We start from the raw sequence: 57671 nt of genomic DNA on the forward strand, positions 1-57671 counted from the left end.
TTGCGTGCAACGCAATGCTAGATTGCATTTTAGACTCATTCCACAAAGAAAACGCAACGTATAACCTGCAACCATTACCTAGTGAGGGGTGCAACATGCAAGCCATTCAGGTCGAGTTCAACTATGACTTCACTTGTCCGTCGCGTTCCGCAGGTCAAAGGAATGCAGCATGAGATCGCTTGAGAAACCCCGCGCGGTCGTGATCGGCGGTTCGCTCGGTGGGCTGCTCGCGGCCAACACCTTGCGGGCAGCCGACTGGCAGGTCGACGTGTTCGAAACATCGCCCAATGAACTGGAAAGCCGCGGCGGCGGCGTCGTGCTTCAGCCGGATGTGCTGGACGCGCTCCATTTTGCCCGCGTTCCGTTGCCGAACCCGCCTGGCGTGGCGTCGGGCGAGCGCATCTATCTGGACCGCGAAGACAGCATCGTCGAACGACTGTACATGCCGCAGATGCAGACGTCGTGGAGCCTGCTGTACCGCGCCATGAAAAATGCGCTGCCGGCGGGGGCCGTGCACGCAGGCGAGACCTTTCTTAATTTCCACATGGAAAGCGAGCAGATCGTCGCACAGTTCGAAAGCGGCCGCATCGAGCAGGCGGATTTACTGATCGGCGCCGACGGCATACGTTCCACCCTCAGGCGCCGCCTGCTGCCCGAGATCCTGCCGGTCTACGCGGGCTACGTGGCGTGGCGCGGGCTCGTCGAGGAACCCGATCTGCCGCGGCACGCCGCGGACATGCTGCGTGACCGGTTCACGTTTCAGGACGGCAATGGGCACTCCGCTCTCGCCTATCTGATTCCGGGTGAGGGCGATTCGACTGCGGTCGGCGCGCGCCGCTGGAACTGGGTGTGGTACCGCAAATACAGCCGTGAAAAACTCGACGAGCTGCTGGTCGATCGCAACGGCGTTGCGCGCGCGTTTTCCTTGCCGCCGGGCACGACCAAAAGCGCGGACATCGCACAACTGAGGGACGACGCACGTGAGCTGCTCGCTCCGACCTTTAGCGCCCTCGCCAACGCCACCGATGATCCGTTCATGCAGCCGATCGTCGACCTGAACTCGCCGAGGATGGTGTTCGGCCGGGCGATCCTGCTCGGCGACGCCGCATCCGTTCCGCGTCCACACACGGCGGGCAGCACCGCGAAGGCCGCGGCCAATGCCCATTCTTTGGCGCTTGCGTTGTCATCGACATGGCAAAGCGGCGCAACGATCGACACCGCCCTCAAGCGTTGGGAGAACCAACAGTTGCAACGCGGCAGGCTGATGACCGATCTGGGCATTTCGCTGGGCAACCGGCTAATGAACATCGCCCGCTGATATCCGAAGTTTCCAGTTCTTTTACTTCAAGGAGTTGTCATGTCAACCCAGACATCCACCACGGCGGGCGGCTCAGGCCACGTCAAGATGACGCGCAGTCTGATCGCGTTGTTCGCGTTCTGTTGCGGCGCTATCGTCGCGAACCTGTACTACGCGCAACCGATCACCGAACTGATCGCACCGGACATTCACATGTCCGGCAACACAGCCAGCATGATCGTTTCACTCACGCAGATCGGCTACGCATTCGGCCTGTTCTTTCTGGTGCCGCTCGGCGACCTGCTGGAGAACCGCAAGCTGATGATCACCACCGCGCTGGTGTCGATCGTGACTCTTGGCGCCGCAGCTTTCGCTCATCAACCCGGCTGGTTCCTCGCGATCTCGCTGCTGGTGGGATTCAGCTCCGTAGCCGTGCAGATTCTGATCCCGCTCGCCGCGCATCTTGCGCCAGACGAGTCGCGCGGCAAGGTGGTCGGCACCATCATGAGCGGCCTTTTGCTCGGCATTCTGCTGTCGCGTCCGATCTCCAGTCTCGTAGCCGGCCACTTCGGCTGGCGCGCGGTGTTCGGTTCCGCAGCGGTGCTGATGGCGATCGTCACCACTGTGCTGGCGCTGACGATTCCGCCGCGCCAACCGGACCACAAGGCCACCTACTTCGAACTGATCGGCTCGCTCGGCCATCTGGTCCGCACCATGCCGGTTCTGCGTCACCGCTCCTTCTATCAGGGGCTGATGTTCGCTTCGTTCAGTCTCTTCTGGACCGCGATCCCGGTGGAATTGACTCGGCATTACGGACTCTCGCAAACCGCGATCGCCGTCTTCGCGCTGGTCGGTGCGATCGGAGCAACCTCAGCGCCGGTGGCCGGACATCTGGCCGATGCGGGTCACACCGTGCGCGCAACGCTGATTGCGCTCGTGGTGGGCGCCCTCGCTTACATGCCGGCGCTGATCCATCCGGCGTGGGGCGTGTTCGGACTCGTCGCGACCGGCATCATCCTCGATTTCGCCGTGCAGATGAACATGGTGCTCGGCCAACGCGAAATCTATGCGTTGCATGCGGCGAGCAGAAACCGCCTGAACGCGCTGTATATGACCAGCATCTTCGTCGGCGGCGCTTTCGGTTCGGCACTCGCCAGCCCGCTCTATGAACACGGCGGCTGGCCGCTGGTCGCCGGCGCCGCCACGGCCTTCCCGCTCATTGCACTGGCGCACTACCTTGCGATCGGCCGTCCGCACGCCGCCCGCATCGCCTGACTGGTTCGCTAGCTGCATCGTCGCTCAGACGCCCGGACGGCGCGCCGTCCGCGCGTTGTCCGGGCACTGTGCGGTTAACAAGAATTCAGCATAGCTTCAGGAAATTCCATGGCATCGGCGATACGCTAGTCAACATAGTCCTCTATGTGAGCGACGTTCAATCGTTTGCAAAGGAATCACCCTGTCCTCCCTTTCAACAGGTGCATGAATGACTCGCAAGTCAAAATTGCTGACGTTCGGCGGCGTGGTCATCGTGGCCGCGCTGATCGTCGTCGCTTTGCTGGTGTGGAAACCCGCCATCGCACCGATCAGTCCGCCGGCGGCGTCGTCGTTCGACGCGCAAACCAGGCTTGCCGGCGCACGCGTCGTGGCGCTCGGCGACTGTATCGTGTGCCACACCGCGAAGGGCGGCAAACCGTTCGCAGGGGGCTTGCCGCTCGCCACCCCGTTCGGCACCATCTACGCGACCAACCTCACGCCCGATGTCGAAACCGGCATCGGCAGCTGGTCGCTCGAAGCATTCACACGAGCGGTGCGCCACGGCGTCTCGCGCGACGGTCACCTGCTCTACCCCGCGTTTCCCTATATTCACTTCACGCGCATGTCCGATGGCGACATTTCGGCTGCCTACGCATATCTGATGACGCGCGAGCCGGTCAATGCGACGGCGCCTGCCAACGACCTGATCTTTCCGTTGAACTTCCGGCCGTTGCTGGCCTTCTGGAACATCCTGTTCCTGCACCCCGGCGAGCGGGCCGCCGATGCCTCAAAAGATGCCGAGTGGAATCGCGGAAAGCTGCTGGTGGATGGCCTCGGTCACTGCGCCTCATGTCATTCGCCGCTCAATGCGATAGGTGGTGAAAAGCTGGGGCATGCATTCGACGGCGGCGTCGTCGACGGCTGGGAAGCTCCCCCGCTGAATGCACTCAGCGCGGCGCCGAAGCCTTGGACCGAGGAACAGCTCGTCACGTATCTACGCAGCGGCCGCGCCAGCGAGCATGGCGCCGCGGCCGGCCCGATGCTACCCGTCACGCGTGACCTCGCTACCGTGCCTGAAGAGGACGTGCGCGCAATCGCCACCTACATCCTGTCGATTCAGAAAGCGCGACCAGCCATCATGAACGCCGCTGCCGAGGGCACGGCTCATGCGGATCAGGCCGATGCGTCGCCTGCGGCGCAACGCGGCGCGATCCTGTTCGGCGCATCGTGCGCGCAGTGCCACGGCCCCGCCGCGCCGATGCAATCGATCGGCGAGCGCCCCACGCTGGCGTTCAGCACCGCCGTCAACGCAACGACGCCCCGCAACGCCGCCCAGATGATTCTCAGCGGCAATGGCTGGCACGGTGAGGACCGCTTGAACTACATGCCGTCCTTCAGTGAAATTTATAGTGACCAGCAGATCGCCGATCTGGTGTCCTATATCCGCGCGACCTATTCGCAGCGCGGCGAGTGGAAGAACGTCGAGGACATGGTCGTCAAGGTCAGAAAGGAGAACAACGCGCGATGATCAACCTTACCGTCAATGGCGTGCAGCACGCGCTGGATATCGATCCGTCGACACCACTGCTTTACGCACTGCGCAACGACCTGCACCTGCACGGCGCCAAGTTTGGCTGCGGGCTTGGACAATGCGGCGCGTGCACGGTGATCGTGGGCGACCGGGCTGCCTTCTCCTGCCTGATGGCCGTGTCGTCGATCGGCAGCCGCCCGGTGCGCACGATCGAGAGTCTTGGCACCGCCGAGCATCCCGGGCCGCTGCAGAAGTCGTTCATCGAACATCAGGCCGCGCAGTGCGGCTATTGCATCGCCGGCATGATCATGCGCGCCCAAGCCCTGCTCGAGCGCAACCCGCGGCCGACCGAGAATGAACTGCGCGAACACATGGAGCCGAATCTTTGCCGTTGCGGCACCCACATGCGCATCCTCGCCGCGATCCGCGAAGTCGCGCACCTGCCCGCGCCAGAGGCTACACCTACCCCGCCGCAAGGCGCGGCGACCCACGGAGGCACGCAATGAGCGTCAAAGAAGACGATATTAACGAAGGACGCCGCCGCTTCATGCTATCCGGCACGCTCGTGGTTAGCTTCAGCCTGTTGCCTGGGGTCAAGGCGATGGCCCAGGAAGTGATCGCGGACGAAGGCGCTGCCGTGCACGTCGCCAAAGCGACCGAGACGCTCGCGGGCAGCCTGAAGACCAATCCGTTTCTCGATGCATGGATCAAGATCGATCCTGCCGGCAAGGTAACCGTCTACACCGGCAAGGTGGAATTGGGCACGGGCGTACGCACCGCCTTGCTGCAGATCGCAGCCGAAGAGCTGAACATGGCGCCCTCACTGATCACGTTCTTGACCGCCGATACGGGCGCCTCGCCGGACGAGGGACTCACGGCGGGCAGCCACACCATCGTCGACAGCGGCAGTGCCTTGTTGAACGCATCCGCCCAGGTGCGCGGCCTGCTCGTCGATGCGGCGGCCAAACACTTCGGCGTCGAGAGCAACGTGCTGCAAGTTCAGGATGCGGTCATCAAGGCGCCCGACGGCCGCACGATGACGTACGGTCAGGCGGTCGGCGCAGTCGATCTGCATCGCATGGCCACGCCGGCGTCGCCGTTGAAAGACCCAACCACCTTCGTGACGATCGGCACGTCGTTGCCGCGCCTGGACATTCCGGGCAAAGTGACGGGCGGTGCGAGCTACGTGCAGGACATGTCGATGCCGGGCATGCTGCATGCCCGGGTGGTGCTGCCGCCGGTCTATGCGGCGAAGCTGCTGCAGACCAATACGCCCGACATTCTGAAGATGCCGGGCGTCGTCAAGGTGATCAGGGACGGCAGCATGCTGGCGGTGGTCGCCACGGGCGAATGGCAGGCGGTGCAGGCGCAACGCGCGCTGGCCGCGGGAAGTCAGTGGAGCGCCGGACGCACGTTGCCCGACCCGGCTACCGTACACCGCGATCTGAAGACGATTTCCACGCAACACATCGAGATTGCGAACACGCATAATGCGGCCGGCGCGCCCGTCAAAACACTGAGCGCGAAGTACACCAAGCACTACATGCTGCACGGTTCGATCGGCCCGTCCTGCTCGGTCGCGCAGTTCAAGGACGGCACCATGACGGTCTGGACGCACTCGCAAGGCGTCTATCCGCTGCGCGATGGGCTCGCGGAAATGCTGTCGCTGCCGAAAGAGAATGTGCGCTGCATTCACGTTGAAGGATCGGGCTGCTATGGGCACAACGGCGCGGACGACGTAGCAACGCACGCCGCCTTGATCGCCCGCGAGGTGGCAGGCCAGCCGGTTCGCGTGCAATGGATGCGCGAACAGGAGCATACCTGGGATCACTTCACACCCGCGATGATCACCGAAGTGAGCGCATCGCTCGACGCGAGCGGCACCATCGTCAGCTGGGATTACGCGTTGTGGAGCAGTTCGCACAACGAGCGGATCGTCAACGCGGGCCGGCTCCTTCCCGCGCAAATGCTGGAGAATCCGTTCGTGCCGGCACCGTCGACGCCGATGCTGCAGCCCGAAGGCGGCGGCGACCGCAACGCGATTCCTCTGTACGCGTTCCCCAACGTGCACGTGATGAACAACTTTTCGCCGACCATGCCGTTGCAAACGTCTGCGATGCGCTCGCTCGGTGCGCACATGAACGTCTTCACGATCGAGACGTTCATGGACGAGTTGGCCGCCGCGGCCGGCGCCGACCCCGTCGCGTTCCGGCTCAAGCATATGCAGGATCCGCGCGCGCGTGACGCGATCCGGCTCGCCGCCGAGAAATTCGGCTGGCCGCGGCCGCCGCGCAAGGCCAATCACGGCGTCGGCTTTGCGTTCGGCAAGTACAAAAACCTGATGTCGTATGTGGCGATGGCCGTGGAGATATCCGTGGTGCCAGAAACCGGCCAGGTGATTCTCGAACACGCCGAAGTGGCGGTGGACGCGGGGCAGATCGTCAGCCCCGACGGCATCCGCAACCAGATCGAGGGAGGCCTGATTCAATCCACCAGTTGGACGCTCTATGAACAATTGCAGTTCGACACAGCGAGAATCCGCAGCTTCGACTGGAGCAGCTACCCGATCCTGCGATATTCCGCCGTGCCGCGCAGTTTGAACGTCCATCTGATCAACCGACCAGGCTTGCCGTTTCTCGGGGCTGCAGAAGCGTCGATGGGTCCGACCGCCGGCGCGCTCGGCAACGCATTGTTCGATGCGACCGGAAAGCGCTTGCGCGACATGCCCTTGGGTGGCGATAACCTGCGCCGTCTGATCGACGTATAAAGAATCCGCACGGTGCCGCTTGCACAAGGTGGAGTTGCGTCGCGGATATTAGTAACGTTTCTACAAGGACCACGCCAGTGATCATCGATCTATCGGGAAAAACCGCGATTGTCAGCGCATCCACGGCGGGCATCGGCCTCGCCATCGCCACAGGGATCGCGGCGGCAGGCGCGAACACCATTGTCAATGGCCGCAAACAGGAAGCGGTGGACCGCGCCATCGACACCATTCTTAAGACTGTACCCACGCCTAAGCTACGCGGTTTCGCCGGCGACCTCAGCACGCCCGAGGGCTGCGACGCGTTGTCGAAAGCCGTACCGCAAGCGGACATCCTCGTGAACAACCTGGGCGTGTACGGCCCCGGCGACATTTTCACCACCACCGACGACGACTGGGCGCGCTATTTCCAGGTCAACGTCATGTCCGGCGTAAGGCTGACGCGCGGCTACCTCAAGGGGATGATGGAACGCAAATGGGGGCGCGTGGTGTTCATCTCGTCGGAGTCTGCACTGAACATTCCCGCGGATATGCTCGCGTATGGCTTTTCGAAGACCGCACAACTTAGCATCGCGCGCGGCATCGCCAAGCAGGCCGCCGGCACGGGCGTGACGGTGAACGCCGTGCTGCCGGGCCCCACTTTGTCGGACGGCTTTCGGGCGATGGTGGAAGAGACGGCGAAGGCGCAGGGCAAAACGGTCGAACAGGTCGGCATCGAGTTCGTACGCGCGCATCGCCGCAGTTCGATCATCCAGCGGCCGGCAAGCACGGAGGAAATCGCGAACATGGTCGTGTACGTGTGCTCGCAGCAGGCTTCGGCGACCACAGGCGCGGCCTTGCGGGTGGACGGCGGCCTGGTGGATACGATTGCGTGAACGGTCGGCGGGTATGCATCACAGAAGTGGTTCAACGAAAACACTATGACTATGAATAGCAAAAAGAATATTGCCACTGTGCTCTTAGCAGCCTTCTTCACCGGTCAAGGCTTTGCGCAGGGACTCGCTGACAACACCGCACAGAATGGCTCCGATGCGGGTAACCGTCCACCAGTCGCTCACCAGAGTACCGGTCCTTCTGCGTCTGGCACCAGCAGGCCTCACACGTTGCATGTCAATGCAAAGAAAAGCAGCAATCCCAGCGCCAAGCCCAAGCCAAAAATTAAGCCAGATTATCCTTGTCAAAATCTGCACGTTAAGCCGATGAATTGCCCAACCAGATAGCAAGGCACGCCAGCTTCCGCTTCGAACGGCCAGGCTCGCCGTTAGCCGAGTCGGCAGAAGTCGTTAGTAGAAGCCCTTCTCCCCTTCGGGTCGGGTCTTAAAGCGCTTATGCACCCAGTAGTACTGCTCCGGAATATGCGGAATTTCTGCCTCGAGCCACTCGTTCATACGGCGCGCGTCCGCATAATCGTCGCCGCTCGGATAGTTGTCCCACGGCTTGAACACCCTGACGCGATACCCTCTGTAGCCCGGCAGCACTTCGCCGATAAACGGCACCACGCGCGCATTACCGGTTCGGGCAAGACGGCCGGTCGCCGTTAGGGTGCAGGCCGGCACGCCAAAGAACGATACGAACGTGGAGTTACGCTTTCCGTAGTCCATGTCGGCGCCGAGCATCACGGGCTTGCGATCGCGCAGCCAGCGCAACACAATCCGCGCACTGTCGGCACGACTTGCCATATGCGAGCCGAAGCGTCCGCGCGCCTCAATGGCCACCTTATCCAGCAGCGGATTCGAGATCGGCTGATACAGCGCGCCACATTGCCGCTGCAACGCGTAGTTGATAAAAATCGAGCCCGCCTCGATACCGACAAAATGCGCGCCCAACAATAGCGTCGGCGGCATATCGGGATCGAGTAGATCGATCTCGCTGTCGATCCGCACGAGTTTTTCGAGCTTTTCTGCCGACCCGAACCATTGAACGCTTCGTTCGACGTAGCTGCGAATAACATGGCGGAAATGCAGTCCCGCAACTCCATTGCGGCGCGCGGCGTCCCATTGCGGAAAGCACAGGCGCAAATTGGTGTGGACCACCCGCTTGCGCCTGCTCGGAATCTGGTACAGGAGCCAACCGAGGCCGTCGCCGAAGCGGGCAACAAGGCCGTATGGGAGGATTGCCAGGAATTTCAGGAACCCTATAGCAAGTTGGGTACTCAGGCGCGTAAGCATGAAATCGATTCTCTGCCCAAAAAAGTACAACGTCCTGGACGTGTTAGACGAGATGGAGCGCTCGCACCCTATGGACTCCGACAGGAAATCACCCTTTCGTCACACCGCCGCCTTCCGTTGCAGCAAATGCACAAACCGAGGAGCGTAGGCCGACGCTTCTTTAAAGTCCTTTTTCGGGACTAAAACTTTCTTAAGACGGCAGCGTGCGGGAAAGCCGGAACGTCAGGCTTTGCCAGCCGCCGGGCCGAAATGAGTGCGATCTTAGAAACGGGTACGAATGCCCGCGGTCACCGCAACTTGCGTATTCGTCGCCGACTGCGTACCGATGCCGTTGATCAACGCCCCGTTCAACACCGTACCGCTGGCGCCGTTGACATGCTGATACACGCATTCAAGATAGAGATCCGTCCGCTTGGGTCTGACGCTCATTGCCGCGTTGCTCAGGTGACCATCGGTAAAGGTATAGGCGCTCGAGATACGCCACGCATGCGTCACGTCGTAGCGTGCATTGATTTCATAGTTGTTGAAGCGGAGAGCGCTTGCGCTACCGAATTTCGTTGAGCTCGATGGTGAGCCGGTGCTGATGGTGGTCGCGTTGTCGAGCTTCGTCTGGGTCCATACCAGGCCAACTGTTGCGGGGCCAATCGAGTAGTTCGCACCCGCACCCCACACCCGCTGCCGTTGCGCGGTGAACGGCGCGTCGGCGGAAGTGCTGGTGCCATCCACGGCGCCAGTGCTATTCATGCCGGGCTGATTGATCTCCATGTAGGCGGCCGCGACGTTCAGCGGACCGGCGGTATATGACCCGCCCAAGCTATATAGGCGGTTGTTCGCAAAGGCGTCTGCCCGGTTTGAAAAACCATAGACGCCGCCGAATTTCAGACCACGATAGTTCGCACTCGCATACTTGGTCGCATTGTCGACACGAAACGAGTTATCGAGATTATCGTTGTCGAATGGCTGAGCGAACTGGGTGCCACCATACAACGTGCCCATCAGGCTCATTGGCGCAATGATAGTCGACCACCGAGTCGTATTGTCGACCTAGCGTCACCGCGCCATACTGGTCGTTCGCGAGACCCACCCAGGCCTGGCGGCCGAACATGCGGCCGCCCTGGCCCAATTTCCCGTTTGTGATACTGAAGCCGCTCTCCAACGTGAAAATAGCGCGCATGCCAGCGCCGAGGTCCTCGCTGCCGCGCAGACCCCAGCGGTCGGAATTGAGATTGCCACCGGTTGCCTGCACGTTGCTGTGACCGGTCGAACCACTGACATGTTGATTTTTCGTATACGTCACACCTGCATCGAGAAGACCATATAGCGTCACGCTGCTCTGTGCATGGGCCACCGTGGCCCACATGGCTGCAGACGCTAGAAAAAGAGGTTTGACTTTCATGGATCATCCGTCGGAATATCGAAATTGCGGCGTAGATTCATGTTAAACAATCCTTGGCTGTCGCTTGTTGCACACAACGAGCGCAATCGTGTCGCCGTTCGGCGTGAACCGGGGAGCGATGCTTTGCGCGCGGCCAAAGAATAGCTGCACCGCACTTTTGTCCATCGCATCGATATCGCCCTGCTCTTGCCGCGGCACTTCCAGCGAGCGCACCCTGTATACACATTCACCAGTGATTCTCAACGGCTCACGACTTGTCACGATCACCTTGCAGGTGGGAAGCGCACCCAGGATCGCTGCAACGACATCCGCTACGGCCTGAACCACTTGCTCGCAATTGCCCAGCACGATCAGCTTGTGCTTGCCACGCAGAGAAGCCACGATACGTTCATGGGATGGGTAATCGCCAGCGCCTTCGGAATCCAGCACGTCGAGTACCGCACGCGCTACGAACTGAGACTCGTACACCTGCGCAAGCTCGACAAACCGGACGCCGTCCGCAAAGCAGTCCGCGAGCCGTCGAGTGGCTTCGATTACGAGGCGCGTCTTGCCGATGCCACCCGGTCCGACGAGGCTGACCAGTGCAGCGCCATCGCTCGCCTCAAGGACTTCTTCGATCGCTTCGTCGCACCCATATAGTGTCGAACGGGTAAGCGGCAGATTGCTTCGCACTACAGGATGATTCACATCGATTATGGCCTTGGTGGACGAAGCCCGCAGAGGTTCCTGCTCAAGACGATAACCTCGCCCGGAAAGGGTGATCAGCAACGAAGACGACGCGTCCAGCATCTTCCGAATGGCTGAAATCTGAACATACATGTTATTTTCTTCAACCACCGTGCCGGGCCAGACACGACGCATGATTTCTTCCTTCGACACCAGCTGTCCGCGTTCGCTCGCCAGCAACTCGAGTAAGTCAAAAGCCCTTGAACCCAGCTTGATCGGCTTCTTCGCAACGAGAACCCGACGCTGATCAGGCAGTATCTCTACTTCACCAATGGTCATCATGATGGTTTTTCCTCGCTGCGATACCCGCTTCCGTTGAGCTATGTATTTGACATACGCACCAGTTGTGACGATTTTCTTCAGTGCTGTTGGTCGGTCGACTGCGGTATCGGAATTGCAGCGCAACTGATGACGGACCGTCAGCGCCGCGTCTACGAGTGATTTTTCCGCTTCGCCGTAGTCTGTTTGAAACGGTGCCTGGGCACGGAATTGCATGCGCCTCACGCAATGAGGAGGCTGGAACAAGTATCAGTCGTCACGCACCGCCCGGAAGGCAGCGGATTCAGGCGTCGCGCCCGAAGACACATCCGCGTCGAAGCATCATGCTTTCGCGAGGTAGGCGAGCCCCGCCACCAGCGTGTCAACCATGGCGCTCAGCCGTCCCCGGTACGGCTGAGCGGCAGCGTCACCCGTCTGCAACGTTCCGAGTCCGGCCGCAATGAACATCGCAACCGCCTCGTCCCGATCGATATCAGCCTCGCTGAGAACAGCGCTCTGCAACGCGCGTATTTGCCCGTCCAGAGTCTGGAACGGTTGCGTCGCCAATGCTTCGCGCGACGTGGTCAGTTCGGCAATATGCGGAGACTCGGCGACGAGCCGATGCATTCGACCGATATAGCAGTCGAGCACCTCGACGATCCGCTCGGTCGGCGGCGTGGTGTCGCTCTAAATTCGTTCGGCATCCGAAGGTATTCTCGCACAAAGCCGATCGGCGATTGCAGCGAAAAGCGCAGCCTTTGAATCGAAAGAGAGATAAATCGTGCCTTTGGCGATACCGACTTCGCGGGCGATGGCGTCAATCGAGGTTCGCTTGACGCCATAGCACAGGAACAGCATCAACGCCGCATCGAGAATCCGGTCACGCTTGTCACCGCCGGTTGGGGTCGCGTCAGGCTGCATTTGGGAAGAACTTGCGAGACCCAATGAGTATTTCGGAGACGCTGAGGTCATGAGGCTGGGTGACGGCGTGCAGGACAGCGCGCGCGATGTCATCGGGCGAGGCAAAACGGCCGAGGCGCGGGCTTGAAGACGCTCAAGCTTATCATCCGACAGCACTTCGCCTTCCTCGTATTCGACTGGAATGCCGAGCGATTTGAAGATGCCATTGACGAATTCAGGCGGAAAGTGCCGCCCGAAGTTGGTCGCCACTGCGCCGGGCATGATGGTTATCGCGCGGATCGGTTCGTCCGCGAGTTCGTGGCGTAGCGCGCGGCAGACAGAATTGGCCGCCGCCTTCGTCGCTCCATAGACGTGATAGGCGTTACCGTCACCTGCGTATGAAGAAATGGTCACGATATACCCCTTGCTCGTGGTCTCACGCATCGCGCAGATCGCGGCCTGGCTGCAGGCAAACACGGCGATCACGTTCGTCTCGAACATCGCCCGCCAGTCCGACGTTCTGCCCTGCGCAATGGTGCCGGGACGATGAACGTCAGTTGCATTGACCATGATGTCGAGGCGCCCGGTCCGGCTGGCCGCCTCAGCGAAGAAAACGTGCAGCGCGTCGTAATCGTGCAGATCGAAAGCACCAATAGTTGCTTGCCGCCAGCGCCTTCGATCGTCCGTGCGACCTCCTGTAACCGCTCAGCGCTACGCCCGGCGATGAAAGACGTGACTGCCCTCGCTCGCGAGGCGAAGCGCAACCGCTTTACCGATTCCGGACGACGCGCTGGTAATCACCGTGGTTTTTCCAAAAAGGGTGTTCATCGGCTGCTCCAGGTCATCCCTAGAATGAACATTATTCCAATCTGGTCATTTGGTTAAACTGATTTGCAATACCCATGTCGCATGGTGGTCGGATCGGACCATTGGCCAATCCGCTCACGTGTGAAGTCCCCGCCGACATCGATGACATGGTCAACTTGTTGTCCATAAAACGAATGATTCAAATGCGATCATCTGGATTTGGCCACTTTCGGGTTTCCGCTGGTCCTCCCGATGGATAGAATAGATAAGGCGTTAAACCGACGCTCTGCAGCTCAAGCGGAGAGGATCATCATGAAAGTAACTGCACTTTTCATCATCGTGGTTTTAAGCACTGCTCTTGTTGCGCCGGCCTTTGCCAGTGAGCATATGCATGTGAATCACGACCACGAACACCCCCGCTATCAACCGCCGCACGCGGACCAAGGCGCTACTGATCAAGATACATCGGCTCAGGCGCCACAAAACAACAACTAGATCGTGTCGTGCAACAGGTAGGTTCGACGGCTTCGCACTAGCCTGTGCAGTGGTTTGTCCTAGCGAGCATAGCGAAGCAGGAAATCTCGTAACGGCGGATTCACAATATCCGCGTGAGTCAAATTCGGCGTATGTCCCGCCCGCTCGACCAGAATAAGATCTTTGCAGTTCGGCAACCGGGCGGCGAGCGCCTCCGCGCAGCCCGGGCTGATGGCGGCGTCGTCGCGTCCGTGAAATACGATCGATGTATGCGTAATCTCGGCGAGGCGTGGTGTGATGTCGTCCCTGGAGACAAGGGCATTGACCGGATGTTCGAAGTGATCTGCACCAGCGTTCATCCATTTCTGGATCCATGCCGATGCAGCGTACTCGGGACCGAACAGAAACGCCGACAGATTCTGTGCGACATTCTTCGCGCCATTGCGCGCCCATTCCGCTTTCAACGCTTCGAAGGACTGGCGGACCTCCTCGGAGTCGACATCACTTCTCGTCGATATCAGGGCGATCGCCCGAAAGCGATCCGGCTCCAGCAACGCCGCGCGCATTGACAGAAATCCCCCTTGGGACATGCCGACAAGCGATGCCGAAGCAACCTCCAGATGATCGAGCAAGGCGATGAGATCCTGTGCGGAGTCCCAGTAGCTGAATGCTCGCGTTGTGGCTCCGGTTGCGCCAAAACCGCGCTGATCCCATACGACGCAGCGGAACTCCTTCCGAAGTTCCTCAATGTTCGGCTGGAACATGTCGCCGTCCATCAGGAAACCATGACTGAAGACAACGACAGGTGCCCCGGAAGGACCGAACTCGTCGTATGCGAAGCGTATCCCTTCTCGTTCAAAAAACGGCATGCCTGTTCCTACTTTCGAATAACACGATGGATTCAATATAAGCTGACCTTCGTCGCAAGACCTGATCGAAAGCGCCGATCGCTTGTCAAATCGTCTCGATTTTGCACAATCTCAATACGCGCCACAACACGTTTCTACCGATTGACTGCAGTCCTTACTTTTGATTAAGTGTCGTCTATGCACGCTGTCGATAGACGGCCTTTCCGCAGTCCCGCGCAGCTTATCGAAGCGTCTTTTTTGTATCCATGGAACCCGGCAAAGCGCAATGCACCGCCTCGTTCAACGAGGAGAAATGTTTGGCATGACAACCGTACCAATTGATGGCGACAAGCCCGTCTGGATTCTGCAAGGAAGTTTTGGGCGAGCAACGGTGAACTTCATTAGCCGTGCGCTTGTCGCTCACGCCCATTCCCAATACCAGTTCCTTTTCAAGCTTGGTGGAAGCAATTGCAAATTCCACGTCGGCACAGACGATTGCGCGCTTACGGCCGAGCGGGCCATCTGCCTGAATCCATGGCTCGAACACTCGAAAAGCAGTAACGACGACGAGCCTTCCCTGATTCTTTCGCTCGTGATCGAAGCAGCCTGGCTGCGCCAGCAACTGAAACTCGCTGAAAACGGCACCGCGAGTATTTTCCCGAGAGCCGAGGTCGTCGTCACGCCGGACGTGCGACATCATGTGGATCGTATCGCTGCGGTCATCACAAACCACCTGGTCGCCCAGGACGACGATTGCATGCCTATTCTTGCGGATCTGGTGACCACGCTCGGTCGCGATTTTGCCGATCCTGCGTTGACGGCTGGACTTGTCCCATCAGGCAGACCGATCGATTTTCGCATCCGCAAAGCGGTCGATTTCATCAAGCAGGCGTCAGTCACGAATCCCACCGTCGCTCAGGTGGCGGCTCAAGTCGGCCTATCCAGGTCGAGATTTTTTCAGCAATTTCGACTATGCATGGGCATTTCACCGCAGCACTATATCGATTGGGTTCGCATGTCGCATGCGATCCATCTGCTTGGCGCCAGCGATAAACCGCTCTCCGAAGTTGCTGAAGAGTTGGGGTTCGAAGAACACAGCCATTTCACACGTTTCTTCGCGCAACACATGGGGGTGCCACCCAGTGAGTTTCGCAGGCATTCGGTGACGCTGGATAATCAGCGAGGCTAGGCGCCGGCGTGGAGTTCAGAATGAACTCTACGCCGCCTGAAAGCCGCAATACGCCATAAACGGAATCAGGCTGCGGACTTCTGCGTTGCGTAACCACGCTCATAGATGGAGGCATCGGCGACTACCGGATTACCGAGAACGCCCAGCCCGTCGATTTCGACCTCGACCCAGTCTCCCGGCCGCATATGCACCAGACCTGGTGTCGGAAACGGACCGTATTGACGCGAGAGATCCTGGCCCTCCACATCATCCGGCTGAGGCTTCAACGCGCCAGGCGTTCCCATCGCAATCAGGTCGCCAGGCCGCAAACGATAGCCCTGACTCAGATAGCTGATCACTTGCGCGACGCTCAACAGCATATCGTCGAGAGGTGCTCGCTGACGAACGACTCCGTTGATGCGTGTCATCACTGTGTGCTTTGCGGGATCGCCAAATTCGTCACGGGTCATCAACCACGGTCCATAGGACCCGGATGCCTCAAAATTCTTGCCAAGGCCGAATTGGCGATTGTGCATCTGGAACTCGCGAACCGATCCCTCGTTGAGGCAGGTGTAACCCGCGACATGTTCCAGCGCTCGCTCCACCGGAATATAACGTCCAGGCGTGCCGATAACGACACCTAGTTCGCACTCGTAGTCGAACGCGCGCGCAACGGATTCTGGCGGCGCCAGAATCGGCTCGCCAGCGCCGACATACGACGCAGCGGTGCGCATGAAAAGGTGGGGATATTCCTTCGACGTCTGGAGTCCCGTCTCCGCAATGTGGCTCTTGAAGTTCAACGCCAAAGCCCATATCGCGTTCGGGCGGTCCAAGAAGGGCTTGAGCGTGACGTCAGCGAGAACCTGATCGCCTTGCCGCCCTTCTGCCGCTAACCGCAAGCGTGTAAGCCCGTCTTGCTGCTCCAGAATTGAAATGAGGCTGGACGGCAGGTCCGGAGCAATGTCGGAGACAGCAACGAAATGCGTCGGGCTGGTGACGATTCCAAGTGCGATACGGCCACCATCGGAATAAGCAATAATCTTCATGATCGAGAATGCCTTTGCGTTGGATTAAACAGCTGGATTTGCAGTCCGAATGCGGGGGGGGCGCCGTGCCAGGTGCATCGCTAGCGGCAGCAAGGTACGGGCGCTTTCGGGATCCATTGACGACATGTCAGTAAGCGGAAGTCGCAAGTCTCAGTTCTCCACTGCGGCGCTATCGGGAAACTTTTGAACCGCTCTACGACCGATCAACGATAAGGCGGCGAGCGCAAGGATCGCAGCACCGGCGGGCACAATGGCGGTAAGAAAAATGTCGCGCACTGGCCAGCCGAGGGACAGTAAGCCCCCGCCAATCGCCGGTCCCACGAAGGAACCGACCCGCCCGATCGCATGTCCCCAGCCGACCCCGGTCGCGCGTATCTCCGGCGGATAGAAGGCGACTGCGAGCGCGGTCTGGCCCATGATGCCGTTCACCAGACCGGCACCGATCACACCGATGAGCAGCAGGACGATGCCGGGCGTCACCACCACCTGACTAAGGCCGGCAATGCTGAGCATCACGAGCAACAATCCCAGAACCAGAGCCGATTTCACCCTAAGCCTACCGGCAAGCGTCATCACCGCGACGGCACCGGTCATCACAATGTTCCCGCTCAGACCACCGATACTGAAAGCCGCCATGCCGACCGACGCGTGGTCCGTTGAGAAGCCAAAATCCACCAGCAGCGTCGGCACCCAGAACAGCAGTGCGTAGACATCCATGAAAATCAGGAATGAAAACAGCCACAACAGGCACGTGTAGGCACCCAGACCATTTTCGAACAACGCCTTGAGCGGGTTGGACGCACGCGCGGCGCCGGCATCGGTTATCACCGGGCTGCGCGCCGGGAGGATGCGGAAAAACGCGGGAACCAGCAGGAAAGGAAGCACACCGCCGGTCACAAAGATAGACTGCCAGCCAAAGTGACCCATCAACGCGCCACCCGCCACGCCACCCGTGACTGCGCCCACGGACATGCCGGTCGTAACGAGCAGGGACGCCGCCACCTTATGCTTCGCGCCGATGATGCCGGCCGCCGCCGTAATGGCGATCGGCAACGCCGCGCCCAGACCGATGGCCGCCGCGAGACGCATGACCGACAGACTGGCGATACTGTTTGCATACGCCGTCAGCAGCGTGCTCCCGGCAAATAGCACAACGCTGGCAACACCAATGGCACGGTGCCCGAAACGTTGAGCGAGCGGACCGGAAACCATGAAACCGATCGCCGCGCCAATGTTCGTCGCCACGAAAACGGTCGTGAAGAGCGCTGGCGCCAGGTGCCATTCATGAGCGAGTTTTGGCACAACAAAGGAGATCGACGTGGTATTGAATCCGTCCAGAACGATCACCAGGAAGCACACCAGCAGGGCCAGCACGGGCCCTGCACGGCGCGTCTTCGCGAGGGCGCTCTCGATAGACGGCTTCGGGTCTTTCGTATTCATCGGATCATCTCCATTGCAACTCGTACACGGGCACACCACCCGGCTGACATGCCGTAGCCACGCGCGAGCAAACATCGATTGAACTGACGCACCATCATGGCTTCAGGCCCTTGTGAACGCTGCGATGCGTCGCTGAAGCGCGGGGGTAAATATCCGCTTGGGAAGCATGCAATGAATACCCTTGGGCGGAATAGTCGCGTAGACCGTTCCGGTCTGATTGGCGTATTGCGTCACACGGAAACTGCCAGCCACGCTATAGATTCCGTAGCAATCTTCCGGTGCAATGCCGGTGGCCGCGGACAGCCAGCTGATCATCTGGCGCAGGCAGGCAACCAGCGAATTCTCGAGGGTGTCGGAAAACCCGAAACCGATCCAGTGGTCAGGTGTCTCCGCCATCGGCACATTCAGCGCAGCGCCCTTGTGCACTATGTACTGGATACGCATCTCTTCGAAGGCCGTCTCAATCGAAGTCTGATCGACGTTGCCCTCACCCGAGGCCCCCATGGAGCCGCCTGTCCACACCCGCGCGCCGCTCACCTGTACAGGCAGGAAGATCGACGTGTCCACGCCCAGCACGGCACAATCCAGATTGCCGCCGTAATTGCCGGCCAGATTCGCGCTGATGGGTTTCTCGCCGGTCGGCTGCGTGGCGATATACGCCTGGAATGGCTTCAGCGGAATGTTGACGCCGGGCACGTACGCGGCGGCGGTCCTGTCCTTGTCGAATTTCAGATAGCGCAGGTAAGGCTTGAAATCGTGCGGCAATGCGCCGACGCCGGGAGGCGCGGAATTCCAGCCCCAGTCGATCGGCCGCATCTTCAACATACGACATTCGACCAGATCGCCCGCTTCGGCACCAATGATCGAAACGGGTCCGATCAGCGAGAAGGCACCGTTGGGATACTTTTTTCGAATCGGCTCGCGCTCCTTGAAGCCCATCCCATACTTTGCCTCATTGCCCCAATTGGTCCACGTGCCGTCATACCAGACGGTATCGCCCGACTTGATCGTGACCGCCGTCGGTGCACTGGGCTCGATCTGTCCAACCCTGACCGTGTCCAGCGACGGCACCAGTTTGATAGTCTGACCTTCGCGCGAGGGTGCCGCAACAGGCGCCTCCTGAGACGTGCCACTTTGCGCGCGAGTGGCGCCGGACAATCCTAAAGCGCCCGCCGCAAACGCACCGAAACCAAGCTTCAGAATCGATCGGCGGCAAGCGTCGGTAGCATCACATGTCGATGCATGCCTGTCGTCCATGGCGCCTGTTACGCCCACTGCATCGCGTTGTTCTGTTTCACGTTTCATGAAAATCTTCCCAATATCGTTTCTATCGTTTCAATAGGACACGACGTGTCATCGCACAGTCGTTGCACCGATTGCTTCAATGGCACCCTTGACGACCTGATCATCGATCTCAGAGGGCGCACCACTCGCGCCGACAGCACCTAGCAGATGCCCGTCGACAAAGACAGGAAACACACCCCGTCCCGGCAGAAACGGAGCGAAATACCCCACACCGGAAACATTGCTGTACTCCGAAGGATCGTCCTTGAAACGCTGCTCCAGCGTCGCACCGGACTGACCGCCGAGCGCAACGGAGGCAAACGCTTTGCCGCGCGCGAAATCAACGCTGACAAAGGGCGCGCCGTCCATGCGCACGGCCATGATGAGGTGACCTCCCGGGTCGAGCACGGCGAAACTCATCGCGAGATGGCGGCTCTGCGCGGTTGCCGTTGCGATTTCAACAAGCTTCATTGCCTGCTTCAGGCTCAGCGAATAGCTTGCAAGCGGGGACGCTGCCTGCTGCGCTTCAGTCGTGTCGGCTGCGCTAACGTTGCTCAGGAAAGCGAGGCATGCAGAACCAAGTAATGCGGCCAATACGACCTTTTTTGACGGAAATGAACGACAGAATCTCAAACCAGTCTCCTCTTCATGACAACTCGAGCAGCGCTCGATAGATGAAGCTTATGCTGGAGGGCGCGCGTCGCTATAACCAGAAAGATTGCTCGCTTACCAACACGTCCGATCATCTTTTTGATCCGACTTATCGCTGAGGACGCAGCCCCCAGCGCCACCCTTAATGCTGAGCGTGTTATTGACCTGATGCGGACGCCGGCGTAGCGTGTTTTGATGCAGCAGCCTTTCGCTCCGCATCCATCAGATTCTGCGGATAGTTATCCTGATTGCCTGACTCCCGATAGCCGTTCTTTTCGAGTGCCTTCAACTCGGCGTTCTTCTTTTCCCGCCGGGCCTTGCGCGCAGCCTTACGCTGAGCTTTGGCGACCTGCTTTGGCGTTGATGCGCTCATGGATGCGGACGCTTGCTCCCCACTAGCCGGTTGTTGAGCCATCGCCACAGGCGCCTCGACAAGCATCAAGCCAAGCGATGCGACGAGTGCAGCTGAAACTGCACGAAACTGGACCATGATTGAGTCTCTTTGAAAGTTGAATGACTGAAGTTAGATGGGTCGCGACGCCGCAAACTTTGTCGTCCGGCGCACGCTCTCGCGCCGGACGACCGCCGGATCGCTTACTGGGTCGCGAATACCGCTACGCCGGCGCCCGCGAACTGCTCCGAGTGACCCGGGCTGTGCGGCACGAAGACACGATGAGACTCACCGTCCACCGCCACCGAGTGCGCGCCCGCCGTGGTCGGAACAATCGCGACGATGCTGCGCGTAGCGGCGTCGACAATGCCGAGCGCCGGGTCGAACTTCGCCGTCTTGCTGCCAACCTGCGAGACGTTGTCCGCCGAACGGTGACCGGCAGCCAGGAAATAGCGATTCGACACCGGGTCGTACACGGCTTCGTCGGTGCCGCCAAACGGCAACTCGGCGACCGTTTGGCCGTTCGTACGGTCGATGATCACCGTGGTCTGCTTGCCCCCCTCGTCCGGATCACATCCGATCAGTGCATCGTTGCCCGGGCCCATTGCGAGACCAGTCGGACCTTCACAGCCTTTCAGCGTGAATACGTTCGCAACGATGGGCTTGCCTTCGAGAACCGACGCGACCGGAATTACATCAATCTCTCCTTTCGGATTGGCTTTCGTACCATCGTTGTTCAATACGAAGTTCTTGCCCTTCGGGTCATACCCGCACGCTTCAAGACCGGTCGAGCCCTTCAGCGTGAGTTTCCCGATCACCGCCTGGGTCTCGGTATTGATAAAGGTGGCAAACGGTGGCTCCTCCGCGCCACTCGAGAACATCACGACATGATGCTCCGGGTCCAGACAGCTCTCGTCGGCGCGGATGCCGGACGTGCTGACGGTAATGGTCTTAACCAGCTTTTTGGCTGCGACGTCGATCACCTTGACCGTGTTGACGTCGCCCACGTACACCACTGACGTGCCCGGCACAGGGGTGACCCCCGACGGCCCCGATTTGTCATGGTTGGGTCCAATGCCAGCGAAGTCCGCCTTAATCTGGTCGAGCAGCGTAGCCGTTTTCGTGTCGAACACGTCCAGCGTCGCGTTCGCTCCGTCCGCAAGGTAGTACTTGCCGTCCGCCGATGCGCTGATATCGAAGCCGAACGGCTTGGCGCTCGCCACCGGAATATTCGCAAGCCATTTGGGTGCGGTCTCAGCCGCGTCGCTCGCCCACGTATATGCGCCGACCGCCAAAGTACCGGCTAAAGCCAGTCCAAGGTATGTACGTTTCATGTGTTGACTCCTCCAATCAGTCGTTAAAATTTCCAGTCGCAGCTGGGGCGGGGAATACTTCCCCAATTCGGTTATCGCAACGCAGACAAATCCGCGAAATAAGGGTGCTTAGAAAGCGTGATACATACCGATTCGCACGTCAGCCTGCTGACCTGCCAACGAGGGCGCGAAACTCCCGCCGATGACGGCATCCACACCGGATGACGCCTTCAGGTAATCCGAGGAGATATAAACCTGGGTGCGTTTCGACAGCGAATAAAGCGCCGCGGCAGTCACCTGATTCCACGTGTGGCCCTCGAAGCCGGTGTGCTGATAGCCCAAAACAAGCTGCGTGGCAGGCGTGACCTGGTAAGTCGCACCGGTTTCATAGACATGCATGACCGATGTCTGTGCCTGATACTTCAGGACGGTGTCGCTGAAGTCGCCATAGAGAGTAAAGTCTCCAATCGCGTACGATGCGCCGATCCCGAACGTTCCCAGAGAGCTGAGCTGGAACTCGGGCATCAAATCCGTCGCGGTATTGTTCGACACTGTGGCGACAGGCACATTGAAGAACGTGTGGACGCCAATTTGCGCGTAAGGGTCCAACGTGGGCTTGGCTTGATACGTGTACGCTGCCCCGAGAATCAGAGGTCCATTTGTGTACTGCAAACCGGCACTCCAACCGCTTCCATCATGAAAACTTCCCGCCGTATTGCTAAACCCGTACATCGCGCCAAACGTGAAACCTCCCCATACAGGACTCGTGTACTTTATGGAGTTCTTTATGCGGTCATTGTTGGTGTGGTCAAAGTCACCCTGGTGGATCGCGTAGCCGCTGCCGGAGGCGCCCACGTTGAACTGCCCAAAGAAATCCGCGCTGAAATCGAACTGATTGCCCATTGTCAGCGTGCCGTAGTCAGTCTGCAGACCCACCCAGGCTTGCTGGCCAAATAAGGTATTCGGCTGATTGAGTTGACCGTTGTTCAGGTTAAACAGCGTCGACAACTTGAACACGGTCTTGACACCACCGCCCATATCTTCGGTGCCCGTCAATATCCACAGATTCGGAAACAGCACACCACTATCGGCCCTGTAATTGTGGTGACCGCCATCGTTGTCGACGAACGTGATACCGTCATCCAGTTTGCCCGCCATCGTGATGCTACTCTGCGCAAAGCTCGCACAGCTCAAACCAGCGCTGCACAGCCCCGCACCAATGACTGCGGCAATCGTCCTTCGTTTCATGTCGTCCTCACTCGCTCTAAGTAATGGATTCACCGCCAGCCGCTTCCGACTTCACAGCTCGCATTTATATATTCGTTGTACGAATCGTCCAGGCAGGAAAGATGGGCTAGAAGAAACACACGACGCACCTGCAAGACAACCAGATTGCCTCGGTCGTCGCCTTAGCCGGCTTTCCGACCTGCCACCACGCCAAATCCTTCCTCAAGCCAAACTATGCAAAGTTCATGCAATCGATTGCATTTTATTACGCGAAATTTCCTGGCAAAAGAGTTTATTGATTCTCGTTTTCCCCTGGCATTTCGATTAATCAGACGAGATTTATTAAACAATCCATTGCTTAATAGTCCGTACTAGTATCAGTTATTTCGGGAGCACCGTGATCGTTGATCGTCCTATTCTCCCGGTGCGTTCTCGACCGCCCCGGCTATCAACTTTGTTTGTATCGGCCGAGTCGTTATCCAGATAATACGGAACATCGGGTTAAAGTCCTTGACCTCGCAGTCTCGCCGCTTATCAAAGCGTCCGTTTTCGTAACTAACGGTAATCGGACATAGCGACAACGGCGGCAAAGAGCAGGCCAAAGAGCAGGCAAGACGAACAACGCAACGAGCGACAAACAACCCTGAGGTCATTTATCGCCCGGCAGAGTCAGCCGATCCGCTCTTTTCTGCCCCGTCCGAGCACGTCCGCGAGCACGGCAATGAGCAAAACGACGCCAATAATCAACGGCTGCCAGTTTGCGTTGAGGTTCAGGAGGTTCATCCCGTCGATCACGAGCGCGAGAATGAGGCACCCGGACAACGTGCCCAGCAAGCTCCCTGCCCCACCGAACATGGACGTGCCACCGATCAATATGGCCGCAATAACGGGAAGCAGCAGCGGCTCGCCCATGGCCGAATCTGCTGCATTGACCCGCGCGAGATAGATGAGCGCGGCAATCCCGGACATCGAGCCACTTATCGTATAAACAGCAATTTTGCGCCGACGCACCGGTATGCCTGAGAGCCTCGCAACCTCGCTATTGGCGCCAATCGCATAGATTTCCCGGCCGAAATTGAGCCCTCCCGTGACGATCGTCGCACCAACCAGCACGAAAACCATCATGTAGACGGGCAACGGTATGCCGCCAAGGAATCCTGTGCCCAGTGTTCTGAACCCCGTCGGAAAGCCGTAGATTTCGTTACCGCCCATGTAATGGAACGCGAGCCCCTGAACGACCCAAAGCATCCCATAGGTGGCAAGAAACGGTGGAAGCCGCAGCAACGTCACGGCGAGACCATTGAGCAGGCCGATCAGCGTACTGCATGAAAGCGCGGTTGCGGCCGCCAGAATCGGCGAGCCGCCTGTCTTCATGACACCCGCCGCCAGACAGGCCGACAGCGTGAGATTGGCCGCGATCGAGAGATCAAAGCCACCTGACAGGATCACCAACGTGAGCCCGGAGGCGAGCAGGAACATCAAGCTGGCCTGGCGCAGAACGTTGAGCAGATTGGGGGTTGTGGAGAACGCAGAAGTCGCGAACGCCAATGCCATCGCAATCAGAACAATGAGTACTGCGCGATAAATCAGCGTGGCCGTTTCCTCGCGAACATGATGACGCACATCCAGTTGGCTGACGCGGGACCATACAAAGCGGGAGTTGTTCAGAATACTCATGCTTTCGCTCCATTGGCTCTGGACTTGCGCACACTATCGATAACAACGACGAGGAGCACCAGCATCCCGACTGAAACAACCTGAAGAGAAGACTCAATACCAAGGAGATTCAAGGCATTGCGCGAGACACCGATCGTCAAGACGCCCATGACGGTGCCGAACAGCCATCCCTCGCCACGCTCGAAAGACGTGCCACCCAGGACCACGGCCGCAATGGCGTCGAATTCCATGCCGATCGCCGAAGCAGGCTCTGCAGAATTCATTCGACCGACCAGCACCAGCGCCGCCAATCCGACCATCAAGCCACCGAAGACATAGATCGCAATGTGAAAGGCCTTGGCCTTGATACCGGCGAGAAGCAGCGCATCCCGATTACCGCCGATGGCGAACACGTAGGTACCAAACCGGGTGTGATACAACAGAAGATGGGTGAGTGCATACGCGAGGAGTGCAAAAATCACCGGAAATGGAATGCCGAAAAGGGTCCACGCGTAGAGCTGAGCTACGCTGGGGTTCCCGACGACAACCGCATTGCCGTCTGTCAGCACTAGCGCGATACCGTGGGCAATGCCGAGCGTACCGAGTGTGACAACAAAGGGAGGAAGCCCCAGCTTCGCAATGAGTGCGCCGTTGAAGAGGCCTGCCAGCATCCCCACTGCCACTGAAGCACATAACGCCAGCGCGATGCCCCACCCCAACCCCAGAGCCTGAGCGAAAATGACCGCACAGAGACTGAGGAGCGCACCGACAGAGAGGTCGAGCCCCTCGCTCAGGATGACAAGCGTCATCGGCATGGCAATCATGAGCAGGATCGAGACCTGCAATCCGATGTTCGTGAAGTTGCCACTCGATGCAAACCCGGGCACACCGAGCATCGCCGCCACCGCAAGTACACCGCTCGCTGCGACAATCGACGGTACGGGTCGTCGTTTCGGTATCACACTGACTCTTTCAATGCTTGCTTCCATGATTTAACTCCCGTGCATCGCCAGGCGAAGAATGTTCTGTTCGCTCAAGCTTTCTCTGGGCAATTCACCCGAGATCACGCCTTCGCGCATGACGTAGGCGCGATCGCAAACGTGAACAATCTCCGTCAATTCAGAACTGATGAGCAGAACGGCGGCACCGTCTTTGATTAGTTTCTCGATCAGATTGAAAATTTCCGTCTTTGCGCCGATGTCAATGCCGCGCGTCGGCTCATCGAATATGAAGAGCCGACAGCCGGCACTGAGCCATTTGCCAATCACGATCTTCTGCTGATTGCCACCGCTCAGAACGCGGGCGCTCTTACCGGGGTCACCGGGCGCGATTCGCAGTGAATCGATGAGCGCTTTAGTCGCATTCCTTGCCTTCTCCGCTTGATACCACCCTCTCGGAAAGAGTTTCCACAGGCTGGCAGTGAGCAGGTTATCGTGCACGGAGCGCTTCAGCGCAAGTCCCTCCTGCTTCCGGTTCTCAGGAATCAAACCCACGCCCATCGCCGCCACTTTGTGAGGACCGCCGGTCACAGCCTCCCCAAAGACGGTGACCTGGCCGGTTTGAATCGGGTCTGCGCCGAAGACAGCCCGCACGACCTCCGTGCGCCCTGCGCCGACAAGTCCCGAGAGTCCGACGATCTCGCCGCACCGGACCTGCAGATCGACACCTCGAACGCCTGTTGTGGTGGTCAGCTGGCGCACGTCGAGCGCGACCTTGCCTGGCTCGCCGAAATATTGGCGCTTGTACACCGTTCCGACTGACCGGCCAACCATCAACGCGATCAGTTCATCAGGTGTCGCGGCGGAAGCCAGCATCGACTGCACCAGACGGCCGTCGCGCAGTACCGTGACGCGATCGCCCAGGTCGAACACCTCCTTCATACGATGGGAGATATAGACAATCGCGACACGGGATGTGCGCAGTTTCCTGACGACACTGAACAGTGCCTCGGCCTCACGATCGGAAATCGCCGCCGTCGGCTCGTCCATGACCACCACGCGGGCATCGTGCGAGAGCGCCTTCGCGATCTCCACCATCTGTTGCTGTGCGACGCCGAGGTCGGCCGCGTACGCATGAGTATCGTAGGCAAGCCCAAGTTCTTCCAGCGCGGCGCTGGCGTCGAGATGCATCTTGCGATGATCGATCAGACCAAAGCGATTACGTGGTTCGCGCCCCAGGTAAATGTTCTGCGCGATGTTCAGATACGGTACGAGGGAGAACTCCTGGAAGATCACCGCAATGCCGAGTCGTTTGGCATCAGCAGGCGACTCGATTGTTATCGGTAGACCGTCGCTAAAGAATTCGCCCGAGTCGGCTCTGTACGCACCGAACAGTACCTTCATCAAGGACGACTTCCCTGCGCCGTTCTCGCCGAGAAGCATATGCACTTCACCGGCATACAGCTGAAGGTCGACGTCAGTCAGGGCTCGCACGCCGGGGAAGCTCTTGCAGATCTTGCGCAGCTCCAGGAGAGGCACGCCACCGGTCGGAATCGTTGTTTCCATGTTTGCCTTCACGTTGCGACTTGAGCAATCACTGACGATGCTGGCGTATCGTTCAGGCGATATCCGGCACCGCGACAGCGCGAACCCCTGCCTCGTTAGTTACTAACGATTTCGTCCCATTTCGGACACTGCCGTTTGTCGCCCGGCACTTCGAATGGCGCGTAATTCGTCTTGTCGATGACGATGCCCTTGATCAGAATGGTCTGCGGAACGGACTCCTTGCGCACCGTCCTCACGGCCGCCATCGTGGCAATGCAGCCCATCTTGTAGCCGTTGAATTCCGCGGTCGCCAACAGTCGACCATCCTTGATGGCTTTGACCGACTCCGGCACGCCTCCGATACCGACCACCTTGACCTGCTTCTGACCGGCCGCCTCCAATGCCTCAATGGCCCCCATCGCCATCACGTCCGCCGCCGCGAGAACACCGTCGATCTTTGGATTCGACTGAATCAGGTTCTCCATGACTTGAAGCGCCTGCAAACGCTGATAGTTCGCAGGCTGGGATGCGAGGAGCCTGACATTCGGAAACTCCTCCAGCGCCTTGTGAAAACCGCGTACCCGCTCGTCACTCGTGGTGGAACCCTTCACACCTTCAAGGATGACGACATTGCCTTTTCCGCCCATGCTCTTCAGCAGATAGCGGCCGACATCCAGCCCCAGATTGAAGTCATCGGCAACGACAACGGAGGCAAATTTTCCACCTGCGACCCGATCGTTGTAGTTGATGATCGGGATGCCAATCGCGTTGACCTTCTCGATCTCCGGAACGACGCCGTGCGGATTCACGCCCATGAACAGCACGACGCTGGGTTTCTTGACGCTGACGTCTTCGAGTTCGCTGAGCTGCTCGCCAAGATCATTAGGTCGCGTCGGCGCGTAATGGGTCACCGAAACGCCGAGTTCCTTTGCTGCCGCGTCGACGCCGGCGTGGACGAGTGCGAAATGGGGATCAACCTGATTCTTGTAAAAGGCCGCAACGCTCTCGCCTGTTGCAAATGCGTTTGGCCCTGTAGCAATACCCAGTGCGAACGCACAGGTGATGAGAATGCGTTTTTTCGCCAGTCGGCTCGTCAATTCTGTCGTCAGCTTCAAGGTCGTCTCCGTTTAACTGTTTTTTGGCGGGCCTCAAGCGAGTGCCCGAGTCCGATACGCCAGCCCGGTTGCAGGAATGCTTCCCGGGAAGCATCTCCAATTTTGCGCACAATCAATGCAATCGTTTGCTTAAAAATAAACCAACTATTAAGCTGTTGCTGCATCGCGCCTGCCATCTATGCCCTTCTTCATCTTGACAAATTTTATGCAAACGTATGCATATACTATCCCGACAGATGTCTTTGTCAATTCATTTATGACGCTCAACGCATAGGGTTTGTACCTGCAACATTGAGAGCAACCCTTTGCACCTATACAATGACTTCCATGGCCAAAACATCAGAATCCCGGGCAACGAGCCGCGTCACCATTCGCGAAGTCGCGCTGCATGCGTCTGTCAACGCGTCGACTGTCTCGCGCGCCCTCAATCCTGCAACCCGTCACCTGATTGGGGACGAAGTCGTCCGCAGAGTGTTAGCGTCCGCGAAATCGCTGGGTTACCGGCAGAACAAGCTCGCGTCCGCGCTTCGCGGCGGCCAGTCAAGGGTGGTCGGGGTGTGCCTGCCCGATATCGAGAACCCGGTATTTCCGCCGATTGTCTGTGGCATTGAAGAAGAACTCGCAGCCGAAGGCTATGGCGTCCTCATCGCCAACACCGTTGGCACGTTGAAAGACCAAGAACGCATGCTCGAGCAGATGCTTGAGCGCCAGGTCGACGGCCTGGTCCTCGCAACCGCGGCTCGTCACGACCCGCTAGTACGGCGTTGCATTCTCGATGGCATACCCCTCGTGCTGGTGAATCGAGCGGAGGAAGGCGGACAGGTGCCGGAAGTGATCAACGACGACTTCCTCTCCATGAAGCTTGCGGTCGATCACCTGGTGAAGCTGGGGCACAAGCGAATTGCACATCTCGCCGGCCCTGAGCGCCTCGCAACCGGGCTCTCCCGAATCCAGGGCTTCCAGATGGCGACACAGCAGCATCGCTTGACCGGGACCGTTATCCTCGAGGCCGCCGAGTTCACGCGTGAAGCGGGCCGTGTGGCCTGCGACCAACTGCTGAAAGAGCACAGAAGCGTGACTGCGATCATTGCCGCCAATGACCTGATCGCGCTGGGATGCTATGAAGTGTTTGCGGAACAACGTCTGGTGTGTCCGAAGGATATGTCGCTCATCGGTCACAACGACATGCCGCTTCTCGACATGCTCCATCCACCATTAACCACGCTGCGCATCCAACACCGCGAAATGGGCCGCCAGGCCGCAAGACTGCTGCTCGGGATGATCGCGACACCCGGCACGGCCCCACACCGCATTACACTCCCTCCCGAACTGATGGTTCGCGGTTCGACCGCCATGCCACGCAACGCGCCGCTACGAGCAAGAGCACCGAAAACCGCGCCCGCTTTTCCGGAGTGAGCACAGAAGCGCTGAGGTTCAACCTGAAGCGCTTCGCTCAGGCGGCCTGATGCGCTGAAGCGCGAGCCATTCGCGCGGCGCATTGCCGATCCGTGATTTGAAGAACGTCGAAAACGCGCTCGATGTAAATCCAAGAACACGGGCTGTCTCAGCCACGGAAATCCCGTGCACAAGTGCGCACATCGCCGCACCTACCTGCACCTCCCGGCGCCATCGGCCGACGCTGGCGCCCAGTTCCCTGGTAAAGATCCGGCTCAAGGTACGGCAGCTGACTCCGGCCCGGCTTGCCGCTTCCTCGAGCGCCATATCCCTGGTCGGATGCATGAGCAGCTCCTCGCATAGCGCCGCGACGCGGCTTCCCGATGACGGCATGTGGACAGCAAAATGCCCGGCAATTTCAGGCTCCGCACGCAACTCGTCGGCTAACAGGGCCACAACCGCGGCATATGAGCGCTCGATAATCGATCGTTGCGTCGCCGAGAAGATCGCGATCAATACGTCGGAGCAGTTTAGAACGCGCACCGCCGGTACGAAATCGGTGCTCAGGCCCGCATCGATTCGAAGCGCGCAAATATCAGCTTCGTACACCGCAGAGACGCTATGTGTGACGGACGGCGCAAGCCAGATGCCGTTGCCTTGTGTCACACAGTATGCGCGTCGCCCCGCCGTGATCCACACGCCGCCTTGCCGCACATAGAGAAAACACTCGGCAGCGGCTGTTTCGGCATGCCGCTGCTCACCGGCGCCAAGCCGTATATCCGTCGAAACACAGGTGGAGTGAATCACGGGCCACCTCTGCGGGTCGCCGTAGAAAGTACGCCAACGGTTACCACTGCCAGCCGGTTCATCAGTAGTGCTCAGGCCGCAGAAATGGCATCGCAAGCAGAATCTTCGCCGGGCTGCGGGAACGGTTGTGCAATGCCCGCCGTTCTCCCGGCGCAATGCGGCACGAATCAAATGCCGCGAGAACAACCTCGCCTTCATCGGTCACGACGGTGACTTCACCTTCCAGCACCACATAATGCTTTTCGACGGGCGACGCATCCGATGTGGTGTAGCCACTCGGCTCGATCGTCGAAACGCCTAGCCACATCGACTCTGCCGGTCCGGCTTCATGGCCTTGAAGCCGGACGCACCGCATCGAAAAGTGGTTGGGCGGAAAATATTCGGGCGCCTTGTCAAAGCGGGTTACGTTCATGGCTTAAGCAGAACCCGGTTAGCCGCGCCGCGGAAAACGGCTTGATACGCGAGCGCCGCGTCGGAGAGATCGAAGACAAAATTCTCGACGATGGGAAACGGCTTTAACGTGCCTCGTTCGAAAGCCGGTAGCAAGGCATCGAGAATGAGCGCACCTTCGGTGCTGTCGAGTGCGAGCGTGTCGATACCGACATAGGTGTGCTGCCCCCGATAGAACGTAAAGATATCAAATGGCACCGGACGTTCGATGGTAGAGATGAAAATCTGCGTCCCTCGTACCGCCATGGCCTTGTTGGCCGTTTCGAAGTATGGACTGCCAACCGTGTTGTACACGATGTCCGCGCCATGGCCGTCTGTCAATTGACGAACCACCTCGTCGAGGTTTTGCGACGAGGCGTCGATCATGGTGACGTCGGCATTCGCATGGCCGATGTACGGCGCATTCGTGCGTTCGACACCCAACACCTTCGCCCCAGCCTTGGTCGCAAGCTGTATCGCTGCCTGACCCACTTTCCCGTTCGCCCCCAGCACGAGAACGACGTCGCCTTGTTCCACCCCGCCCGCTCGTTGCAGTCCTTCGAAGGCGGTAACGAAGGGGACCCCGATCGCGCCCGCCTCCTCCATGGTCAGATTTTCCGGCTTGGCGCGCACACTGGCAGCGGGCACAGCGAGATAGCCTGCATGCGTGCCGTCGCGCCGTATACCCAGCTCGCCGCCGCTGCCCCACACTTCCTTGCCGAGCATTTCCTGCGGCCCTTCGACAACAATACCGGCGTAATCCCGGCCCGGAGTGCGCGGCCACACCGCATGCGGCATGAAGCCCAAGACAGCCTTCACGTCGCTCGGGTTCACCGCGGCGCTCACCACGCGTACAAGACACTCGGCAAAGTCGACGTCCGGCGCATCTTGCGCGCCAATGTGCAGATCGAGCGAGTCGATATCGGCGCTCTTTTCCAATACACGAACTGTTTTCATTTTTGTTTCCTAAAAGGTCAAGATGACAGGTCGAGCGGTTCTATAACGCTCGGCGAGTGCCACGTAGCGGACAGCTGACGCTGCCATTCCCTCGAATTCTTCGTCATTCAGCGTGCGCAACAGACGCGCCGGGTTTCCCGCCCACAACTCACCCGCACCCACTACCTTGCGAGGTGTGAGGACCGCCCCTGCGGCCAGCATGCCGCCTGACCTGACGACGGCCTCATCGAGTACGCGCGCACCGAACCCGACAAACCCCGTGTCTTCTATGGTGCAGGCGTGCAAAATCGCACCATGGCCAACGGTCACGTCGTCCCCGATGATGACGGGCAAACCGTTGGTCGTGCCGTGGATGACCGTGCCGTCCTGGATATTCGTGCGCATGCCGATCACAATTTTCTGGACGTCGCCGCGCAGCACGCAGTTGTACCAAATGGACGACTGACGGCCGATGGTCACGTCGCCGACAAGCGTCGTGCCATGGCCGATGTAGACGCTCGGATCCACCTCTGGCGCACCGAATACCGACGCATCGTGAAGCGCGTTCATCGTTTCAGCCCCAGAACCTCGCGCGCCTCCTGGCTGGTCGCCAGTTCGCCGCCCAGCGAATGCACGATGTCGCGCGCACGCGTGACCAGCGCCGCATTGCTTTCGGCGAGCACGCCTTTGGCGATGTAAATGTTGTCTTCAAGTCCGACCCGGACATGGCCGCCCGCCAACCATGACTGGGCAACGATCGGGAATTCGAAACGGCCGACACCGAAAGCCGACCAGACGGCGTGACGAGGTAGCAGGTTACGCGCGTAGAGAAGCGTTTCCGGACTAGCCGAGAAGCCGTATTTGACGCCCATCACCAGGGTCCAGAGCCCCGGTCCGTCAAGAACGCCTTCCTTGATCAGGTCCAACGCGAGGTGCAAGTCACCGGAGTCGAAAATCTCAAGCTCGGGCTTGACACCCGCCTCGCGGATGATGTTGGCCATGCGTGTGACATTCTTAGGTGTATTGATGACAACGTCGCCGCCGGAGTTCATCGTGTTCAGGTCGAGACTACAGATGTCCGGCCTGAGGTCGAGAATATGCTCGACGCGCCTTTCCGGCGGCAGCAACGTGGTGCCTGGCGCCGCGACTCTGGGGTCGTCGTCGCTCGGGATAAAACGGCCGCCCGGGCCTGTTGTGAGATTGATGATGAGGTCGACATTCACCGCGCGGATGCGCTCGATGACTTCCCGGTAAAGCGCCACATCCATCGAGGGTCGCCCGGTCTCGGGATCACGCACGTGAATGTGAACGGCGGCCGCGCCGGCGTATGCAGCCTCGAGCGAGGCGGTCGCGATCTGCTCGGGTGTGATCGGCAACCCCGGATGTTGCTCCAGTTTGGTGATATTGCCTGTGACAGCACAGGTGATGATGGTCTTGCGGGAATGCATATTGAGCCTCGCTGCAACTAGTTCAGGCGACGGCCACCGTCGACGACGATGGTCACCCCGGTGCTGAATGTCAGATGAGTGGCGCAGGCCTCGATGGCCGCCGCGATATCGTCCGGCGTTCCGATGCGGCCAAGCGGCGTGGTGGCAGCGACCTTGTCGTTGAAGTCATCGCCACGGCCGGGAACGAACGACGTGTCGACCACCCCCGGGGACACGTTCAGGACGCGAATGCGAGGTGCCAGTGCACGGCCAAGCGACGCCGCCATCACATCAAGCCCGGCTTTGGCCGCGCAGTAGGCAATGTTGCTGCCATTGCCCGTCGTGCCGGAAATCGAGGAAACGTTGACGACGAGACCGTCCCCCGACGCATCGAGCAATTCGCGGAACGCGCGGATGGCCGCGAATTGCCCGCGCCAGTTGACCTTCAGAATCTCATCGATCAATTCGTCGGTGAGCGCATTCAGGTCAGCATGCTTGACGGGCTGGGTGAAGCCCGCCGTGTTCACGAGAATATCCGCGCGGCCATACCGGTCGCGAACCTGCCCGGCCAGCGCGTTCAGACTCTCGCTCGCGGTAATGGATGCAAGCGCCGCACTGTGGCCCTCGCCTGGCAGATCGTCGGCCACACGCTGCGCTCGGGCGAGGTCATTCTGGCCGACCACTACGACGCGGGCGCCAGCTTGCCCAAGACGGCGGCCTGCAGCAGCGCCGATCCCTCCGGTTCCACCCAGGATGACCGCGACCTTCCCTGAAAGTGTGTTGGACACGTGAGACCTCTTCTTTACTTGATGGGGGGAGTGGGATAGGTCGGCGTTCCTTCGGCAAGAACGAAGTCGTAGTCGAGTGTGTAGTACAGCCGGTCTACATCTCGCTTCGGACCTGTGCCGGAATCGTGGCGCTCGAACGTGCCGACGAGACGGCGGTTGACACCGAACACGACATCGGAATTCAGGTGCTCCGAGTCATCGGCGAACACTTGCGAGACCAAGGTCGCGTAGCCTTCCGCGATGATGACGAAGTGCAGATGCGCTGGCCGGAACGGGTGGCGATTCTGCCTTTCAAGCAGCACGCCTACCGGTCCGTCAGTCGGCACAGGGTAGCCGGCGGGGCGCACGCTCTTGCAGGTAAACCGCCCCTCGCTGTCGGTGTAAAAGTGACCGCGCAGGTTCTTGTCGGGCTGGCTCGAGTCCTGGTTCTCGTACAAGCCGACTGGCGAGGCCTGCCAGACATCGACTTTGGCGTTGGCAACAGGCTCGCCTTTGGTGTTGAGCACGCGTCCGTTCACGGACAGCGGGGAGCCGGGTGAGTTCTCGCATGCGATGCTTTCGCCATTCGCGTACCGCGGCGAGTCACCCCGGTAGAACGGCCCCAACAAGGCGCCCGGCGTGCGACCGCTTGCGTCCGAGTTGTTCAGCAATGTAACCAGGGTCGATAGACCCAGCACGTCGGCGAGCAGAACGACCTCATTGTGCTTGTCGTTGCAAGCGAGGCCGACCGCCCTCACGAAATCAAGGCCCTTCTCGAATTCCTCGTCAGTCAGCTTCACCTGCTTAAGGAATGCGTGGCCATGCTCCACTAGCGCGTCGAGCAGCTCCTTGAGCCGAGGATTGTCGGTCTGGCTCATGGCCGCCTTGACAACCGCGGTTATCGAAGCGGCGTCGTCGACGATATTTTTTAGATGGTTCGAATTTTCCACAGGGCATCTCCATCGGTGCAATCGTTTGCATAATAAATTGCAAAAATGCCGATGTCAAAGCTTAAAGATGCCATAGTTAACCCTGGCTACGCGGGTAGACAGGGTGATGCAGGAATTTTCGAATTACGCAACCGATTGCGTTTGAATGGCTGCGCCGCAGCCAGTTAGCGTCCCGCCTTTAGCCGAACCCTCTCAGAAACTCGTGCGCAAACCAATGCGCGCAAGCGTCTGCGACCGGTTGCTCGCCGCGCCGTCCGGCTGCAACAAGCCGTTGATCCACGCTCGCGTCACTGCCGCATCGCCACTCGCGCGCTGATAGATCGCTTCGACGTAACCGGTGGTGCGCTTCGAAAAGTTGTATTGCAGCGCCGTGGTGATTTGCTGTGCCTTGTTGTCCAGCAACACGTCGTTGCCTTTCATGTACGCATAGTCGAGGCCGAGGGTCCAGGACCCGGAGATTGTCCACGCGGCCCCGCCCTTGTAGACATCGATCTTCGCGCCGCTCGCAGTATTTTTTGTGTTCGTGTACAGCAGCATCGCCAGCACGCTGCCTAAGTTATAGTGCGCGCCGACGCCGAAGTTGCGGATACCGTCGTGGCCGTTGCCCAGTTGCGGATACTTCACTTCCACATACGCCGCACCCACGCCCAATGGACCATTCGCATAGTTCGCGCCGAAGCTCATGGTCGAGTCTTCTGAAAACGAACCCGGCACACCACCAAAGCCGTAGAGAGCGCCGAGAGTGAAGCCAGAGATATCCGGGCTGCGATACTTGACCGAGTTTCCCACACGCGTTGCACCCGCCATGCGGTCAAAGTCGAACGAGCCGGTTGGATTGTTTGGCACGCCCAACGCAGTAAACGGCCCCTGACGAAAATCGTAGATACCGCCGAACAGGAACGCGCCGTCATACAGTCCGAGCGTCAGCGTCTCGAACATGAAGTCATACTGATTGCCGAAGGTCAACGAGCCGAAGCGGTCGTTGGTGAGTCCCACCAGGGCTGTGCGATTGAAAAGCTGTCCTGCGCCGGGAATCGTCGCGCCGCTGCCCAGATCGAACTGCGACGTGAGTTCGAAGATCGCCTTATTGCCACCCCCCAGGTCCTCGCTGCCTTTAAAGGTCAGCAAATTCGGCGACAGCACGCCGCTGTCGAACAGCGTTGCGGCGCCGCCATGCTGGTTGTTCACATCCGTGACACCCGCATCGATCACGCCTTGCAGTGTCACACTGCTTTGCGCGCCTGCGAAACCCGGCGCCATCAAAGCGACCGTGCAGCCTGCTATCGAAAAGCGCTTCGATTTCGTCTTCTTCATGCCTGTCCCCTTCAGTCGTTGTTGAATATGTTTCGCTGCTCAATACGAATCGCAATCCGCGTGAGCGCGGCACCCTGGCACGGGCCGTCGATGCACAAGCCATCTTCGAACCGGAACATCGCGCTGTGATGCGCGCACATCAGCAGTTCCGCGTCGTAGGCCCAGAACGTGTTCGGCTCGTAGTTCAGCGGAATCGAGAAGTGCGGGCAGACGTTGCGGTAAGCCCAGGCGTCGTCGCCTCGGCGCACCACGACGATGCCAGGTGCACCGGCTTGCTCAGCGGCAATTTCCAGCGCGCCGCCGTCCGGAATATCGTCGAGCGCGCACAGAAAGCCCGCATGGGGTTCAGGACTCGCCGCGTTCATGACGTGCCCTCCTCACGCGAGTCGTCGACTCATCACGAAGTCGCGCTGGACTTCGAAGAATGGGCTCGGCAAATCCCACTCCCTCGCGGCCGACGCGCTGTCGTTTGGCACGTAGTCGATTACGAGCGACGGCTTCGCGCCAAACACCGCGTCGGAGTCGACATACGGGTCACCGGCGGAATACAGCGCGGTGGTGAGCGTCTCGTAGCCGGGCGCCTCGATCAGGAAGTGGATATGCGCGGGCCGCATCGGATGACGTCCGGTCGCGAGCAGCATCTGGCCGACGGGACCATCGGTCGGAATCGGATAGCTGGTCGGTTTGATAGTTCTGAATGCGTATTCGCCGTTCGGTCCAGAACGGAATTTGCCGCGCAGATTGCTCTCCGGTTGATCGGGGTCCTGGCCTTCGTACATTCCGTTATTGGCCGTTTCCCATACCTCGATCAATGCGCCGGACACCGGTGCACCACGTTCGTCGACGAGACGGCCGTGGATGAGCGTCGGCTCGCCTTCGGTGCGCGCTATGTTGGCGCCGAAGGGCTCATCTCTCGCTCCCTCGCGGTAGAACGGGCCGAGGAGGCTGCTCTCGGTCGTGTCGCCGGCGCGTTCGTGATTGATCGCGTCGACCATGATCGACAGGCCGAGCGTGTCCGACAGCAGGATGAACTCCTGGCGAATGCCGCTGCACTTGTTGCCGGTCGCAGTCAGGAATTCAATGCCGCGACGCCACTCCTCGCCGGTCAGTTCAACCTCGCCGGCAAATGCATGCAGATGCTTGACCAGCGCGGTCATGATCTGCTTGAGGCGCGGATCGGTGCAATCGGCAAACGTCCTGAGCACGTTCTGCGTCAAGGGATGAATAGTTTCGTCGTTCATTGTCGACCTCATGCGCGATGGGGAGCCGACGGCGTTTCGACGGAATCGGTCGACGCATCGTGCGGCGAAGCTTGTTGTGAACCTTGCTGTGAAGCGCCGGCGTCGACGAATACAACGCGGCGTCCCACGGGGAACAATTGCAGTCCGTAGCGGCGCGATACGAAACCCCACAGCCCTTGCGGAAAGAACATCGTCACGACGATCGCCAGCGCGCCGAGCCCGATCAGATACCAGGTGCCGAAATCGGAGAGAAACTGGTTCAGCACGAAGAAAATCAGCGCGCCGACAATCGGGCCTTCGAGCGTGCCCAGGCCACCGATCATCACGATGAAAATGCCGAACGCCGTCCAGTTTACCGAGAACGCCGCATCCGGCGAGATACGCAGGTTGCCGACGAAATACAGGCCACCGGCCAACGCAGTACCGCACGCGGATACCAGATAGACGAGCAACCGTGCACGTTTCACGTCGACACCCTGACTGCTGGCCGCCACCGCGTTGTCGCGCATCGCGGTCAATGCGAGACCGGCTTTGGAACGCAGAAACAGATACAGCAGACCGATCGCCGCCGCGACAATGGCCAAAGCAAGCCATAACGTCAGCGATTCACGCAGCGCACGCGGCACGTCCTGCAGCGCGGTGAGACTGGTGCCCGAACCGCCGCCGAGCACCGACACGTTCGCCACCGTCAGCCGGAACACTTCGGCGATCACCCACGTGCCGATCGCGAAATAGCCGCCTTCCAGCCGGAACGCCACCATCGATACCGGAATCGCGATGACCGTTGCGATTGCCGCCGCGATCGGCACAGCGACGAACGGCGAGATCCCGCAGTAGTTGGCGAGAATCAGCATCCCATAGCCGCCGATGCCGAAGAACGCCTGCTGCCCGATCGACACCATCCCGCCATAGCCCGCCAGCAGATTCCACATCAACGCGAACACCAGATACGACGCGAGCTGCACGAAGTCGCGCATCGCATCGCGCCCGGCCCACCATGGCGCGCTCGCCACCGCCAGCGCGAGGATCAGCAGCACGATCACCGCCACGCGGCTCGCACGGGTCGCGCGCCGTACTTCGAAGCCCTCTGTGGGCCGGTTCATCTGCATCGTCATATCGAGCCTCTATGCGGTTTTGGGCAGCAAGCCCTGCGGCCGGGCCACCAGCACGCCAAGGAACACCACGTGGCCGAGCCAGATACCCCAGCCGGGATCGAGGTAAAAGCCCACCTGTTGCGCAATCCCGAGCGCCATGCCGCCGACGAAGGTCCCCCAGAACGAACCCATCCCGCCGATGATGACGGCTTCGAATGCGTACAGCAGCAATGCCGGGCCGTCGGTCGGCGAAACCGCGGTGCGCATCGAATACAGCGCGGCGGCGACCGCGATCAGCACGAACGCGATGCCCATCGCGAGCGCATAGGTACGCCGATAAGAGACGCCCATCAGTTGCACGATCTCGCGATCATCGGAGGTGGCGCGAAACGCGCGGCCAAGCGGTGTGCGGCCGAACAGCCACTGCATGGCGAAGGCGAGCGCAACCGTCGCCGCCAGGGTGACGAGCGGCAAATAGCCCAGCGTAACGCCACCCGCGAGCGTGAGGCTCTGCGACTCGAAGCTGCCCGTCGCAACCGAACGCGGATCGGCGGAGAACACCTGTTGCAGCACGTTCTGGATCACGATCGACAAGCCGAACGTGACGATCAGCGACGGCAAGGGATCGCGGCTGCTAACCCGGTTGAGGATCGCGTACTGCACCGCATAACCCGCGCCGAATGCGATCACGAGCAACAGCACCAGCGATACGGCGAGCGGCAGATGCGCGTAGTTCGTCAGGGCGAACAGCACGAACACCAGCAGCACGATGAAGTCGCCGTGCGCGGTGTTGGTGAGCCGCATCACGCCGAACACCAGCGACTGGCCCATCGCGAAGAGCCCATACAGCGCGCCGAGCAGCACGCCCTGCACAACGATATTGATGAACGTGTTCATGCGACTGCTCCAAAATACGCTTGCGTGATCGCTTCGTCCGACACGTCGGCCGAGACACCCGCCAGCGACACGCGCCCTTCCTGGAAGCAATAGAAACGCGACGACACGCGGCGCGCCAATTGCACGTCCTGCTCGACGACGATCGCGCTCATGCCGTCCGCAACAATCTCGGGCAATGCTGCATAGATTTCACGCACGATGACCGGCGCAAGACCGAGCGAAAGTTCGTCGCACATCAACAGATCGGGGTTGCTCATCAGCGCGCGGCCAATCGCCACCATCTGCTGCTGCCCACCGGACAACGCAGTCGCCGCGTGATGACGCCGCTCCTGCAACGCCGGAAACAGCGCATAGACGCTTTGCAGATTCCAGCGCCCCGGCCGTTTGCAGAATGCGCCGAGTAGCAGGTTTTCTTCGACGCTCAAGCTCGCGAACAGACGCCGCCCTTCCGGCACCAGCGCAATGCCCTTGCCGACGATGCTCGCCGCCGCTGCGCCGCCGATCGGCTCGCCGCGATACAGGATCTGCCCGGCGGCACGCGGGCGCAGCAGGCCCGCCACCGATTTCAGGAAGGTCGACTTACCCGCGCCGTTCGAGCCGATCAGCGCGATCACCTCGCCGGGCGCGACCGTCACGTCGATGCCGAACAGCGCCTGGAAGTCGCCGTAAAACGCGCTGAGCGCGCGTGTCTCCAGTAATGCCGACATGGTCATGCCTCCAGTCCGAGGTACACGCGCCGCACTTCCGGGTCGTCCATCACGGCGACAGGCAGGCCCTCGGCGAGCCGTTTGCCGAAGTTGATGACGAGCAGCCGGTCGGCCACCGCGAGCAGCGCATGCACGACGTGTTCGATCCACACGATCGTCACACCCGCCTCCTTGACGCGGCGAATCTCGTCGACGAGCTCGTGCGTTTCGGGTTCGGTCAGGCCGCCTGCTATCTCGTCCAGCAGCAACAACTGCGGTTGCGTGGCCAATGCGCGAGCCAGTTCGAGGCGCTTGCGGTCCAACAGGCCCAGCGTGCCGGCCAATTGGTTGGCGCGCGCTTTGAGGCCCGTGCGTTCAAGCACATCCATGCAGACGTCGTAGGCCGCGTGCTCGGCCAGTTCGCCGCCGAAGGTCGCGCCGACCAGCAGGTTTTCGAATACCGTCATGCCACCGAACGGTCGCGGCACCTGATACGAGCGGCCGATCCCCGCCGCGCATCGGCGATGCGGCGGCAAGTGGTTCACGTCCGCGCCGTCGAATTCGACGCTGCCCTGATCGGGCCGCACGTCGCCGCTGACGAGGTTGAACAGCGTGGTCTTGCCGGCGCCGTTCGGACCGAGAATGCCGTACGTCTCACCGCGCTCGACCGCGAAGCTGATGTCATCGGTCACCTGCAGCGCGCCATAACGCTTCGACACGCCAGTTAATCTGAGAACTGGGTTCATCACCGCTCTCCGCAATGCATTCACGCGATCAGCTTGAGCGGGCCGGATAACGGCACGTTCGGCGCGAGCTGGTTGTTGACGATCGCGAGATCGAAGCGATGCTTCTGCCCCGATCCTTGTGCACTGCGCCATTGCCCGCCGACCAACGGCGTCTTCGCGACATTCTTCACCGGCCCGCTGCCCCACGCGACATGACCGACCAGCGTATCGAGCTTCGTCGCCGCCACTGCGTCGCGGATCGCTTCATTCGAGTCGACATCTTTCGCGCGCTTTAACGAGTCAACGGCAATTTCGAACAGTGCATGCGCGAAGCCGATCGGCTGCGTCCATTGCTTCGACGTGATGCGCTCGTAGTCGTCCGCGACTTGCCGCGCGCTTTGTCCCGTCAACGACGACTTGAACGGATGCGAGGGCGACCACCACACCTCGGTGGAGAGTCCATCGCCGAGATCGCCGAGCGCTTCAATCGAAGTGGGAAACAGCAATGCCTTGCCGATCGAGATCACTTTGGGCTTCAGGCCTTGCTGACGTGCCTGAACGAGGAAGTTCTTCGCGTCGGGCGGAATCACGACACCGGTGACGATCTGTGCGTTCGCCTGCTTGAACGACGAAATCTGCGCGGAGAAGTCCTGCGTCATGCTCTGGAAACGCCCCGGGTCCTTCAGCGTGAAGCCCTTTTGCGCGAGCACGGGCGGAAAGCCGAGTTTTGCGTCACCCCAGGCGTTGCCGTCGCCATCGTTCGGGAACAGTCCGCCAACACTGTGATTGGTCTGCACCGATTGCCACATGCCGGTGTAGACGGCGATCACGTCCTCCAGTCCCCAGAAGAAGTGATAGGTGAAGCGGAAGCCTTTCTTCGGATCGCCCTTTCTGCCGAAGAACCACGGCTGCCATGGCACCACCGTCGAGACGCAAGGCATCTCGTTCAACTCGCACGCATCGCTGACCGGATTCGCCGTCTCGGGTGTGCCGGAAACGAGCATGATGTCGACCTTGTCCTTCAGGATCAGATCGTTGGCGACTTCGCCGGCGCGATTCGGGTTCGACTGGCTATCCTTGACGACAATCGACACCGGGTACGTTTTGCCGCCGATCACGATGCCGTTCTTTAGTGCCGTCTGCATCTGCTGGATCGTGAAGCGGTCGGCTTCGCCGAACGGCGCGAGCGGGCCGGTTTGCGGCGATACGTAGCCGATTTTCAGCGTGCGCGGGCCGGAGGCGAAGACTAAAAGCGAGAATGCCGAAGTTGATGCGGCGAGCGCGCCGCCTGCGGCGAGTGTGACGAAGCGGCGACGCTTCGCATCGAAGGAATGAGTGTCCATGCTTGTCTCCTGAATTTTCTTGTATGAGTGGGGGGCGTTCGTGCTAATCCGGCCGTCTGCCTTCAAAAGCAGCTTCCAGCAGCGCGCGTAGAGGCGTCCGTTCGACCGGCCGCGGATTCCAGTACGGGTTCTTCAACGCGAGATCGAGCGCGACGTCGAGATCGCCGGCAGTCACACCGATCTCTTTCAGCGCCGTGGGTGCGCCGTGATCGCGCGCCAGGTCGAAAACACCCTGTGCGGCATCGTCGGTGTGCAATGCGCGAGCGATGCGCTTCATCGCATCGGGCGCGGCTTCGCGGTTATAGGCGAGCACATGCGGCAGCACGATCGTGTGTGTCTCCGCGTGCGGCAGGTTGAACGTGCCGCCGAGCGTGTGACACAGCTTGTGATGCAACGACATGCCGACGCTGCCGAGTACCGCACCACAGAGCCAGGCGCCGTAGAGGCAGTCGCCACGAGCAGCGAGATCGCCGGGCTGTTTCATGACGCGAGGCAGACCCTGCCCGAGTGCGCGGATGCCCTCTTCCGCCATTAGCGCGATGATCGGATTCGTGTCTTGCGCATAGAGCCCTTCGGCCGCATGCGCGATCGCATTGATGCCGCTCGTGAGCGACAACGCGGATGGCAGCGACGTGGTCAACGAGGGGTCGTAAATCACCGTCTTCGGCAGCACGCGCAGATCGCGACCGGTCTTCTTCACGCCGCCCTCCGTGAGGCCGTAAATCGGCGTCATTTCGGAGCCCGCATAGGTGGTCGGAATCGCGATTATCGGCAGCGAGGTTTCGAGCGCGATCGCCTTACCGAGACCCGTCGTCGAACCGCCGCCTATCGCAATCGCGCAATCGGCGCCGACACTCGCAGCAAAGTCGCGGGCCGCGCGAGCGGTTTCGACCGGCACGTGCATCACCGCTTCGGCGTAGACGCCCGCCGCCCGCGCGCCGAGGCTTGCGGCCAACGCTTCGGCCTGCGCACGCTGTTGCGACGTGGACAGCACGATCGCCCGGGTGGCGCCGAGCAAACCGATCTCACGATCGAGCTGGTCGAGACTGCCCGCGCCGAAAATCACACGCGACGGCAGGCCGTTATAGATGAACGGTTCCATGGCAGTTCAGCGCAGGTAGTAAGGGGGAATCTGCGCATCCACGTTGACCCAGACCGACTTGGGCTGCGTGTATTCGCGCATCGCTTCGAAACCCATCTCGCGGCCATAGCCGCTCGCGCCGACACCGCCGAACGGTGACGCGGGACTCACCCGCTTGTAGCAGTTGATCCACACCATGCCGGCGCGAATCTCGCGCGCCACGAGATGCGCGCGCTGCAAGTCGCGTGTCCAGAGACCCGCGCCGAGGCCGTACTCGGTGCCGTTCGCAATCGCGAGCGCTTCTTCGTCGGTGCGGAAGGTCGTGACCGTCATGAACGGCCCGAACACCTCTTCCTGCGATACCCGATGCTCCGGCTTCGCTTCAACAATGGTCGGCTCGACGTAGCAGCCCTTCGCCAGCGCGGCATCGTCCGGCGCCTTGCCGCCTGCCAGCACACGCCCGCCCTGTTCACGCGCAACGTCGACAAACGAGAGCACGCGGTCGCGGTGCTGACGCGAGGTGAGCGGCCCCATTTCGGTCGACGGATCGAGCGGATCGCCGATCTTGATCGTGCGGCTGAGCGCGACGAACTTTTCGAGCACTTCATCGGCGATCGATTCATGCACGATCATCCGCGAGCCGGCGATGCACGCCTGCCCCTGGTTGTGGAAAATCGCGAACGCCGAGCCTTGCACAACCGCGTCGATATTCGCATCACCGAACACGATGTTCGCGCCCTTGCCGCCGAGTTCGAGCTGCACCTTCTTCAGATTGCCGCTCGATGCCTGCACGATCTTGCGGCCCACTGCCGTCGAACCCGTGAAGGCGACCTTGCTGATCTCCGGATGCTCGGCAATGTACTGACCCGCCACATGACCCAGGCCCGGCAGAATATTGACGACCCCGTCCGGGAAACCCACTTCGGCCATCAGTTCTGCAATGGCGAGACTCGACAGCGGCGTGAGTTCGGCGGGCTTCATGATCACGCAGTTGCCTGCGGCAAGTGCAGGCGCCATCTTCCAGCTCGTGAACATCAGCGGAAAATTCCACGGCACCACCTGCCCGACGATGCCGACCGGCTCACGTGTCATGTAGTTCAGAAACCCTTGCTCGACCGGAATCACCGAGCCTTCGAACTTGTCGGCCATGCCGCCGAAATAGCGAAACGTGGCCGCGGTACGCGGCACATCGAGATTGCGCGTGTCGCGAATCGGATGGCCGGTGTCGAGCGATTCGAGGCGAGCAAGCGCATCGGCGTTCGCTTCGATCGCATCGGCGAGTTTGAGCAGCAAGCGCCCCCGCTCCATCGCGGCGAGATTGCTCCATTTCGGAAACGCCGCTTTCGCCGCCGCCACGGCGCGGTCGACATCGGCGGGTCCGGCCATCGCCACCTCGGCAATCACCGAGTTGTCGTGCGGATTGAGGGAGGCGAGCGTTTCGCCGTTTGCAGCCGGCACGAAGCGGCCGCCGATGAAGAGTTGCGTTTGCATGACAGTCCTATGCAAGTAAAACTTTGGACGTGACATTCCCCGCAGCGCCAGCGGTCTGGCGCCGTTCGATCGACGATCGGAGGGAATGTCTGGGCGTTAGATCTGGATCGGATACGGCGGCAGTTCACCGCTTTCGTAGCGCTGCGGCAGATCGGGCGTTGCGTTCTCCCACACCAGCAGCATTGAACGTTTCTGCGAGTAGCCCTTGTGACGGATATCGGCCGGCATCGCGGCGATATCGCCCGCGTTCATCGTGATGCGTGCGCGCGGCTCGCCGCTGTCCTTGTCGCCGACATCCCAGATGATCTGGTCGGACAGTTGCAGGAACCACTCGACGCGGTCATTGCCATGGAACACCGGTAGCACGAACTCTTCGGTGGTCGGACAGAACAGACTTTGCTGGCACACGGAAGTGACCGACGGATTCCACGTCACGTCCGAGCGCGACAGGTACTTGAAGAGGCTGAACGCATGCAACGTGTTCTCGAAGCCCGGCTCTGCGTGAATCTCCGGTTCGTCCTGGTCGACGTCGGCGAACTGGCGGTTGACCGGCAGATCATCGCGCAACGGCGAATCGCCTTCGAGGCCCGGCATGCGTTTGGTGGCAATCCGCGTGCGCTCGATGGCCGCGATGTTGTCGCCGTGTTTCGTGCCGAACGCGGAGCCGGTTTCTTCGGGCGCGGCGAACGGATCGAAGCCTTCGTTGACCCAATCCCTCAGGATCGCCTTGAAGGTCGCCATGATCAGCGGCGTATCGAACTGCTGCATGTGATCGATGCCCGCTTCCTTGAAGCTCGCGTTGTACGCACCGGCGTACATGTCAACCTTGCCGTAGTGATTGCGCGTGCCGATCACTTCATCGAAATTGACCCAGCCGTAGAAGAAGCCCCACGCAACATCTCGCATCATGGCGCGCAGGAAGTCGTCGGCGTGCATCTGGTGTGAGCGGGTCTGGCCTTTGGCGGGCCATCTGACGGTGGCGAAATAGGCGTCGCGGCTGAATTCGAAATCGCCGAGGCGAAACACGCGATAGCCGGTGACCGTATCGGCCTCGCTCGCGGTAACGCTTTGCAGTGTGCTGGTTTTGTCCATGATGGGCTCCAGGAAAGGATCGATCGCGTAGAAGGAATCAGTGGATGCAGATGTCGGCCCACTTCTCGACCGAATAGCGTCCGAGGATCGTCTGCACGAGCACCACGCCCTTTGTCACCGCTTCGAAGCGGTAGGCGGCACCTGCAGGCAGCAACGCCTGATGGCCGCGGCGCAGCCGCACATAACCCATCGACCGGCCCGTCGGTTGGCTTTCGAGCCGCACGCTGCCTTCGGTCTGCGCGTCGACCAGTGGCCCGTCCGACGGTTTGATGAAATAGACGTCGATCTCGCCGTCGAGCACGACCGCGAATTCATCGTGCGACGCGGCAAACCACGGCGACGAACCTTCTGCGCGCAGTGTCTCGATCACGTACTTGAGATTCTTGCCGACGACGATTTTCTCGTAAGGCGCGGCGCGGCTCGCGACGTCGAACACGTTCGACATCGCGTAATGCTCCGGTTTGCCCTTGATGATTTCGATGGAGCCTTTCCGAAAGTTGTCCAGGCTGCCGAACCAGGTCTGTTGCATGTCTGCCTCCAGTTGATCTATGAATCCACGAATGCGTTGCATGGATCGAAGATTAAGTGGCGGCAGACGCAACAGCAATGCTCTGAGGGTCGGGAAACACGAACCATGGGTGCATCAAAATCCCGCCAGGGAAACTACCTGGTGGAGAACCCCGACGGGCGTGCGGCTGAACTCAGTCTTCGGCCAGTTCCTCGCCGACGCTTTTGGTCTCGTCGTCCGGCGGCGTAATGCCGAGCGCCCTGTCCCACTGCGGTTCGCGCAGATAGCGGGCGCGCAGAAAGTCGACGAAAGCCTTGACCTTGGTGGTCGAGCGGTGCGAAGCGGGATAGACCGCCGATAGCCACAGCGGCGGCGCCGCGTACTCCGGCAAGACCCGTTCGAGGCGATGCTCCAGCAGATCGGCGGCGGCGACCATGGTCGGCAGATAGACGACACCCGCACCCGCCCGCGCGAACTCGAGCAGCAGGTGCACGCTATTGGTTTTCAGCACCGGATTCAGGGCGATTTCGAAGCACTCGTTGCCGCGCATTAACGGCCACTTGTCACCCCATGGATAGTACGAATAGCGGGCGAAATCGTGCCGCAACAGGTCGAGCGGCGTGTCGATCAGCGGCTCTTCCTTCAGATAACCAGGCGCGGCGCACAAGACACCACGCACGGGAAACAGACGCCGCTCCACGAGCAGGTTCGACGCCGGCGGATAGATCTGCAACGCCAGATCGAAGCCTTCCTGGACCGGATCGATGACCCGGTCGTTGACGGTCACGACGAACTCGACGCGCGGGTAAGCGGCGCGGAATTCGATCAGCGTTTGCGAAAAATGGCCAAGCGCGAAGCCCGGCAGAACATGGATATTGAGCGTGCCGGCAAGCGCCTGTGGATCGCCGCGCGAGCGCCCGGACAGATCGTGGACCTTCTTGACTAGTTCAGCGCACTCGCGGTAATACGTCTCGCCGAGTTCGGACAGGCGCACCGCGCGCGTCGACCGATGAAACAGCGGCACGCCGAAATGGTCTTCGAGATGTTTGACGCGAGACGTCACCACCGATTTGGCAACGCCCAGCTGCCGCGCGGCGCCGGCAAAGCTCTGCGCTTCCGCAGCCCGCACGAACGCTTCCATCGACATGAACAAATCCATCCTGTCTCCTGTGGTCGCTTGATTCTCCGCCAGTCCTCCCGGATGAAAGTTTATTCCCTTTTGGGAACATTGCTGCTTGATGAGTTCGGGAAACTCTGGCGCGGGTAAATTCGCGCTATTTTTTGCTGAAGACTTCTGAACGGCGCATGTGAACCGCCACCGCCGTCCCACTCAGTGCGACAATCGGGCCTATCAGACCATGCGCGGTCCACGACAGGCGCAATCAGGCAACTACCCCAGGAATCTTCGATGAAGCTGTCATTTGAGGTGTTGGAAGTACTCGATGCAATCGATCGCACCGGCACGTTCGCGGAGGCGGCCGAACTTCTGCATCGTGTACCGTCGTCGCTAAGCTATCTGGTGCAGAAGCTCGAAAACGATCTCGAAGTCACCCTGTTCGACCGGAGCGGCCGGCGGGCGAAATTCACGCACGCCGGACGCGTAGTGGTCGAGGAAGGCCGGCGTCTGCTGCAAGGCGCTGAGGAACTCGAGCTCAAGGCAAAACGCGTGCAACACGGCTGGGAAGCAGATCTGCGCATCTGCATCGACGAGATCCTGCCTTTCGACGCAATCTGGCCGCACGTCCATGCGTTTTACGACATGAACATGGAGACTCGCCTGCGCCTGTCCCGGGAAGTGTTGGGCGGCACGTGGGATGCATTGATCACACGGCGTGCCGACCTCGTGGTCGGCGCCGCGGGCGATCCACCCAACCTGCCCAATCTCGTCACTCGCCCGATCGGTTCGATGCGCCATGTTTTCGTGGTAGCGCCCACGCATCCGCTCGCGGAGCTTCCCGAACCGCTGAGCATGGAAACAGTCGCACGCCATCGCGGCGCGGTCATCGGCGATACCTCGCGCGAATTGATGCCGCGCACCGTCGGCGCCGCCGCTACGCAGAACTGCCTGACGCTGCCCACGCTCGCCGGCAAACTCGCCGCGCAACTCGAAGGGCTCGCTGTCGGCACCATTCCCGAGTGCCTCGCGACAGCACCTATCGCCCGCGGCGATCTCGTCGCCAAACAGGTCTTCGGCATGCGGGAAGTGACCCACTTTTATATGGCTTGGCGCGAAGACGAAACCGGACAGGCGATGCGCTGGTGGATCGATCGTCTCGATGCACCCGATCTCGTGGAGCGATTCGTCAGCCATCAATACGCATGACGGCTGCCGGAATGGGTCAGGCGCCGATACAGAACGGCCGGCGGTCCTCGTCGTCCACTGCGGCGATCTTTGCCTCCAGCCCGGCCAGCAAGGCCCGCCCGTCGCGAACATCCGGATCGGCCGGGTACCTGCTCAAGCGAGCAAGTGCTCGCGACAGCAACCTGCTCGCCTCGCCCAGGCGGTCCCGCTCGATCCAGAGCCGCGCGAGACTACTCGCTGCACGCAACGCGAGAACCGCCGCGCCCTGCTGGCACGCCGACTCCAGCGCGGTCGTGAACCACGCTTCGGCATCCGCATCGCTCTGCAACATGCGCATCACGTCCCCCTTCGCACGGCACAGCTCGGCGTAGTACCATCGCTCCCCCGTCTCTTCGCAGTGCTGCAAGGCTTCGTCGATCGAGACCAGCGCTTCTGTGTACTGTTCCGCACGCATCAGCGCGCGTGCGAACTGGCATAGCAGCATCGTCAGCGGCCCCAGAAAGTCGATACCACGAAGTTCGTCCAGCGCGCTGCGAAATTGCGCCAGCCGGTGAGGGGGCTCGCCGGACAGCGACAGCAGATATTCGTCGTAGCAGGCACCGCAGATATGCCAGATCGACAGCGATACGCGCGACGAGATCCTTTTCAGTATCGCGAGCCCGCGTTCTGCTGCGGCGCGCTCGCCCGTGAGCAGCGCTAGTGGCACAAAAACGTCGCCGACCACGTAGCAGGTCACGAGTTCGAAGTCGTGCTGAAGGGCAGCCTCCAACGCCTCCCCTACAAGCCGCATCGCCCCTGCCGTGTCCCCCAGCGCCCACGTCACGCGCGCGAGCAGCGCCCGTGCGACGATGGCCTGGTCGAACCGGAAGCCGATCGTGTTCCACCGATGATCCGTGGATACCCAGGCGCTCAACATCTCTTCGATCTTCTGGCGAGCCATGCTCTGCTCACCGACGTAGTGCAGCGCGACGCCTTCCATGCGGCGGCCGATCAGCCTGTACGTTGCATCGGTGAACTGGCAGCCCAGCGCTTCGAAGCGCCGTGCCACGACCAGCGCCTGACGCGCTTCGCCGCCCGCCTGATACGAGTGCCGTAGTCCGCACAACGCACGCGATTCAAATCCGGCATGGCCCGCGGCAACAGCAAGCGTCAACACTTCGGACCAAGCTTCCAGCGTCTGCGTAGTCGGACCCTGCGTATAGACCAGCGCCGCTGCCCAACTCGTCGTCAGCCTCAAGCGCGCTTCGGCCGGAAAGTTTGAAGCGTCTGTGTCGCGCGCGGCATCGAGCGCGACGCGCGCGCGGCTACGGCATTCATCGACAAGTGAAAGATCGAACAGATACGGTACGACAATCGAGGCAAGCTCGACGCCGACCTCGGGATTGCCCGTGGCCGAAAAAGCCCAGTCGAGCGCGGCTCGCACATTGCCGATTTCACGCGTGAAGTCCGCCAGACCGTCTTGCAGCGACGTCACCGCCAGATCGTCGTGCGCGCGTTTGAAGCGTTCGCAGAACGACTTTGCATGGGCGAGCGCGGCGGCGCCACGCTCGCCGTTGTCGTCGAGTCGCTGCAGTGCATAGGCGCGGGTCGTTTCCAGCAGACGATACCTCGGCGAAGCGCTGCCGTCGGCGCGGATCACGAGCGACTTCGACACGAGGCCGCTCAGCGCATTCAGCACTTCCGTCTGTGTGAAGCCAAGTTGCGCGCCGACGTAGTTGGCCGAATCGAATGTGAACGCATCGACGAACATGCCGAGCCAGCGCAAGATGACACGTTCGGTGCTGTCGAGCAGACGGTAGCTCCAGTCGAGTGTCGCCTTCAACGTCTGATGCCGCGGTAACGCCGTCCTGTAACCTCCCGACAGTATCCGCAAGCGGTCGTCGAGCCGAGCCGCCAGCACTTCGATGCCGAGGACCGCGGCACGCGCCGCGGCCAGTTCGATGGCTAGCGGAATACCGTCCAGATGCCGGCAGACCTCGCCGATCAGAAAAATGCTGCGCTCGTCTGACGAAAATTGCGGATCGGCAGCGCGGGCGCGCGCGAGAAACAGTTGGACCGCACTCGTCTGCAACACGTAGTCGCTTGGGTTTTCAGGGCTGGGCACGTCGAGCGACAGAACCGGATAGACGACTTCGTCACGCGGGCGCAGCGCTTCGCGACTCGTCGCCAGCACCCGCATACCCTCGCCGGCTGCCGCCAGCGCCTCCGCCATCGTGGCAGCGGCTTCGATTACGTGCTCGCAATTGTCCAGCACGATCAACAGCCGCTTGCCTCTCATCTCATGCGCGATCTGCGCAAGCGAAAGGCCGGACGAAGAAATCTTCATGCCGAGCGCCATCGCAAGCGCGTCCAGCGCAAAGCGCGAGTCCGACACCGGTGCAAGCGACACGAACGCCACACCGTCGGGAAAGCGCGGCAGCATCTGTCTCGCCGCTTCGATAGCGAGGCGCGTCTTGCCGATGCCGCCCGAACCGACGAGCGTCACGATCTGCGCGGGTTCGATGGCGGCCAGCACCTCCGCGACGGCGCATTGCCGCCCCACCAGCGCCGACACATGGAGAGGAAGCGTGTGCGTGTTGAACCGGTGCGCATCTGGCCGGTGTATCGCGAGGGCGTCCGCGCTCACCTCCGCAATCTCAGCGCCCTCCGCCAGCTTCACGCCGGTCATACGGTAACCGCGGCCCGGCACCGTCACGATACGGTCGCGATCCGCGCCCAGCGCCTTGCGTATCGCCGCAATGTGCACCTGGAGGTTGTTTTCCTCTACGATCGTGTCGGGCCAGACGTGCCGCATGATCTCATCCTTGGAGACCAGCGCCCCTTTTGCGGCAATCAACAATTCAAGGACCTCGAAGGCGCGGCTGCCGAGACGCACTGATTCGCCATGCGAGCGTATTTCCCGATGCTCGAGCGAAATGTGAAGTTGTCCAATTTGAATCATCGCAAGCTCGCGAATCCAGAAGAGTGAATCGATTGAGCGACAGCTTTGCGTATGTCACGTTCGTCTGTTCCATGGGTTGTCAGGCCAGAACAGACGCGTGGGCAACCGGACCCTGAAAAGTTCCGCGAGGATGATCTTATCTGGATCGTCAGATTCGGGAAATACTACGGCAGTTCGAGCCCGCAAATAGCACAAATTTTTGATTGATCTGATCAATTTTTTTGAACCTTCGGTCATACAGGACGATGCACTGCGTGTTTCACCAACCGAACCCCGGCTTGCACGCTGGCGTGCGGTGGGGGTCCCAGCGGCCTAATGCGCCTTGTTCAATACCGCCCCCTGCTTGCTGCAAGCCGCGGATCGCCTGCTAGTCTTTCCATTGCGCGCCCAGAATCAGCCCGCAAAAATTCACACGGCAATATTCAGGATCGATCCGCTCGAGCACGTCAGCGCTTACTGTCCCGAACGTCGATACCGGCCGATGCACGACGCCGCGCCCGATTGCGTCGATGATCCGTTCCTTGAACCCGCTGCCCCGCGGATACGCGAGCAGTATTTCGTCACGCTGTGTTCGCGTGCAGGCATTCAGGTTCTCCGCGAGCAGGTCCGTACGCACCGCCTCGGAAAGCCCCCGTGCGAGCGGCGACATATGTGCCGGAATACCGGGCGTCATGTGCAGCGCGACCGCATGCCAGACATCGTTCATCTCAGCAGCCGAAGCGCCGTAACGCCGCAGAAACTCCCGCGCTGCATTGGCGCTATCCACTTCATAGCGCAGTTGCGAATGACCATATGCCGAACTCAGACCGACGCCGGCGAACATCGCGGCGACGTATAACGCATCCGGATCGCACACGAACCGCTCGCGTTCGAGCGTCAGCGACGCAAATACGAACACGCGCGCCGCATGCCCGACCAGCACGTCCGGCATGCACGTCTGCACAGCGTCCGCAGCCGCCAGGGCCATTGGACTTCGCGGGATCGGAACGCCGGCGACGACGTCAGGCGAGGTTGCACGACTAGGCTTCATGGCGCGGGCTCAGCGGAGTAGACCGGAATTGTTATTGGAGCGGCTTATGCACGCGGGGCACGACGGCTCGCCGGCGTTCGCGTAAACCATGAAACACGGTAGCGTCCCGCACCGCCGATCACAATCGTGCCGAACAGGATCAACAGCATCCATGCGAACTGCGGCTGATCGAGCGTCCACTCAGGATGCACGAGCGTCAGCGCCATCAGCGTGATTACCATCATCGGCAACGCGGCGAGCCGCGTCGCGATGCCCGCGATCATCAGCACTGGACACAGCACCTCCGCGAAGATCGCAATGCCCAGCGTCAGCGTCTTGCCGAGGTGTAGCGGGTCTTCTATCACCGCCAGTTGACTCGAGTAATGCGTGGCCTTCGGCAAGCCGTGCACGACCAGCAACAGCACGCTGGCAGCGACGCGCAGGAACAGCAGCGCGGCGCTGGCCGTGAATGACGGTACCGATGTGGGTGCCAGTTTGGAATCGAGAAGGTTCATCAACGTTGCCCTGCCACTCAGAACACTCCACGATGCGATGCGCCGGCTTGGGACCGATGCGGTATCACGACCTGGGAAGCAGATTAGAGTGAGTGCGCACTAAAAGTCCTGACGACCACCTTAAATATTCTTAAACGTAGCCGCGGAGGCTGCGTGAGAGAGCGCAAGACTGAGGCGCTGCTTGTCAATGCTTGAGGGAACAGCGCTTTTAGCAGAATTTATGACGCGCTCAGGACTTTTAAGGTATCCATGCGCCATCATCGCCTCACTGATGTCCGCAATCTTGAGGGAACCCGCTATGTCTGACGATCCGCTTTCGCCCAACACCTACGGGGTCGCGGCCGCAGGATCGAGAAGCCGAGGCACCCAGCCATGAAGACCACGTCCACGTGGCACCTGTTGGGGACGATCTGCGCAACCCTGCTTGGCGTGGCGTTCTTCTTCATCATCATCGGCGTCTTCGGCCTGTCCGCTTCGATCATCGCGCTAGCACTCTTCATCGCGCTAGCCGTGGCGATCTCCCGGCGCCCCCAAACCGAACGGAAACAACCGTGAACCTCGATCCCGCCATTCTCGCGCGCGTCCAGTTCGCGTTCACCGTCAGCTTTCACATCATCTTTCCGACGATTTCCATCGGACTCGCTGCGTTTCTGGCCATCATGGAAGGCCTGTGGCTGAAGACCAAAGACCCGCTCTATCTGCAGATCTATCGTTTCTGGCTTGGCATCTTCGCGATGGGCTTCGGGGTCGGCGTGGTCACCGGGATCGTCCTCTCGTTCGAATTCGGCCTCAGCTTCGCCAGATTCGGACAGATGGCGGGCCCAGCCATCGGCCCGATGATCGGGCTGGAAGTGCTGACCTCTTTTTTTCTGGAGGCCGGGTTCCTTGGCATCATGCTGTTCGGCTTCAACCGGGTCGGGCCGAAGCTTCACTTCCTCGCTACCTGCATGGTTGCGCTCGGCACGTTGCTGTCGGCATCGTGGATCCTCTCGGCCAACAGCTGGATGCAAACTCCCGACGGCGTGGTGGTCGAACACGGCCGGGTCGTGGTGACTGACTGGCTGAAGGTGATCATCAACCCCTCCTGGCCGTATCGCCTGCCGCACATGCTGGTAGCGGCCTACATCACGGGCTCGTTCCTCGTTACCGGCGTCGGCGCCTGGTATCTCCTGCGCGGCGAACATGAAGCGTTCGGACGCCGGACGGTCTCGATCGGCCTCACCTTCGCCACCATACTGATCGGCTGCCAGGTCTTCGTCGGCGACATGCTGTACGGGAAAATGCTCGAACATCAGCCTGCCAAGATGCAGGCTGCCGAAGGTTTCTGGGAAAAACAGTCGCAATCGCCCGCACCCTATTACTGGTTCATCGTCCCGGATCAGCAGAACCAGCGCAATCGTTTCGCGCTCGGCACCCCTTACCTCGGAAGCATCTGGCTCACCCATAGCCTGAACGGCCGGGTCGAAGGATTGAAGAATACGCCACGCGACCGCCAGCCGGTCATGGGTTGGGTCTTCTACGGCTTCCGCACGATGTACGGCCTTGCCATCATCATGTTCGGCGTATGTATTGCATCGCTGTGGCTGCGCTGGCAAGGCCGGCTCTTCACCACACGCTGGTTCCTGCGAACGCTCGTCGTGATGACGCCATCCGGCGTGATCGCGACGCTCGGCGGATGGTATCTCGCCGAGACGGGCCGCCAGCCCTGGGTGATCTACAACATCCTGCGCACGGCCGACGCCGTCTCGCCTGTCCCGCCAGGCGTACTGCTTTCGACGCTGATCGCGTTTGTCTGCATCTACGCGCTTTTCATGACAGCGTTCCTGATCTTCAGCTTGCGCATGATTCGGCGCGGTCCACAGGCGGCACAGTCCGAACCGGTGGCCACCGGCTCGCTTAAGCATGCGCTGAAGCCCGCGGTGATGAATGATCCTGCCGGCCACAACCCGGCTCCGGTGGAGTAGCCCGTCATGACTCTGCCGCTGCTCTCCGCGCTGTTCACCGCCTTCGCGTTGTCGCTTTACGTCCTGCTGGACGGTTTCGATCTGGGCGTGGGCGCCCTGCTGCTCCTGCAATCCGACGAACGGCTGCGCGACCGCATGGTCGATTCGATCATGCCCACCTGGGACGGCAACGAAACCTGGCTGATCATGGCCGGTGTCGCGCTGCTCGCCGCCTTCCCCATTGCCTACGGCGTGTTGCTTCCGGCGTTCTATATACCGCTGATCGTCATGTTGCTGGCGCTGGGACTGCGCGGCGTCTCGTTCGAGTTCCGCTACCAGATCGAGAAGGGGCGACGCTTCTGGGACGCGGCGTTCGGTGTCGGCTCGATCGTGGCAACGCTCATGCAGGGGCTGATCGTCGGTGGGCTCATCCAGGGGGTAAGCGTCGTTGGTGACAGCTTCGGTGGCAGCGTCTTCGATGTTTTCCGGCCGTTCCCCGCGCTGACCGCGATCGCCGTGCTCGCCGGCTATGTCGTCCTCGGCGCCGGCTGGCTCCATCTGAAAGCGACAGCGGCCCTACGTGAATTCGCGGAGCGCTGCCTGCGTCTGGCGGTGCCGGGCTTCGTCTGTCTCGCCGCGGCAGCCTGTGCCGCCGCGGCGTGGGTTCAACCTGGCATTCGCGCCGCATGGGCCGCGCATACGATCGCCCTCGTGCTGATCACGGTGCTGTTTCTCGGTGTGACCGCCGTCCTCCTGCGGGCGATCGGCGGCCGTGCTGACGGACATCCCTTCTTTCTGGCGCTGGCGCTGTTTGTACTGGGCGTGGCGGGCCTTGGTTTCGGCATTTTTCCGGACATCGTGCCCTTCCGCCTCACGCTCTGGGCCGCGGCATCGGCAACCCTCAGCCATGTCTTCCTCCTGATCGGCGCGGTGATTGTCACGCCGGTCGTACTCGCGTATTCTGCCTTCGCCTACCGCACGTTTCGCGGCAAGACGCCGGAGGCGGGATGGGAAGCATGAGCCCGCGCATCCGGCGTCTCAGCTGGTTCGGCGGTCTCTATCTGGCGGCCGTCGCCACTCTGGTTCTCGTCACCGCGGTGATGCATGCCGTCTTGCGGCTCGTTACGTGATCATCACCTGTCAAATACAGATCGATCGGCTCCTGCCATGAGTGACACTGCACGGTCGGCAGCGATGCCCGCTTCACCCCCGCCGGCACCGGCGCTCATGATGTCGCCGGCGCATGCGCGCCTGCTGCTCGCGGGTCTTGGCCTCGCTACCGGGATGGAGTTCTATACGTTCGACAGCATGAACCTGGTACTGGCGGATCTGACCGGCACGTTGGGCGTGTCCGCGGACGAAGCGAGCTGGCTGCTGACCGTCTATAGCTGCGCGCTGTTTCTCGGCGTACCTGTCTCGATCTGGATGGCCGGGCACTACGGCTACAAGCGCTTCCTGCTCTCGACCATCGTCGTATTCGCGATCGCCTCGATGGGTTGCGCGATCTCTCCCGATCTCAGTTCGATGCTGATCTGGCGCGCCGTGCAGGGGCTGGCCGGGGCGGGCCTGGTCGTATGGTGGCGCGCGAGCATCTATGTGCTGATGCCCAAACCGCAGCGCAGCCCATCGCTGATGAAGGCTTCCACGTTGCTCTATCTGTCGAGTGCGGCAGGGCTTCTGGTCAGTGGCTATATCACGGACCATTTCAACTGGCGCCTGATCTTCCTGCCCAATCTGCTCTATGCAGCCGCCGCGATATGGCTGCTGGCCCGCTACTTTCCGACACTCCCGCCCCCCGCCTCCGAGCGCGTGGTCAGCACCGACTGGCTCGGCATTGTCCTCCTCGCAACCGCGTTGATCTCGCTTCAGATCATTCTCAATCGCGGCGAAATTGACGACTGGTTCGGATCGCTACATATCCGCGTGCTCACTTTGACCGGCGGCGCGGCCCTGCTTCTATTCGTCGTCTGGCAGGCAAGCCCTGCGAATCGAACGCCGCTTCTCTGGCTCGGTCTGCTACGTGATCGTTACGTGTTGTCGTCCGCGTTGATCGGTGTCTTCACTGGCATGATCCTGTCAGGCAGCCTGTTCGTTCTGCCCGAGTTTCTGCGCAATCTCTCGACCCATACCCATAGCGCGACCCAGACCGGGCAGATCATCTGCATCTATGCGTTGACCGCCGCCGCCATCCGGCCGCTTATGGTCGGTCTCATCGCGCGAATCGGCCAACGCAAGACGATCGTGCTTGCTCTCGTCATGCTGATCGCGTCGATGGTGCTGTTCAATCGCCTGCTGACGACGGACACGCCGGGCTATTACTATGTGGCTCCGCTTATTCTTTACGCCTGCTGCCTGTCCCCGTTGTTGCCGGCGGTGGGAAGCGGCACGGTAGCAAGAATCGAGCAGAACAAGCTGCTCGATGGCGTCTCCCTGTACATGACCTTCAGGCAATTCGGCGCGTCGCTCGGGGTCGCGCTGCTGACCATTCTCATCGGGCATCGCGAGACGCTCCATTCATCGCGCCTGTTCGAACACCTTCGCCACGACAATCCGGTGACGCGAGACTGGCTCTCTTCGTTGA

At 60.6% G+C, this 57671-nt stretch carries 56 protein-coding genes and 2 pseudogenes (1 of these 58 cut by a window edge); 16 read left to right on the top strand and 42 right to left on the bottom strand.

The features are described 5' to 3' along the window. Positions 1–169 precede the first annotated feature (169 nt). The 7 genes from ACUN0E_RS20020 to ACUN0E_RS20050 all read left to right on the top strand — a co-directional run bounded on the left by ACUN0E_RS20020 (position 170) and on the right by ACUN0E_RS20050 (position 8066). Positions 170–1318 (top strand): FAD binding domain-containing protein, encoded by a 1149-nt coding sequence (locus ACUN0E_RS20020; RefSeq protein ID WP_445567727.1) that lies wholly within the window; start codon positions 170–172, stop codon positions 1316–1318. A 39-nt stretch (positions 1319–1357) separates the two neighbouring features. Then, entirely contained in the window at positions 1358–2572 is a 1215-nt protein-coding gene (locus ACUN0E_RS20025; protein WP_445567728.1) for an MFS transporter, read from the top strand. 208 nt (positions 2573–2780) lie between these two features. Beyond that, entirely contained in the window at positions 2781–4079 is a 1299-nt protein-coding gene (locus ACUN0E_RS20030) for a c-type cytochrome (protein WP_445567729.1), read from the top strand. Continuing rightward, positions 4076–4588 carry a (2Fe-2S)-binding protein gene (locus ACUN0E_RS20035; protein WP_445567730.1) on the top strand — a complete coding sequence of 171 codons (513 nt, stop codon included), beginning with the start codon at positions 4076–4078 and terminating at the stop codon, positions 4586–4588. The genes ACUN0E_RS20030 and ACUN0E_RS20035 overlap by 4 nt, the downstream gene beginning before the upstream one ends. Further along, positions 4585–6849: a molybdopterin cofactor-binding domain-containing protein gene (locus tag ACUN0E_RS20040; protein ID WP_445567731.1), complete on the top strand. Its 2265-nt coding sequence runs from the start codon at positions 4585–4587 to the stop codon at positions 6847–6849. Before ACUN0E_RS20035 ends, ACUN0E_RS20040 begins: the two co-directional genes overlap by 4 nt. Positions 6850–6926: 77 nt before the next feature. Next, on the top strand, positions 6927–7721 hold the full coding sequence (locus ACUN0E_RS20045) for an SDR family NAD(P)-dependent oxidoreductase (protein ID WP_445567732.1): 795 nt from the start codon (positions 6927–6929) through the stop codon (positions 7719–7721). A 45-nt stretch (positions 7722–7766) separates the two neighbouring features. Then, a complete protein-coding gene (locus tag ACUN0E_RS20050; RefSeq protein WP_445567733.1) occupies positions 7767–8066 on the top strand; it encodes a hypothetical protein in 300 nt (99 codons plus the stop codon). Between the two features lie 63 nt (positions 8067–8129). On the opposite strand, the gene ACUN0E_RS20055 is transcribed toward ACUN0E_RS20050, so the two are convergent. The 6 genes and pseudogenes from ACUN0E_RS20055 to ACUN0E_RS20080 form a co-directional block, all read right to left on the bottom strand. Then, positions 8130–9014: a lipid A biosynthesis lauroyl acyltransferase gene (locus ACUN0E_RS20055; RefSeq protein ID WP_445567734.1), complete on the bottom strand. Its 885-nt coding sequence runs from the start codon at positions 9012–9014 to the stop codon at positions 8130–8132. 261 nt (positions 9015–9275) lie between these two features. Then, positions 9276–10410 (bottom strand): annotated as a pseudogene (locus ACUN0E_RS20060) (porin). Between the two features lie 42 nt (positions 10411–10452). After that, complete coding sequence (locus ACUN0E_RS20065; protein ID WP_445567735.1) at positions 10453–11631, bottom strand: ATP-binding protein; 1179 nt, start codon at positions 11629–11631, stop codon at positions 10453–10455. Between the two features lie 105 nt (positions 11632–11736). After that, the gene (locus ACUN0E_RS20070; protein WP_445567736.1) at positions 11737–12045 is read right to left on the bottom strand and encodes a hypothetical protein; all 309 of its coding nucleotides are present in this window, start codon (positions 12043–12045) and stop codon (positions 11737–11739) included. A 36-nt stretch (positions 12046–12081) separates the two neighbouring features. Further along, positions 12082–12576, bottom strand: a complete 495-nt coding sequence (locus ACUN0E_RS20075) for a TetR/AcrR family transcriptional regulator (protein WP_445567737.1) — start codon at positions 12574–12576, stop codon at positions 12082–12084. Between the two features lie 18 nt (positions 12577–12594). Beyond that, positions 12595–12948 (bottom strand): annotated as a pseudogene (locus ACUN0E_RS20080) (SDR family oxidoreductase); the annotation flags it as partial. Between ACUN0E_RS20080 and ACUN0E_RS20085 the strand changes: the two are divergent. Both ACUN0E_RS20085 and ACUN0E_RS20090 read left to right on the top strand, forming a co-directional pair. After that, a complete protein-coding gene (locus ACUN0E_RS20085) occupies positions 12841–13179 on the top strand; it encodes a hypothetical protein (RefSeq protein WP_445567738.1) in 339 nt (112 codons plus the stop codon). The pseudogene ACUN0E_RS20080 and the gene ACUN0E_RS20085 overlap by 108 nt on opposite strands. A gap of 234 nt (positions 13180–13413) precedes the next feature. Next, positions 13414–13596, top strand: coding sequence for a hypothetical protein (locus ACUN0E_RS20090; protein WP_445567739.1), 183 nt, complete (start codon positions 13414–13416; stop codon positions 13594–13596). 59 nt (positions 13597–13655) lie between these two features. On the opposite strand, the gene ACUN0E_RS20095 is transcribed toward ACUN0E_RS20090, so the two are convergent. After that, the gene (locus ACUN0E_RS20095) at positions 13656–14444 is read right to left on the bottom strand and encodes an alpha/beta fold hydrolase (protein WP_445567740.1); all 789 of its coding nucleotides are present in this window, start codon (positions 14442–14444) and stop codon (positions 13656–13658) included. Between the two features lie 265 nt (positions 14445–14709). On the opposite strand from ACUN0E_RS20095, the gene ACUN0E_RS20100 reads away from it, so the two are divergent. After that, positions 14710–15612, top strand: coding sequence for a helix-turn-helix domain-containing protein (locus tag ACUN0E_RS20100; protein WP_445567741.1), 903 nt, complete (start codon positions 14710–14712; stop codon positions 15610–15612). A gap of 65 nt (positions 15613–15677) precedes the next feature. Here ACUN0E_RS20100 and ACUN0E_RS20105 read toward each other — a convergent pair whose 3' ends face one another. The 12 genes from ACUN0E_RS20105 to ACUN0E_RS20160 form a co-directional block, all read right to left on the bottom strand. Then, positions 15678–16637 (bottom strand): fumarylacetoacetate hydrolase family protein, encoded by a 960-nt coding sequence (locus ACUN0E_RS20105; protein WP_445567742.1) that lies wholly within the window; start codon positions 16635–16637, stop codon positions 15678–15680. Between the two features lie 150 nt (positions 16638–16787). Beyond that, the gene (locus tag ACUN0E_RS20110; RefSeq protein ID WP_445567743.1) at positions 16788–18077 is read right to left on the bottom strand and encodes an MFS transporter; all 1290 of its coding nucleotides are present in this window, start codon (positions 18075–18077) and stop codon (positions 16788–16790) included. 102 nt (positions 18078–18179) lie between these two features. Then, a complete protein-coding gene (locus ACUN0E_RS20115; RefSeq protein ID WP_445567744.1) occupies positions 18180–19382 on the bottom strand; it encodes an acetamidase/formamidase family protein in 1203 nt (400 codons plus the stop codon). A 48-nt stretch (positions 19383–19430) separates the two neighbouring features. Continuing rightward, positions 19431–19994: a GlcG/HbpS family heme-binding protein gene (locus ACUN0E_RS20120; protein ID WP_445567745.1), complete on the bottom strand. Its 564-nt coding sequence runs from the start codon at positions 19992–19994 to the stop codon at positions 19431–19433. Positions 19995–20169: 175 nt separating this feature from the next. Then, positions 20170–20502 carry a hypothetical protein gene (locus ACUN0E_RS20125; RefSeq protein ID WP_445567746.1) on the bottom strand — a complete coding sequence of 111 codons (333 nt, stop codon included), beginning with the start codon at positions 20500–20502 and terminating at the stop codon, positions 20170–20172. A gap of 104 nt (positions 20503–20606) precedes the next feature. Continuing rightward, on the bottom strand, positions 20607–21737 hold the full coding sequence (locus ACUN0E_RS20130) for a YncE family protein (RefSeq protein ID WP_445567747.1): 1131 nt from the start codon (positions 21735–21737) through the stop codon (positions 20607–20609). A gap of 108 nt (positions 21738–21845) precedes the next feature. Then, complete coding sequence (locus ACUN0E_RS20135) at positions 21846–22964, bottom strand: porin (protein ID WP_445570484.1); 1119 nt, start codon at positions 22962–22964, stop codon at positions 21846–21848. 648 nt (positions 22965–23612) lie between these two features. Beyond that, positions 23613–24620, bottom strand: coding sequence for an ABC transporter permease (locus tag ACUN0E_RS20140; RefSeq protein ID WP_445567748.1), 1008 nt, complete (start codon positions 24618–24620; stop codon positions 23613–23615). Continuing rightward, positions 24617–25588, bottom strand: coding sequence for an ABC transporter permease (locus ACUN0E_RS20145; protein ID WP_445567749.1), 972 nt, complete (start codon positions 25586–25588; stop codon positions 24617–24619). The genes ACUN0E_RS20140 and ACUN0E_RS20145 overlap by 4 nt, the downstream gene beginning before the upstream one ends. Before the next feature lie 3 nt (positions 25589–25591). Then, on the bottom strand, positions 25592–27103 hold the full coding sequence (locus ACUN0E_RS20150) for a sugar ABC transporter ATP-binding protein (protein ID WP_445567750.1): 1512 nt from the start codon (positions 27101–27103) through the stop codon (positions 25592–25594). 95 nt (positions 27104–27198) lie between these two features. Further along, the gene (locus ACUN0E_RS20155; RefSeq protein WP_445567751.1) at positions 27199–28197 is read right to left on the bottom strand and encodes a sugar ABC transporter substrate-binding protein; all 999 of its coding nucleotides are present in this window, start codon (positions 28195–28197) and stop codon (positions 27199–27201) included. Further along, positions 28194–28373, bottom strand: coding sequence for a hypothetical protein (locus tag ACUN0E_RS20160; protein WP_445567752.1), 180 nt, complete (start codon positions 28371–28373; stop codon positions 28194–28196). The genes ACUN0E_RS20155 and ACUN0E_RS20160 overlap by 4 nt, the downstream gene beginning before the upstream one ends. 151 nt (positions 28374–28524) lie before the next feature. On the opposite strand from ACUN0E_RS20160, the gene ACUN0E_RS20165 reads away from it, so the two are divergent. After that, positions 28525–29613 carry a LacI family DNA-binding transcriptional regulator gene (locus ACUN0E_RS20165; protein WP_445567753.1) on the top strand — a complete coding sequence of 363 codons (1089 nt, stop codon included), beginning with the start codon at positions 28525–28527 and terminating at the stop codon, positions 29611–29613. An 18-nt stretch (positions 29614–29631) separates the two neighbouring features. Here ACUN0E_RS20165 and ACUN0E_RS20170 read toward each other — a convergent pair whose 3' ends face one another. The 20 genes from ACUN0E_RS20170 to ACUN0E_RS20265 form a co-directional block, all read right to left on the bottom strand. After that, positions 29632–30108, bottom strand: coding sequence for a helix-turn-helix domain-containing protein (locus tag ACUN0E_RS20170; RefSeq protein WP_445567754.1), 477 nt, complete (start codon positions 30106–30108; stop codon positions 29632–29634). 352 nt (positions 30109–30460) lie between these two features. Then, positions 30461–30706 (bottom strand): cupin domain-containing protein, encoded by a 246-nt coding sequence (locus tag ACUN0E_RS20175; RefSeq protein ID WP_445567755.1) that lies wholly within the window; start codon positions 30704–30706, stop codon positions 30461–30463. 101 nt (positions 30707–30807) lie between these two features. Further along, complete coding sequence (locus tag ACUN0E_RS20180; protein WP_445567756.1) at positions 30808–31785, bottom strand: quinone oxidoreductase family protein; 978 nt, start codon at positions 31783–31785, stop codon at positions 30808–30810. A gap of 9 nt (positions 31786–31794) precedes the next feature. After that, on the bottom strand, positions 31795–32334 hold the full coding sequence (locus ACUN0E_RS20185; protein WP_445567757.1) for a gamma carbonic anhydrase family protein: 540 nt from the start codon (positions 32332–32334) through the stop codon (positions 31795–31797). Further along, on the bottom strand, positions 32331–33212 hold the full coding sequence (locus ACUN0E_RS20190; protein WP_445567758.1) for a 3-keto-5-aminohexanoate cleavage protein: 882 nt from the start codon (positions 33210–33212) through the stop codon (positions 32331–32333). The genes ACUN0E_RS20185 and ACUN0E_RS20190 overlap by 4 nt, the downstream gene beginning before the upstream one ends. Before the next feature lie 17 nt (positions 33213–33229). Beyond that, a complete protein-coding gene (locus tag ACUN0E_RS20195; protein ID WP_445567759.1) occupies positions 33230–33979 on the bottom strand; it encodes an SDR family NAD(P)-dependent oxidoreductase in 750 nt (249 codons plus the stop codon). 14 nt (positions 33980–33993) lie between these two features. Next, on the bottom strand, positions 33994–34836 hold the full coding sequence (locus tag ACUN0E_RS20200) for a dioxygenase family protein (RefSeq protein ID WP_445570485.1): 843 nt from the start codon (positions 34834–34836) through the stop codon (positions 33994–33996). Positions 34837–35100: 264 nt separating this feature from the next. Next, positions 35101–36222, bottom strand: a complete 1122-nt coding sequence (locus ACUN0E_RS20205; RefSeq protein ID WP_445567760.1) for a porin — start codon at positions 36220–36222, stop codon at positions 35101–35103. An 11-nt stretch (positions 36223–36233) separates the two neighbouring features. Further along, a complete protein-coding gene (locus ACUN0E_RS20210; protein ID WP_445567761.1) occupies positions 36234–36587 on the bottom strand; it encodes a Rieske (2Fe-2S) protein in 354 nt (117 codons plus the stop codon). A gap of 12 nt (positions 36588–36599) precedes the next feature. Further along, positions 36600–37475 carry an intradiol ring-cleavage dioxygenase gene (locus ACUN0E_RS20215; protein ID WP_445567762.1) on the bottom strand — a complete coding sequence of 292 codons (876 nt, stop codon included), beginning with the start codon at positions 37473–37475 and terminating at the stop codon, positions 36600–36602. Next, complete coding sequence (locus ACUN0E_RS20220; protein WP_445567763.1) at positions 37472–38566, bottom strand: branched-chain amino acid ABC transporter permease; 1095 nt, start codon at positions 38564–38566, stop codon at positions 37472–37474. The genes ACUN0E_RS20215 and ACUN0E_RS20220 overlap by 4 nt, the downstream gene beginning before the upstream one ends. 21 nt (positions 38567–38587) lie before the next feature. Beyond that, positions 38588–39454 carry a branched-chain amino acid ABC transporter permease gene (locus tag ACUN0E_RS20225; RefSeq protein ID WP_445567764.1) on the bottom strand — a complete coding sequence of 289 codons (867 nt, stop codon included), beginning with the start codon at positions 39452–39454 and terminating at the stop codon, positions 38588–38590. After that, entirely contained in the window at positions 39451–40161 is a 711-nt protein-coding gene (locus ACUN0E_RS20230; protein ID WP_445567765.1) for an ABC transporter ATP-binding protein, read from the bottom strand. Before ACUN0E_RS20230 ends, ACUN0E_RS20225 begins: the two co-directional genes overlap by 4 nt. Positions 40162–40163: 2 nt before the next feature. Beyond that, positions 40164–40886 carry an ABC transporter ATP-binding protein gene (locus ACUN0E_RS20235; RefSeq protein ID WP_445567766.1) on the bottom strand — a complete coding sequence of 241 codons (723 nt, stop codon included), beginning with the start codon at positions 40884–40886 and terminating at the stop codon, positions 40164–40166. 20 nt (positions 40887–40906) lie between these two features. Further along, the gene (locus ACUN0E_RS20240; RefSeq protein ID WP_445567767.1) at positions 40907–42208 is read right to left on the bottom strand and encodes an ABC transporter substrate-binding protein; all 1302 of its coding nucleotides are present in this window, start codon (positions 42206–42208) and stop codon (positions 40907–40909) included. A gap of 43 nt (positions 42209–42251) precedes the next feature. Continuing rightward, on the bottom strand, positions 42252–43310 hold the full coding sequence (locus tag ACUN0E_RS20245; protein WP_445567768.1) for a maleylacetate reductase: 1059 nt from the start codon (positions 43308–43310) through the stop codon (positions 42252–42254). Positions 43311–43316: 6 nt separating this feature from the next. Further along, positions 43317–44780, bottom strand: coding sequence for an aldehyde dehydrogenase family protein (locus tag ACUN0E_RS20250; protein ID WP_445567769.1), 1464 nt, complete (start codon positions 44778–44780; stop codon positions 43317–43319). A gap of 96 nt (positions 44781–44876) precedes the next feature. Continuing rightward, positions 44877–45872, bottom strand: a complete 996-nt coding sequence (locus ACUN0E_RS20255; RefSeq protein ID WP_445567770.1) for a hydroxyquinol 1,2-dioxygenase — start codon at positions 45870–45872, stop codon at positions 44877–44879. A gap of 37 nt (positions 45873–45909) precedes the next feature. After that, positions 45910–46401: a hydroxyquinol 1,2-dioxygenase gene (locus ACUN0E_RS20260; protein ID WP_445567771.1), complete on the bottom strand. Its 492-nt coding sequence runs from the start codon at positions 46399–46401 to the stop codon at positions 45910–45912. 172 nt (positions 46402–46573) lie between these two features. Further along, the gene (locus ACUN0E_RS20265) at positions 46574–47539 is read right to left on the bottom strand and encodes a LysR family transcriptional regulator (protein ID WP_445567772.1); all 966 of its coding nucleotides are present in this window, start codon (positions 47537–47539) and stop codon (positions 46574–46576) included. A 249-nt stretch (positions 47540–47788) separates the two neighbouring features. Here ACUN0E_RS20265 and ACUN0E_RS20270 point away from each other — a divergent pair, with 249 nt between their 5' ends. Continuing rightward, positions 47789–48703, top strand: coding sequence for a LysR family transcriptional regulator (locus tag ACUN0E_RS20270; RefSeq protein ID WP_445567773.1), 915 nt, complete (start codon positions 47789–47791; stop codon positions 48701–48703). A 16-nt stretch (positions 48704–48719) separates the two neighbouring features. On the opposite strand, the gene ACUN0E_RS20275 is transcribed toward ACUN0E_RS20270, so the two are convergent. The 3 genes from ACUN0E_RS20275 to ACUN0E_RS20285 all read right to left on the bottom strand — a co-directional run bounded on the left by ACUN0E_RS20275 (position 48720) and on the right by ACUN0E_RS20285 (position 53147). Then, on the bottom strand, positions 48720–51623 hold the full coding sequence (locus ACUN0E_RS20275; RefSeq protein WP_445567774.1) for an ATP-binding protein: 2904 nt from the start codon (positions 51621–51623) through the stop codon (positions 48720–48722). Positions 51624–51990: 367 nt separating this feature from the next. After that, positions 51991–52653, bottom strand: a complete 663-nt coding sequence (locus ACUN0E_RS20280) for a phosphohydrolase (RefSeq protein WP_445567775.1) — start codon at positions 52651–52653, stop codon at positions 51991–51993. A 44-nt stretch (positions 52654–52697) separates the two neighbouring features. Beyond that, positions 52698–53147 carry a DoxX family protein gene (locus tag ACUN0E_RS20285; RefSeq protein WP_445567776.1) on the bottom strand — a complete coding sequence of 150 codons (450 nt, stop codon included), beginning with the start codon at positions 53145–53147 and terminating at the stop codon, positions 52698–52700. Between the two features lie 372 nt (positions 53148–53519). Here ACUN0E_RS20285 and ACUN0E_RS20290 point away from each other — a divergent pair, with 372 nt between their 5' ends. From ACUN0E_RS20290 to ACUN0E_RS20305, 4 genes are all read left to right on the top strand, one after another. After that, positions 53520–53702 carry a hypothetical protein gene (locus ACUN0E_RS20290; protein ID WP_445567777.1) on the top strand — a complete coding sequence of 61 codons (183 nt, stop codon included), beginning with the start codon at positions 53520–53522 and terminating at the stop codon, positions 53700–53702. Then, on the top strand, positions 53699–55111 hold the full coding sequence (locus ACUN0E_RS20295; protein WP_445567778.1) for a cytochrome ubiquinol oxidase subunit I: 1413 nt from the start codon (positions 53699–53701) through the stop codon (positions 55109–55111). Before ACUN0E_RS20290 ends, ACUN0E_RS20295 begins: the two co-directional genes overlap by 4 nt. Positions 55112–55117: 6 nt before the next feature. Beyond that, on the top strand, positions 55118–56110 hold the full coding sequence (cydB, locus tag ACUN0E_RS20300) for a cytochrome d ubiquinol oxidase subunit II (RefSeq protein ID WP_445567779.1): 993 nt from the start codon (positions 55118–55120) through the stop codon (positions 56108–56110). A 147-nt stretch (positions 56111–56257) separates the two neighbouring features. Next, a protein-coding gene (locus tag ACUN0E_RS20305) for an MFS transporter (protein WP_445567780.1) crosses the window boundary here: on the top strand, positions 56258–57671 show its 5' portion. It continues 197 nt past the right edge of the window; the window shows 1414 of its 1611 coding nt (coding positions 1–1414); its start codon is at positions 56258–56260; its stop codon lies beyond the right edge, outside the window.

Source organism: Paraburkholderia sp. D1E (genome assembly GCF_052682275.1).

Bases quoted from the DNA above. Each gene is read 5' to 3' on its own strand.
- ACUN0E_RS20260 (WP_445567771.1), bottom strand. From the start codon at position 46,401: ATGCAACAGACCTGGTTCGGCAGCCTGGACAACTTTCGGAAAGGCTCC.
- ACUN0E_RS20265 (WP_445567772.1), bottom strand. From the start codon at position 47,539: ATGGATTTGTTCATGTCGATGGAAGCGTTCGTGCGGGCTGCGGAAGCG.
- ACUN0E_RS20125 (WP_445567746.1), bottom strand. From the start codon at position 20,502: ATGGTCCAGTTTCGTGCAGTTTCAGCTGCACTCGTCGCATCGCTTGGC.
- ACUN0E_RS20205 (WP_445567760.1), bottom strand. From the start codon at position 36,222: ATGAAGAAGACGAAATCGAAGCGCTTTTCGATAGCAGGCTGCACGGTC.
- ACUN0E_RS20165 (WP_445567753.1), top strand. From the start codon at position 28,525: ATGGCCAAAACATCAGAATCCCGGGCAACGAGCCGCGTCACCATTCGC.
- ACUN0E_RS20040 (WP_445567731.1), top strand. From the start codon at position 4,585: ATGAGCGTCAAAGAAGACGATATTAACGAAGGACGCCGCCGCTTCATG.
- ACUN0E_RS20190 (WP_445567758.1), bottom strand. From the start codon at position 33,212: ATGCATTCCCGCAAGACCATCATCACCTGTGCTGTCACAGGCAATATC.
- ACUN0E_RS20055 (WP_445567734.1), bottom strand. From the start codon at position 9,014: ATGCTTACGCGCCTGAGTACCCAACTTGCTATAGGGTTCCTGAAATTC.
- ACUN0E_RS20255 (WP_445567770.1), bottom strand. From the start codon at position 45,872: ATGGACAAAACCAGCACACTGCAAAGCGTTACCGCGAGCGAGGCCGAT.
- ACUN0E_RS20240 (WP_445567767.1), bottom strand. From the start codon at position 42,208: ATGGACACTCATTCCTTCGATGCGAAGCGTCGCCGCTTCGTCACACTC.
- ACUN0E_RS20025 (WP_445567728.1), top strand. From the start codon at position 1,358: ATGTCAACCCAGACATCCACCACGGCGGGCGGCTCAGGCCACGTCAAG.
- ACUN0E_RS20130 (WP_445567747.1), bottom strand. From the start codon at position 21,737: ATGAAACGTACATACCTTGGACTGGCTTTAGCCGGTACTTTGGCGGTC.
- ACUN0E_RS20105 (WP_445567742.1), bottom strand. From the start codon at position 16,637: ATGAAGATTATTGCTTATTCCGATGGTGGCCGTATCGCACTTGGAATC.
- ACUN0E_RS20200 (WP_445570485.1), bottom strand. From the start codon at position 34,836: ATGAGCCAGACCGACAATCCTCGGCTCAAGGAGCTGCTCGACGCGCTA.
- ACUN0E_RS20225 (WP_445567764.1), bottom strand. From the start codon at position 39,454: ATGAACACGTTCATCAATATCGTTGTGCAGGGCGTGCTGCTCGGCGCG.
- ACUN0E_RS20110 (WP_445567743.1), bottom strand. From the start codon at position 18,077: ATGAATACGAAAGACCCGAAGCCGTCTATCGAGAGCGCCCTCGCGAAG.
- ACUN0E_RS20175 (WP_445567755.1), bottom strand. From the start codon at position 30,706: ATGTGGCTAGGCGTTTCGACGATCGAGCCGAGTGGCTACACCACATCG.
- ACUN0E_RS20065 (WP_445567735.1), bottom strand. From the start codon at position 11,631: ATGCAATTCCGTGCCCAGGCACCGTTTCAAACAGACTACGGCGAAGCG.
- ACUN0E_RS20030 (WP_445567729.1), top strand. From the start codon at position 2,781: ATGACTCGCAAGTCAAAATTGCTGACGTTCGGCGGCGTGGTCATCGTG.
- ACUN0E_RS20150 (WP_445567750.1), bottom strand. From the start codon at position 27,103: ATGGAAACAACGATTCCGACCGGTGGCGTGCCTCTCCTGGAGCTGCGC.
- ACUN0E_RS20235 (WP_445567766.1), bottom strand. From the start codon at position 40,886: ATGAACCCAGTTCTCAGATTAACTGGCGTGTCGAAGCGTTATGGCGCG.
- ACUN0E_RS20245 (WP_445567768.1), bottom strand. From the start codon at position 43,310: ATGGAACCGTTCATCTATAACGGCCTGCCGTCGCGTGTGATTTTCGGC.
- ACUN0E_RS20220 (WP_445567763.1), bottom strand. From the start codon at position 38,566: ATGAACCGGCCCACAGAGGGCTTCGAAGTACGGCGCGCGACCCGTGCG.
- ACUN0E_RS20285 (WP_445567776.1), bottom strand. From the start codon at position 53,147: ATGAACCTTCTCGATTCCAAACTGGCACCCACATCGGTACCGTCATTC.
- ACUN0E_RS20270 (WP_445567773.1), top strand. From the start codon at position 47,789: ATGAAGCTGTCATTTGAGGTGTTGGAAGTACTCGATGCAATCGATCGC.
- ACUN0E_RS20095 (WP_445567740.1), bottom strand. From the start codon at position 14,444: ATGCCGTTTTTTGAACGAGAAGGGATACGCTTCGCATACGACGAGTTC.
- ACUN0E_RS20210 (WP_445567761.1), bottom strand. From the start codon at position 36,587: ATGAACGCGGCGAGTCCTGAACCCCATGCGGGCTTTCTGTGCGCGCTC.
- ACUN0E_RS20050 (WP_445567733.1), top strand. From the start codon at position 7,767: ATGACTATGAATAGCAAAAAGAATATTGCCACTGTGCTCTTAGCAGCC.
- ACUN0E_RS20090 (WP_445567739.1), top strand. From the start codon at position 13,414: ATGAAAGTAACTGCACTTTTCATCATCGTGGTTTTAAGCACTGCTCTT.
- ACUN0E_RS20075 (WP_445567737.1), bottom strand. From the start codon at position 12,576: ATGCCCGGCGCAGTGGCGACCAACTTCGGGCGGCACTTTCCGCCTGAA.
- ACUN0E_RS20185 (WP_445567757.1), bottom strand. From the start codon at position 32,334: ATGAACGCGCTTCACGATGCGTCGGTATTCGGTGCGCCAGAGGTGGAT.
- ACUN0E_RS20115 (WP_445567744.1), bottom strand. From the start codon at position 19,382: ATGAAACGTGAAACAGAACAACGCGATGCAGTGGGCGTAACAGGCGCC.
- ACUN0E_RS20145 (WP_445567749.1), bottom strand. From the start codon at position 25,588: ATGGAAGCAAGCATTGAAAGAGTCAGTGTGATACCGAAACGACGACCC.
- cydB (WP_445567779.1), top strand. From the start codon at position 55,118: ATGACTCTGCCGCTGCTCTCCGCGCTGTTCACCGCCTTCGCGTTGTCG.
- ACUN0E_RS20280 (WP_445567775.1), bottom strand. From the start codon at position 52,653: ATGAAGCCTAGTCGTGCAACCTCGCCTGACGTCGTCGCCGGCGTTCCG.
- ACUN0E_RS20290 (WP_445567777.1), top strand. From the start codon at position 53,520: ATGAAGACCACGTCCACGTGGCACCTGTTGGGGACGATCTGCGCAACC.
- ACUN0E_RS20275 (WP_445567774.1), bottom strand. From the start codon at position 51,623: ATGATTCAAATTGGACAACTTCACATTTCGCTCGAGCATCGGGAAATA.
- ACUN0E_RS20085 (WP_445567738.1), top strand. From the start codon at position 12,841: ATGAACGTCAGTTGCATTGACCATGATGTCGAGGCGCCCGGTCCGGCT.
- ACUN0E_RS20250 (WP_445567769.1), bottom strand. From the start codon at position 44,780: ATGCAAACGCAACTCTTCATCGGCGGCCGCTTCGTGCCGGCTGCAAAC.
- ACUN0E_RS20140 (WP_445567748.1), bottom strand. From the start codon at position 24,620: ATGAGTATTCTGAACAACTCCCGCTTTGTATGGTCCCGCGTCAGCCAA.
- ACUN0E_RS20180 (WP_445567756.1), bottom strand. From the start codon at position 31,785: ATGAAAACAGTTCGTGTATTGGAAAAGAGCGCCGATATCGACTCGCTC.
- ACUN0E_RS20100 (WP_445567741.1), top strand. From the start codon at position 14,710: ATGCACCGCCTCGTTCAACGAGGAGAAATGTTTGGCATGACAACCGTA.
- ACUN0E_RS20215 (WP_445567762.1), bottom strand. From the start codon at position 37,475: ATGAGGTCGACAATGAACGACGAAACTATTCATCCCTTGACGCAGAAC.
- ACUN0E_RS20135 (WP_445570484.1), bottom strand. From the start codon at position 22,964: ATGAAACGAAGGACGATTGCCGCAGTCATTGGTGCGGGGCTGTGCAGC.
- ACUN0E_RS20230 (WP_445567765.1), bottom strand. From the start codon at position 40,161: ATGTCGGCATTACTGGAGACACGCGCGCTCAGCGCGTTTTACGGCGAC.
- ACUN0E_RS20160 (WP_445567752.1), bottom strand. From the start codon at position 28,373: ATGGCAGGCGCGATGCAGCAACAGCTTAATAGTTGGTTTATTTTTAAG.
- ACUN0E_RS20020 (WP_445567727.1), top strand. From the start codon at position 170: ATGAGATCGCTTGAGAAACCCCGCGCGGTCGTGATCGGCGGTTCGCTC.
- ACUN0E_RS20035 (WP_445567730.1), top strand. From the start codon at position 4,076: ATGATCAACCTTACCGTCAATGGCGTGCAGCACGCGCTGGATATCGAT.